Here is a 57,450-nt window from a genome sequence, read left to right on the forward strand (position 1 = left end):
GCCATCCGCCTGAGTTCCTTCACACTCATGATGACCCTGTCCTCTCTGACCATCCGGCCCTCCTTGTGAGGGCGGGCAGTCTATCAGTGAAGAGGACATTTCTATCTTGGCGAAAGCGGACATTATCATTTTGGGATTACACAGGTCACCAGTTTGGCTTGCCTTTTACGCTTTTGTTGAACTAACCTTCATGCCTCGCTAGCCAGAGAACCGGCACTCATTCATCCAGTTCAAAACAGTAGGAGATACAACATCGTGAAAACCACATCGCTCAAAGCCTTCGCGTGCACAATGGCACTGCTCGCGTCTTTCCCGTTCACTGCGGCCAGCGCCGAAACCGATGTGAGCCCTGCGGAAGCCCGCGCCATCGCCAAGGAAGCCTATATCTACAGCTTCCCGATGGTGGACAGCTACCGCATCCAGTACGCCTACTTCGTAAATCGCGAGAATCCCGAATTCAAGGCGCCCTGGAACCAAATCCGCAACATCCCTCGCGTCTTTACGCCCGAGGACAAGGCGGTGCAGACGCCCAACTCGGACACGCCGTACTCCATGGCCGGTCTCGACCTGCGCGCTGAACCCATCGTGCTCACCGTGCCGTCGATCGAGAAGGAACGCTATTTCAGCGTCCAGCTCATCGACCTCTACACGCACAATTTTGACTACCTTGGAAGTCGCGCAACCGGCAACGGTGGCGGCAGCTTCCTCATCGCAGGCCCGGGCTGGAAAGGCGAGACGCCCAAGGGCGTGACCAAGGTGATCCGCTCGGAAACCGAGATAGTGCTCGCCGCGTATCGCACGCAGTTGTTCAACCCGAGCGATCTCGACAACGTCAAGAAAGTCCAGGACGGTTACAAGGTGCAGCCACTGTCGGCGTTTCTCGGCCAGTCTGCACCAAAGGCTGCGCCGGTGATTGACTTCATCAAGCCGCTCACGCCGGAACAGCAGAAGACTTCTCTTGAGGTTTTCAACATCGTTAACTTCGTGCTCCAATTCTGCCCGACGCATCCGTCGGAAAAGGAACTCATGGCCCGCTTCGCCAAGATTGGCGTCGGTGCCGGCAAGACTTTCAATGCGAGCAAGCTCTCGCCTGAAGTAAAGGCGGCCATGGAGCAGGGCATCGCCGACGCCTGGGCCGCCTTCGCGGAGTTTAAGAAACAAGCTGATGCGGGGACAGTGACCGCCGGCGACGTCTTTGGCACGCGGGAGTATCTGAAGAACAATTACCTTTACCGCATGACCGCTGCGGTGCTCGGCATCTATGGCAATTCGAAGCAGGAAGCGATGTATCCGATGTATAGCGTTGATGCCGATGGTCAAAAGCTGGACGGTGCCAACCGCTATACCTTGCGCTTTGCACCGGGCCAATTGCCGCCCGTCAATGCGTTCTGGTCGCTGACCATGTATGAGCTGCCTGCGAGCCTGCTCGTGGCCAATCCGCTCAACCGCTACCTGCTCAACTCGCCAATGCTCCCCCAGTTCAAGCGCGATGCCGATGGCGGCCTGACGCTCTACATCCAGAACGAGTCGCCCGGCGCGGACAAGGAACCCAACTGGCTGCCGGCACCCAAAGGCCCCTTCATCATGTTCATGCGCCTCTATTGGCCGAAAGCCGAGGCGATGAACGGCACATGGAAGCAACCGCCGCTGCAGCGGGTGAAATAGGACAATGGATCGCGCTGCGGGTTGGCGATGGTCAGGTCAGCTAACTGCAAACCGCCGAGAAAGGGTGGTCTTTGTGTCTAACAACAATAAGCTCACAAAAAAGTTCTAAGATTTTGTTAAATACAGCAAATATCTCTTGTCCGCAGCGGGATACGGCACGGTACTGTCCGACGATGATCGGACAGTCTTCGTGTATTACCTCGCGGAAATTTCCAGCAATCTTAGAACGGCCTGATTTGAGCACCTCATAATTTCTCCTGTTTCTCGCTATCCAACACTGCTACCACGCTGCTACCAGGACAGGACAAACCAGCCCCATCAGGGCCCATATCGAGAGCATCCTGTGTTGTGGTTTCTTGTGGGGCTAGGTTGTCTGAGGTTGGACTAGCTGAAATTCGTAAACCGCAGGTCAGACTCTTAAGCTACTAAAGCAACCCCTTGAATATCAAAGCGAAGCGCGTCGGTTAATGACGGTGGAAACGGGTGCCCTCCACAGCCTTCGCTAAAGCTTCGGCTGGCAAACCAGCTTTCAAGCGAAGGCTGTCCCCCGAAGCTTTAGCGAAGGGGGACGGTTCATGAAATTCGTCTACCTCATCCAAAGTCTTGCAGTTCCAAATCAACGCTACATCGGCATCACCGCTGACCTCGATGAGCGGCTTCGAACCCACAATTCAGGCGGTTCGTCTCATACATCCAAATATCGTCCTTGGAAGATAGTGCTTCATCTCTGTTTTCAGGATGAGCAACGTGCGGTCGAATTTGAGCGGTACCTCAAGTCGGGCTCTGGACACGCCTTTGCGAAAAAGCGTTTCTGGTAAGCTCTTGAGTCCCTCCACCTCCAGAAAGTGAAGTGCCTCAGCACATCACTCTCCTAGCCTCGCATTTCTCATGAACATCTCCGCAACGATAGCCGACCCGCTGCTGCAATGAGTCTTCAGCCAGCGCCCGCGCCTATTGCACCGTCCTTCGTATTCCTCCTACAATACGCCACCCTGCGGGGCACCTATGCCCTTCTTGATTCGCCCATCCCGTCGTTTTCCGGTGTGTTGTCCCGTCACCTACCAGTGTGGAGACTTTCTAGGCCACGGCACTGTGTGGAATGTTTCTGCCTTAATCCTTCATCGGTAATGTGATATATTGTGCCAGGAATCATGCGAGAGATTATCTGAGTCCAGTTTAATCCCGTCCGCCCATCTCTTACAGCCCCGACGCCGATACTCACGTTCAAGCGTTTCTACCAGGATTGACTCGTCATCCAAAGCCACTTCTGCCGCGCTCACAACCGTCATCTTTGGGTTAAAAGCGCGCAGCGTCGCCATCCTAAAGAGGAGATATCCAATCTTGTTGTTTCGGGCGAATTGCGCGGAGGGGCTCCCTTGCTTCAGCTTCGATTTCAATTCGCACGCTTCATTCATCACTCATTCCCCCCTGGGATCTACCGACCTCTGCCGGATTGCAGAACTGACTCCGTCATCCGAGGAGCGCTCGAAGCAGGCAATTATTCACCCCATCACTGTGGGAATTAAGCAAGGGGTGTGCCGTTGCGGGTAAAGGAAGGTCAGTACAAGAACCTTGTATATAATCCAAGGAGAGAGGAGGGTTGATGGTGACATGCAGGAAGACTGTAGGAAAATTGGGCAGATTGCGAGTCAAACATCGTCTTTTTCGGCGGATAGGTTGTATGTGGGTGCCTACAGCAATTACGGTTACGAAGTAGTTAAGAAACAGTGTCGTTTCAGAGTGTGAGACCCACCGGCCCCGTCGTCTCCATCCTCGACGGCGACACCATCGAAGTCCTGAACGGCCACCATGCCGAACGTATTCGCCTCAGCGGCATCGACTGTCCAGACATGGGCCAAGCGTTCGGCAAACGAGCGAAGCAGGCCGCCTCAGCACTCGCCTTCGGCAAAGAAGTCACGCTCCGGACCCACGGCTACGATAAATACGAACGGACCCTGCCGATGTGCTGCTACCGGATGGAACCAACGGCAATCACACGCTGGTCAAAGACGGTTGGTGCTGGTGGTATCGGAAGTATGCGCCAGGAGATCGGTGCTGGAAGGTTTGGAGAAGGAAGCGGGGAAGCGCGGGAAGCGCGAAAAGGCTTGTGGGCTGAATCGTTGCCGGTGCCGCCGTGGGAGTGGCGAAAAATCAAACGGTAGTATGGGATAGTTCCACGACCCAGGACAATTCGTTCAATCCGATGAAACGGGCTGATCCGAGGAACCCGGCGAGTCCGATGAATCTGGGCACGTCTGGTGTGCTGGTTCAGGCAGCCTAGACGCAGGATCCGCAGCCAGAGGCCTAGAGGAAAGGGGAAAGGGGTTAGGGAATTTACCAGGTGGCATCTGTGTAGGTGATGCAGTAGGATAAAGATGGCGCCACAAGACACCGCGATGGAACCACGGCCTAATCCACGTTGGCCACGTGGGACATGCTTCGCCTGGGAACTATTGCGGAGTTGTCGCAAAGGCTCGATGCTCGATGGCACCGGGCCTTTGTTGTGTATTGAGGTCGAGGAGCCCGGCGGGCCCCATGAATCGGGGGGGCATATGGCGTGCAGTTTCAGCCGGTGGCGCCGTGGGAGTGGCGGAAGCGGAAATCGCGTGAGGAGGCAGGCTTATGTCTTGGCGTTGGCGCGCTTGGAGTAAGCCTGCGTCGCTCTCAGCGGCACCCGAATCGTGGGCCTAAATAAATCAGGTAGCGGCTGCCCTCCACCAAAGCAAAAATACATACCTAGCAGGCTGTTGACAAAGTTCGCCAGCGGCGTTCTCGCGGCGCTCAGAGGCTCAACGTACTGCAGAGAGTACGCTTCGCCTCGTCGCTTGCTGCGGCCTTGCTGGACGGCCTTTCTGAACAGCCTGCGATGGCTTCTGAACGGATCTGTGAGTATCCGCGCTCGATCGTCTTGGTAGCCATGTGGCAACAAGGCCATCTAGCCGCTTACCCTCCCATGAGATCTTGTCGGATGCCCCGCAGTCACTGCAGGTGGCCTGGCGCAATGGCAGTGGGGGAGGTTGACAGGTCCTTCGACAGCTCATAGCCTTACCACTGGCTCTAACGATCAGTTACCTATTCCGATACCGGAGCATCGGATTGCTGATGGGCCTGGTCCAGCAGCGCGCTACGGTTTCTCTGCCTTGGCCCGAAGGGCTTTAAGCATGTCCTTCTGATAGGACCCCATCAGGGCCCGAGCCACGGAACGCTTCGCCGAGGATCCAAATCCGGTGACCTGGTCCGTCGACACACGGCTGAGGTAGATCGCAACCATACCGTCCTGTGTTGGGAGTGCGATCACTCCTTGTTGCAGGCTGTTGTACGCATGGCTGGCGTAAAAGTGTCGATCCACGACGAGCGAGGCCTCGCCGATCCGAAAGTGCATGCGATGAGACAGCACGTAGGTCGGCCGCCCAAAGACTTCGACATTCATCCAGAAAAACTGTTCCTCGAACTCCTCGCCGTCTTTGATCTTGGTGGTCGGATGATTGAGTAGCACGTCGGACACAGAGGGAAGGTACTTGGCAAGGAGTTTCGACTGTTTGGTGGCAAGGGATAGTTCGTCGCGGGGGAAGACGTGCTGTCCGCTCTTGCGTGCGTAAGGCCGGATGCCGGCCAGGCCTTTCGTATGATAGGCCTGGTAGCGCGCCAGTAACTCCTCCCTTATCAGCGCCTCCACCTTTTGAATCGGCACCGCCCTGTCCTTGCTCGCCGACTTCAGCGCCTGAAAAGCCGCAATCTCCTTTGTATCCAAATTCAGGTCATTGCCTGGTCTCGCCTCGAGATATCGCCGGGCTTCTTTCTCTCCGTTCGGTTCCAGCTTCAGGCCAGTGAAGTCGGCCACCTCCCCGTCGCCCCCTGTCTTGCCATAGGCCGTGATTGCCGATTCCGTCTTGAACACGGTGGCCTCACGAAAGAGCTTGCCAACATTCTCCGCGCTTGTCTTGACTAGCAAGGCCATGCCGATGGCGAGTTCCCGATCCGATCCTTCCGTGGCTGTCCAGGTGACAATGTTGCCCTCCCGGATCTGCTGCCGGTCGCTATCCGAAACCTGCAACTCCCGCAACACTTCATCAGCGGTGGGCAGCGCTGATGCATCCGGAACGGACCAGCCTAACATCAGGCCTACGCAGATGCTTACGACGGTGCGGGTGGCGCCCAGGAGGTTTATGACACAACGGTGGAGGAGTCTTGATTCCATGGGTTCCTCTTTTGGTTTCCCCTGAGGGGCTTGCGCTTGGTACCACAGCGCTTTGGTTTTGAACGAGGGAAAGGATATACGCATCCCTGCGGAAAATCGAGTTGGCGTCAAAGGATGTCCACTCTGATTTTTGACCCGCTTATTGGCGCTCGACTATGGCGAACCTGTGGCTGAACGATCGAAAGGGGAGGGGGATTATGGGGAGTCGGCATCAGTCCTCACCCACCCAATCACTGTGATGTTCCTCTGATTCATATAGATAGCGTTCAATGGTCTCGGCGTCGAGACCGAACCTAAATTCCCTTCACCTGGCTGGAATCATGTGCGCCCATTGCAATGAGGTCGGGTTTTACCCTGGCGGCGCTGTCGAGAATGAGCGAGACTGGGTCCTGGGCTTCACACAATGTCTGGATGGAGGGAGTCTCAGCCGGCAGCAGGGTACGACACCGCTCAACGACTGAGCGAACAGCATCCACTAAGGCCGGAACTCGACGTTTTCTTGCAGCTTGGCTGCCTGGGCCACAGCATGGACAAGCACCACGTCGTCCGGCCGGTAATGTAACCCGATCTGTTCTAGAGCGGCAAAGGCTTCATCCGACCGATCTACTCCGGCTAAGATTCGCATTGTCGCCCCTCTTAGAATAAGAAAAGCGGGTGCAGTTCCGTGCCGATATGCTACTGGCCAATAATACCAAAGGACAAACCTTAATCATATGCCGTGCAAGAGAGGGCTGGTTCTGGTGGGGAAGTACGCACCTCGGGATGTCTGCTTTGAGGAACCGGGGAGAGAAGCGAGAGAGGCCAAGATATGGTTATGGACCGAAATAAATGAAAGCGCAGGAATCAACGATGGACGTAATGGGGTCCCTCAACCAGCCTTCGCTAAGGCTTCGGCTGGCAAGCCAAACGAGGAGAGTTGCGGCTGATAAACCCCTCCGGAATTCACTTTCTTCTCCTATCGTACTGATGGCGTCGAACCCATAGCCTCCCCCGTCCCCCCTCATTTGGCAGGCCGTTATTGGACAGCTTGCAGACCGAAGAGTATGATGATTCATCGTATGTTCCTCTGGGCACTCTGCGGAATCCTGACAGGCAGAACCGAGCCATGGCTTCGGTATTTTCCTATTACGTGGCCTGCTTCCGTTACTCCAGCGATCGTGACGACCATCTAACTCACTGGCCTCGTGCAGGTCACTGCTTCTACTCCTCCACACTAGACTATTCGCGACTTCAGTTTGACGGTCGAACTGATCCGCCTGCTTACATCTACGAATGTGAAGCCACGTATCCGCAACGCACCACACTCCTTCATGGAACTGCGGCGAATGACGCCGACGGGTCCACGAGGAAACCAAGGAGGTTGCTATGAAATCCTCCAGTAAGTTGCTGCGGGGGGTCCTCATGCTGTTGTTCGGGTTGGGCGTCGCCGGCTTAGTCTTGCCGAGCCGCGCGACGTCGGAAGAGACATCCGTGAGTCTGCCCGTTGAAATGGTGGCAGACTATGTGCACGCCGTGATTGAAGCGGATCGTGAGGTGTACACCAAGCACGTCGTTGAGCGGATGCAAGTCAAAGGGGTGGTCGTGGCCTCGGAGAACTGGGAGGAGATGAATACGCTGTTGCTCCCGGCTCAATTCTTGATGGAGTCTGGCCGGGTCATGGCAACTAGAGACATCGGCATGCGGTATCGATTGATCAGCCTCTGGCCGATCAACAAGCGGAACGTCGCCTCCAGCGAGTTCGAGAAGTTAGGCCTGGGTACTATTCTCACTCATCCGACCAAGCCCTATACTGGTTTCGTGAAGGTAGGAGGAGCCCGTTACTTCCAGGCCGTTTATCCGGATCTTGCGGTGACCCAGGCTTGCATCGGCTGCCATAATGCCCATCCGGACAGCCCCAAGCGAGACTTCAAGCTCAACGATGTCATGGGGGCGATGGTGATCAGTATTCCGGTGAAATAGTCCGTCCAAACAACCGGGGCCGCTTCTGCATCGAACACACGATGCAGAGGCGGGCCAACGCTGAGGGCAAGACGAAGGATTAGGGTTGATCGAATATACGAGCGGCGGGCGGTCAGCGCACCACGAGCACGGAGCAGCCGGCCCGATGTATGATCCCGTCTGACACGCTGCCACACACGAAACGATTGAGCCCCGTCCGCCCATGGGTGCTGACCACGATGAGGTCGTGGCTATGCCCAACTTCACACACGGTCGTGACGGGGTCACCAACACGGACATCGGTAGACACCGCGATGTGCGGACTGGCCAACGCTCGGGCCGTGTCATTCACAGTCTGTTCGGCATCCCGCTTACTTTGCTCAATCCTGCTCTTGAGTGTCGCCAGCAATTCCTCGCTGATATTGTGGAGCGGGGGGAGGACCGAAAGGATGGTGACCGTGACGGGGTTCTTGAAAGGGTGCAACATCAACCACGTCTGCACACGGATCGCATCCTCGCGGCCTTCGACCGCCATGAGGACCCGATTGACGGGGCGAGCGTTTCCTTTCACGATCAAGGTCGGCACCGTGGCCTGGAGCAGGACTCGGTGCGACACACTGATTTCAAAGAATTCCATCACCCGGCTGGAATCGCGTGCGCCCATTGCGATGAGGTCTGGCTTTACCGTGGCGGCGCTGCTGAGAATAAAGGAGACTGGGTCCTGGGCTTCACACAACGTCCGGATGGAGGGAGTCTCAGCCGGCAGCAAGGCACGGCACCGCTCAACCACTGGACGAACAGCATCCACTACGGCCTGACGGAATTCGATGTTCCCTTGCAGGTTGGCTGCCTGGCCCACGGCATGTACAAGCACCACGTCGTCAGGCCGGTAAAGTAACCCGATCTGTTCTATAGCGGCAAAGGCTTCATCCGACCAATCTACTCCGGCTAAGATTCGCATTGTCGCCCCTCTTTGAACTAGAAAAGCGGCTGCGGTTCCGTGCCGATGTGCTAAAAGTTATAATACCAGAATACAAACATTAATCACATACTGTGCAATAGAGGGCTGGTACTGGTGGGGTGGGGAAGCAAACACCTGGGGATATCTGCTTTGAGGAACCGGAGAGAGAAGCGAGAGAGCCCAAGAAATGGTTATGGACCGAAATAAATGAAAGCGCAGGAATCAACGATGGACGTAATGGGGTCCCTCAACCAGCCTTCGCTAAGGCTTCGGCTGGCAAGCCAAACGAGGAGAGTTGCGGCTGATAAACCCCTCCGGAATTCACTTTGGTGACCTATGACGCAGATTGTATTGAGATCATCGTGCCTCAATGCTGTTTCAACCTTCTGCACATCACGACGCCGATTCTCGAGAAATCCTGGAACGATCTCTTCAAGGCCCGGGTCGATGTACACGGTGATCCTACTCTCTGCTTTTCTATCCTGCCCCATGCTCATGTGGTTCGCCGTCCTTTGCAAGCCTGGAGAACTTCCAGGAGGGTGTGCTTCCTGAGAGGCTTGGTCATATGGGCATCGCAGCCGGCTTCGAGAATCTTGACTCCTTCTTCTTTCAGCGCCAGAGCGGTCAAGGCAATAATCTGGGTGGGGGGAAGGTCATGCTCCCGCTCCCAGACCCTGATCGCTCGCGTAGCCTCATAGCCGTCCATCACCGGCATATGCATGTCCATCAGGATGAGATCGTAGTAGCCGGTCCTGAATCGTTCCAACGCGATTGCTCCATTGTCGGCAATATCGAGACGATAGGAAGTCTGCTTCAAATAGGACCGGACGAGCAATTGGTTATCTGGAGAATCTTCTACTAATAGGATACGAAGGGCCCTGACTTCTGAAACAGGCACCGGAGCCACTGGCGCTGAACCAGTCGTGTGTTGGACACCTCTGGAACGACCGAGGGCGATGCTGATGGTCTGGAGCAGATCCGATTTCCTGATGGGCTTGATCAGGTAACCGCCCAGCCCCATGTCGTAGGTGCGGGCGATGTCGTCAGCCCAATGGTCGGAAGCGAGCATCACAATCGTCAGATCCTGGGAAAGGCCGATCCGTCTGATCTCTTCAACGACCTGGAATCCGTCCATCTCCGGCATGCGACAATCGAGAAGCACGAGTTCGTACGGGTGGGTGGAGGCAGAGGCTAACCGCCATTCCTCGATGGCCTCGCGTCCAGCAGCCGCATCCGTTACCTCTGCTCCCAGAGCGGTCAAGGTTTCACGAAGAATCAGGCGGTTGGTGGCATGGTCATCGACTACAAGGGTTCTGACCCCTCGAAGATCAACCTGCGAATCTTCGTGGGTGGGTGTCTGGCCGACTTGCACAGTCAGCTGCACACAGCAGTGAAAGCTGCTGCCCCTCCCGAGAGTGCTCTCCACCCAGATTCGCCCGTTCATCCGCTCAGCTAACTGCTTGGAAATGGTCAGGCCTAACCCGGTTCCTCCATACTTGCGCGTCGTCGAGACGCTGGCTTGCGTGAAACTTTCGAAGATGGCGGCAAGCTTGTCAGGCGGAATGCCGATCCCTGTATCGCTAATAGAGAATCGAATGGCTCCAGGGGAACGGAGTTCCGGATCCGGCATGACCTGGACCGTGACAGACCCGCTGTCGGTGAATTTGATTGCGTTGCTGATAAGGTTGATGAGGATCTGATGGAGTCGGTTGGGGTCTCCAATCACGGCACGAGGAACGTCTGGTGAAATATGACAGGCAAGTTCGAGGCCTTTTTCATTGGCTCTCATGGCGAGAATCTCGATGGCTTTTTCAAGCAAGTCGCTCAAATCAAAGTCGGTTGATTCCAGTTCAAGATGGCCGACCTCGACTTTCGATAGGTCGAGAATGTCGTTGATGAGACCCAACAGGTTTCCGCCGGCGCGACGGAAAATACGCAGGTATTTTCGCTGTTCTGGATCCAGATCTGTTTCCCAGAGCAGATCTGCCATCCCGATAATCGCATTCATAGGCGTTCGAATCTCGTGACTCACGCTGGCGAGGAATTCACTCTTTGCCCGACTAGCCACCTCTGCCGATTCCTTAGCAAGGACAAGGGCTTGCTCAGCCTCCCTGCGTTGGCGGGCTTCCAATACGAGCGTCATGAAAGTGGCCAGTGAACTGGAAAAATACACTTCTTCCTTCGACCAAGATCGTGGCCCACCGACATGCTCGTGACATAACACCCCGACGACTTGCCCTCTCCGTCGAACTGGGGCATCCAACATCGCTCCAATGCCGAGTGGGGTCAGATACGAGCGGGAAAACTCTCTGGTTCTGAAGTCTCTGTGAGCGTCATCGGCGGCAATCGCGTGTTCTTCATGTGTAATGGTTTGGACATAGGATGGGTAGTCCTGCACGGCCAGAGTGACGCCGGTTACGTGGCGATTCGGGGTTCGCTCATAGAGGTCAAGCAATTCCAATGCAGTCCCCTGCTCATTGAAAGTCCAGATACTCGCCCGTTCCACTCCGAGTACACGGCTTCCTGTTTCAGTGATCATCCGCAACGCCTCTTCAAACTTCCCCGCAGAGACAGCTTCGTGCTTCGCCAGCTCACACAACGCAACTTGCTGCTGCTCCAATAGGCGTGTCCGCTCCTGTTCGACGCGTTCCATCTGCTTGCGTTCGGTAATATCCTCGGAGATGCCAAGTAAATACAGGGGCGTGCCTCCGTCCCCGTTTATCGGAACTTTCTTGGTATGGAGCAATCTCTTTCCCTTCCGCCGAGTTTCGATCGGTTCTTCCGGAATATCGAGGAGACGCCCCTGTTGCAATACTTGACGGTCCATGGCTGTGAAAAAGTCGGCTTCCCGCTTGGGGAACATATCGTAATCGCTCTTGCCGATCAGTTCCTCTCTGGAATAACCGAGTAATTGTTCACCCGCTTGGTTGAAGCGCTCAAACTTCAGAGTCTTGGCATCCTTGACGAAAATCATGTCAGGGATATTTTCGATGATGGAAGCCAGGAGCGCTTGATCATGCCTTGCTTCTTCCGCGGCTCGTTTGCGTTCCGTCATGTCCTGATTCATGCCGTGGTAACCTCTGAATTTTCCTACCTCATCGAACAGAGGCACTCCTCCACATTCAAGAACAACGCGGTGGCCTCGCTTATGTCGGTAGACAGACTCTATGCGGCTGAACGGTTGCCGGGCTGCCAAGATAGGCCCGAACAGATCTCTGCTCCGACGGGCCTCTGCCTGCGGCATCAGATCGAAAGGTGTCTTGCCAAGCACTTCTTCCGGCTTATATCCGAGGATATCGAAAATTTTCGGGCTACCGTATGTGAAGAGGGCATGCTCATCGATTTCCCAACCCCAATCGCTTGTCGTTTCTACCAAGGCCCGAAACCGCCGCTCGACTTCTCGCGGAACAGATTCTGCCCGATTGATAGCTTGAGCACCTCCTGTGCGGTGTCCATTTTTCTCCGCTGATTCTCTACGAAAGGAAGAGAGGCGTTGCGGTTTGGATGGCTGCGTGGTCTGTGAACGATCGCTAGCCAAGGGACTCGGTTTTCGCTTGGCCGTGCGAATGGCTCGAATCGCTGACGATTTCTTAGTCATGGCAGCACACCCTCTCGCAGACAATTGGATGCACGTCGTGTGGAGAGTCTCTATATGGAGATGGTAGTACGTGCGCGGAGAGACCCGCGCCGATCACCGTCAGCCCATCTCGTCGAGGTCCTGGCATTGTCATGGCGAGGACGGGACGGTTAGTCTTCGTGAGAGCGCGGGACGAGAGAGAGTGTGCCTGCCTGCCTAGCCCGATTGCGGCCTTCCTGTTTGGCTTGATAGAGGGCTTGATCCGCCGCCTTGATCAGATCGATGGGGGAACTGTTCCGGCTGGGGATTGTACTGGCGAAGCCTACGCTGATGGTCGTGCAACCACCATCGGAATGCGTAATACCAAGGGCTTCGATGCGCTGCCGAAGCGATTCCGCAACCTGTGCCGCTCCATCCGACCCGGTACCAGGAAGCACAACGACGAATTCGTCTCCCCCGTACCGGGCGACAAGGTCTCCCGGTCTGTTGACGGCCCCGGAGATAGCAGCGGCAACCTGCCGGAGGCACTCGTCGCCAGAGGTATGCCCAAGAGCATCGTTGTACGATTTGAAGCTATCGATGTCGAGCATGATCAGTGAGAGCGGCGTCAATTCGCGGACGGCGCGGCGCCATTCCTGGTCCAGGAAATCATCAAACTGCCGTCGATTGGTAATGCCGGTGAGGCCGTCAAGGGAGGAGAGCCGCAAGAGCATCTGATTCGCTTCCTGGAGTTGACGCATCACCTCAAGCAATTCCTGCTCCCGGGCCCGCCTTCGATCGATCTCGTGGACGAGCCGCAAGACCGACCGAATGCGAGTCAAGAGCTCGATCTTGTTGATGGGTTTCCCGATGTAGTCGAGCGCGCCTGCGGCAAACGCCAGCTGGAGATCGACTGGATCGGTCTTCAGGGTGACCATCATGATCGGCGTGTCACGGAATCGCTCGACCGCCTTGATCTGGCGACAGGCTTCGATGCCGTTCATCTCCGGCATCACGATGTCCATAAGGATCAGGTCGACTCGGGAGGCAGCGCTGTGCTTCCCGTCATCCAGACCGAGCAAACGGAATGCAGCGGCGGCCGAGCCGGCGACCAGAAGCTGATCGTAACCCGCAGCCGAAAGGATTGACTGGAGCAGGAGGCGGTCGTCCGCAGAATCATCAACGATCAAAATGCCCATAGGTTCTGAGTCCGGTGAATTCGAGTGGCAAACTTGAGAAATCGTAGCAGCTAGTCTTGATAAACTCCAGGATAAAGCTTTTTGACACAGGGCTGGCAAATGCCGTGGCTGAATTCTGCCTCGGAATGTTCGCCGATATATTCCTCCAACTGTTGCCAGAACCCGCCGTCATTCCGGATCTTCTTGCAGGATGCGCAGATGGGAATGAGTCCCCGGAGGACTTTGACATCCCGAAGCGCTTTTTGCAGCTCCTCATTGCTTCGACGGAGTTCCTCCTCGCGCGCTTTGCGGCAATCCATTTCCTTTTTCAGCGCCAGCGCAGAGGAAGCACGTGCCAACAATTCTATGCTGTTCACCGGCTTCGTAATGTAATCGATCGCTCCCGCAGCAAAAGCCGCTTGAAGATTGGAGTGATCACTTTTTGCCGTGACCATGATGATGGGAATATCACAAAGATGCGGACGGCTCTTGATCTGACGGCAAGCTTCGACTCCATCCAGCTCCGGCATCAGCACATCCATCAAGATCAAGTCAATATGAGGCGGCGTCTCCTGGCCATCCATGCCAAGCATGGGGAACGCAGTCTTTGCGGAGTTCGCGCTGAGGAGGTCCGTATAGCCGGCCTTTCCAAGGATTGCGCGAAGGAGCACCTGCTGGTCTGGAGAGTCGTCGACAATAAGAATGCCCATGTGGATACCCGTCAGGCGCTCGCACAGGGGTGTGCGAGCAATTACCTGTTAGTATAGCAGGCGCCGATCGGGTTACTGGAGCTTGGAGCGCACGAGGTCACTGATCTGTTTGCCGGCTACCGGTTGGCCGGCTACCCGGACCATCACCGCCTTCATCACGATACCCATCTCCTTCAGAGATCGAGCGCCGGTATCTCGAATGACCGAGTCCACGATGGCAGAGAGCTGTTCAGGAGAGAGCGCTTGGGGGAGATAGGATTCGAGAATGGCGATTTCCTGCCGTTCTTTATCGGCGAGTTCTACCCGCTGACCCTTTTCAAATTGTTCAATCGATTCACGGCGTTGCTTGATCATGGTTGTCATCACACGACTCATTTCGGCATCGTCGAGATCCTTTTTGATCTCCAGTTCCTTGTTCATCACGGCAGCCTTGATCATACGAATCACATCCATCCGCAATTGGTCGCGCGCCTTCATGGCAAGCTTCAAGTCTTCTGTCAGGCGGTCGTGCAGGGACATAGGGACCTCGGTGTCGCGGGTAATCTGGTGGCTGAGAATACCGCGCCGCCTTAGGTCCGTCAATCAGATCCATCAGCCCCTTGCCCTCAGAGTGGGCCATTGGTTTTTAAGCCGCCGGGGTAGTATGATGGCGAATAGGAATTACACTGGTTCTCTCAGACTCGGCTCTTCGAAAAGGGCAATCATGAATTGGCCATGCGTCATAAGCCGAGGAGGATTTTCCTTCCTCATGGCGGTGGCATCTATCGGTTGCCAAAGCAGCCCTCCCCCTTCCTCATCTCCCCTGTCAGTTCAAACCATTGCACCGGTAGTGACTATCCCCGGCAATGTGCAACGGATCGCCGTCTTCTATCCCCGCTCCTCGAGTTCCGATTTTCTGGCGGCTTATCAGCGGCTGGAGGGCGCAACCTTTCAATTGAAAGGCCAGCGCCCGACACTGAAGTTTGTCGATCGCTCTCATTTGTTGACCCTGATCACCGAGCAGCGGCTTCAGGGTACGGGAGTAGTAGCCGACGACAGTGCGGTGAGGATTGGACATCTGTTGGGGGTCGATAGTGTATTACTCTATATGATCGATGGGCCCACGCTTCGGGAGCGTCTCTTTGCTCGTGGACCCAACCAGGTCCGGCCGATTACCGTGACGACGAAGATTATTCGAGTGGAAAGCGCCGAAGTGGTGTATTTCAATGTGGTAACCGCTCGCATGGACGATGAAGCGCGATGGGATTGGTCCCTGTCAGACAACTGGGACTTCCACCAACTGAGCCAGGCAGCGCTGGAACGAGGGATCGCACAAACGGTCTTCGATCTTCAGCGAGCCTTTGAATAGGAAAATGAAGCTCCCCGCAGCAGCCTACTCCGCCGAAGTAGCCATTTCGGCTACGAAGGCCGGAAGCTACGGGGTATTCGGCGAAGGAGAATAAGACTCCACCCATTGATCAGGGGAGAATTTATATGGAACATGGCAAGCAGGAGATGATGTACGGCCAAAGGGCCGCTGGATACGCCATGGCAGGTATATTGTTCCTGGCACTGGCAGCCTGTTCCAGCGACCAGCCGAAACCGCTTGCGCAGCCGACACCAGACCAAGTGCGTGGCCATGCAGACCGCGCGTTTGAGAAGCTCAAACAAGAAGAGCAAGGGCGGACTGCCCAGCCGCCCCCCCCAGGCTACTGAGCCCGACACCCTACCGACTCAATCTGGGCAGGGTCCAGATCACAAACTGTGCAACAGGTTTTACAAGCGGCACTTCCCACAATAGCTGTCGCCGGGGCACCAGTTCCACTTGGCGGGCTTCGTGGAAAGTACCAAGAAGGCTGGACGAAACCAGTAGCCGCAAGACGCCTGAGAGAAAAAAGACAAATGGCAAATTCGATGCAGGCTGGAGGATCATACCTGCCCACTCAATGTTCGCAGGAAGGTGCTCCACCAACCAGCTCCCAAGCAAAGCCCCTACCGACCATCCTACGGCGTTAATTGTGCTGTACAACGCAATGGCTTTCGCTCGGTCTTCCGGCCTGACCGAATCAAACACATAGTTTTGCAGTCCCAATGACAAGCCGGCCCACACGACACCTCCCAAAAAATTGACTGCGAGAAGAAAGCCTATATTCGTGCTCACAAGGTACAGCATCGGCAAAATGGGCACAGTAAAGCCCGTGATGGACAATAACGCTTTGTTTCCAAAACGGTCCCCGAATTGGCCCCACGCACGCAGAGTGAGGAGCTGACCTAGAATGCCTGCTGCCAGCCAGCCTCCATAGCCGAAATAGGAAAGATGAAGATCTTGCAGGATGTACAACACGAAAAATGGACCGGCAATTAACACGGATGCGTGCATGAGCCCCGCGAAGAGCAGAAATCGACGAAAATCTTTTGTCGCGTTCTGACGGAAAAACTCACGGAATCCTTGCTGAGATTCCAGATAGGCAGTCGGATGCACATCTTGAACAGGTGATAAGGCCAAGGCGGAGAGGATACGAGCGCTTCCGGCCATAGCGAAGATCAGTACGAAGCCCCACCACGCAGCGGTGGAATCCTGCCAGAGGCTCAGTACCCATCCGGCTCCGCAGAGCGCAAAGAAACTGAGGCTGGCGATGATTTGGGCTCGCCGCGCAAAATAGGCGCCCCGTTCATGCTGGCCGAGCCAATCGGCGATCAAGCTATTCCAAGCAGGCGCAGTAAAGTGGGCGCACGCAAAATATGCAGCAGCGCCGCTCACGACTAACCAGGGACCCCACTGTGGAAACAGCAACGGCAGAAGCACGATGGGAACCCAGGAGACGGCCTGCCCGACAGTACCGGCCGAGATGAGGGCTTTACGATTTGGGAACCATTGTAATAACTTAACTGAAATGAGCTGAGCGCCGGTTCCGATGAGTTGTGGCAATGCCGACAATACACTCAATTGGAACGGGCTTGCATGGAGAAGCAGGGCGAAGGCGGAGAGGTATTGTTCGCCGCTGCCTTGCGTAATAGCCTGGGAGGCCCCGTCTCGGAGTCCGTAACGAAGGCCTTGCTTGCCCGCATGTTCCGCTCGTGAACTGCTTAACGAAGCCTCTTGCGTATCCTGTACCTGTTTCAGATGCACATGGTCCTCTGTTGGAAGGGAACTCTGTTCAAGCCTAACACAGACTGTGGGGTGAGCAGAAATAGATGAGCAGTTTGATCGGTTGATGATTGACCCCTCGTCGATCCCTCGATAGCATGATCGTATAAGGGGACAGCTAAGATGGTTCTGACCCAACATACTCGGGATAAGGTCTTGGTAGGAGTCATCACCATCCTAAGCCTTGCCGCATGTATTTGGCAGGAAGTCGAGGCCCGGGATCTGTTTGCGCCGAAAGAACAAGCGACAACCGAGGTCGATCCCACGCAAAGCCCGTCGTTCGACCAACAGGAAACAGGTATCCCGCAATCCCTGTTTACCTGGATCAAAATGGCCAAAGGATATGACATTGAGTGGGATACATTCGGGCGAAAAGGCTGGTACACGCAAGATCCTCGACTTAAACCTATCGAACCGGGATCGGTATTTCCTCGGGATATTCCCGCCATCTATATTGTCTTCGAGTCAGCGCCGTTGGAAGATCCTGCCCAATTCAGCGCGCAATGGTACCTGGAGAGTGAACAGGGCGTCCCTTCATCCATGCCACTCGGCAAAGACATTTTGGAAGTGCCGGGGCATGAACGCTATGGATTCTTGGAACTCAGGAGACCTGCAGATGCCTGGGCTGTCGGGACATATCTCGTGACACTGTTCATCACGCCGCTCGGGCAACAGCCCTTTCATGCAGTCAATCAAGTCGGTACCATGCGGTTTACCATCGTCGAGGGTGCTACCCCTTCCGGAGTGAGTCCCCAGAAGTAGCGCCCGAGAATCATACATGCGGGAAGGAACAGAATGGGAGAGCGCGCCAAAGTCACGGATCCGGAAAAGCTGACACTGCTCTTCGAGCGATTCAGGGACGTGTGTCTGGTCGAGAAGGAGGTCTGGAAAGAGATATTCATGCCTCGAGAGGTGACGCAGGGTCCTGTCCGAACGAATGTGCAAGATCGCTATGACGTCGAAATCAATGACCCAGAGATCGAAGATGCCCTGGATGCCAATATCCCTCTCGGCAGCCAGGCCCTGGCTGCCGCTATACAGGAATATCGAGCCAATATTTCTTTTTATCGAAAAACCTGAACGAGTCAGCGGGCTGCGAGCACTCGCTCGACATCCTGCACCACCTCTGGCGCCAACGGCTTAGTACGGTGATGGTATCGAGCGACGATCTTTCCTGAACGATCGACCAAATACTTTTGGAAGTTCCACTCCACTTCGCCAGGGAATGGACTCTGTTCAGTCAGATACCGGTAAAGGGGATGTTTGTCGTTGCCCTTCACGCTGATCTTACTGAAGAGCGGAAACGACAGGCTGTACTTGGTGTGGCAGAAGGTTTTAATCTCTTCATTCGTACCAGGCTCCTGCTGCCCGAAGTTATTAGCAGGGAAGGCCAAGATCTCGAGACCCTTCTCTCTATATTGTTCGTACATCTTTTCGAGATCGGTATACTGCGGCGTATTGCCGCAGAAGCTGGCTATGTTGACCAACAACAAGACCTTGCCCCGGAACTGATCCAGTGAGACCGGCTTGCCATCGATATCATTCAACGTAAAGTCATAGACCATGGGCGTCTGTGCTGCCATGAGTACGGCCCCTTCCTGTTTCGCCTGTGCGGGGCCAGGCTCAAGCAGCTCGCTCGACCCAACACCGGCGATCAAGCCGATCGTTGCAAACAACCCCGCCAACCTATAGCGCAGTCTTCTCATCGGGCACCCTCGCGATTAGAGTCGCTCTAGAGCCTCAATGCGGGCTTCCATCGGCGGATGCGTGGCAAAGAGACGCATGAATCCAGAGGAATTGCCGGAGATCTTCATGGTTGCGAGCGCATCCTGGGTGGAGTGCTCGACCTGGGCGCGGGTGACCCATCGATCAATCGCACGAAGGGCCGAGATCATCGAGTCCTTTCCGTACACCTTGGCAGAAAAGGCATCTGCGCCAAATTCGCGCCGACGCGAAAACCAACAGATCAGGACCGAAGCCAGAATACTGACGACGATCTGGAGCACGATCGACAATCCAAAACCCAGCATGGCTTGATCGCGTTCCGCGAAGATCCGGCGCACCCACATCGCAATATAGTACACAAAGGTATTCATCAGCCCAGCCAACACGGTCGTGGCGAACATGTCTCCGTTATACACATGTCCCATTTCGTGTGCGAGTACGGCTCGCACTTCTTGTTCTTGTAAGTTGTTCAACAACCCGGTCGAGACCGCCACCATTGAGTTGTTTTTGCTGGGCCCAGTCGCAAAGGCGTTGGGATCAGGGGATTCGTAGATCCACACTTCAGGCATCGTAATCTGAAGCCGTTGGGCGATCTCTTGGACAGTGCCATAGATGACCTGTTCGGCTTGCGACCTGGGTTGGGTGATCTGGCGACAATCCAACATGGCCCGGGCCATTTGCTTGGAAAATGCCAAACTGATAAAGGCGCCCCCAAAGCCGAAAGCGAGGGCCCATACTAACGAGCTCAAGTCGACCATTCCTCGTACATCGACTCCGAACATGGGCAGAACGACGTTGATAAGTATCGGCACGGTGAGCGAGAGCGTCACCATGATCAAAATATTCGCGGCCAACAGTAGAAAAATGCCTTTCATCCACTTCATTGAAATCCTCCTTCACAACCAGGCTCTCGTCCCATTATTCAGGCGAGTCGCCGGTGACAGTGATTATACTAACGGATTCGGCGAAATGCATCTCAATCAGATACCACAACAATCATCGCGTAAAAAATAATCCCTGAAATGCCAAGGTCAAGGTGTCAGAAGTCGCTGAATCTTCTGGAGAAAGTTGACCAGTTCTTATCCTTCCTGCTAGAAGTGATGATGACCAAGATGCCCCTGCAATGGCTCCACATGCTGTCGATGGTCGGATTGCTCACATTAGTCGTCGTGGCGATCACAGTTGCAGCGGAACCTCCTCAATCAGACCACCCCAGGGTAATCCCGTTAGCAGCAGATGGGGTACAGCGAGCCCCGATCGCGCTTGATAGCTACTCCTATACCCCCAACCATTTGATCGTCGAAGCCGGGCAGCCGGTTGAACTGACGCTCACAAGCGTGACAACGATAATCCCGCACAATTTCATCATCAAGGACCCAGCGGGAGACCTATCCGTCGAACAGGATGTCGGTGCCGGCAAGACGGTTACCATCACATTTACGCCGACCCAGCGCGGCACATTCCCCATCTACTGCGACAAACGCCTCTGGCCGTTGCCCAGCCATCGCGACAAAGGGATGGAAGGGAAGTTGGAAGTGCGATAGGTGTGGCTACGAACATAGAGACCAGCAAGCAGGAACTGCTCCGCGATCTCCTCAGGCAAGTGTCCCGTCTCTTCTACACAACGTTGGTCGTGGTTCCTGCAGATGTGCGCGATCAAGTGAGCTTGGCCTACCTCTTCGCCCGCGCAGCTGACACGATAGCCGACACGGAATTGATCGATCGGCCTCGCCGATTGGATTTTCTCGGTCAGCTCAAGGGGCAGTTCATCGGCGACCAGATTTCCTGGGGACAGATCCGTGAAATTCAACGAGCCATGGCGCCGCTCCAGCAAAACTCGTCCGAGCATATGCTCCTTGAACGGTTAGAAGACTGCTTTAAATTGTTCCAAGAGTTTTCTCCGGACGATCGCCGCCGTATTCAACGCCTCATGACCACGCTGACGCAGGGGATGGAGATGGACCTCGTTGTCTTCCCCGGTACATCAGCCGAAGATCTGGTGGCGCTGAAGACATCGGACGATCTGGATCGATACACCTATTACGTGGCTGGATGTGTCGGCGAATTTTGGACGGATTTGATGTGCGCGCACCGGAAGGCGTTAGCCTCGTGGAAGGTGCGGGAGATGTCGGAGGTGGGCGTGAGATTTGGAAAGGGGCTGCAACTCACGAATATTGTCAAGGATGTCGCGCATGATCTCCAGAAGGGCCGCTGCTACGTGCCGGCACCTCTGCTGGCCGAAGCAGGACTCAAACCGCGCGATCTGCTGAATCAGGAAAATCTTTCGCGCTTTCGGCCTGTGCTGAGCAAACTCGTTCGTATGGCCACAGAGCACCTCGATCAGGGGTGGATGTACAGCATGGCAATTCCACGGCATGAAACACGCCTCCGGCTTTCCTGCATGTGGCCGATCCTCTCCGCAGGGGAATCGCTGAAGCTGGTCATGAATTCGCCCGAACTCCTGAACCCCGCAGTCAAAGTGAAAATCCCCCGTAGCAAGGTCTACCAAATCATCGCGCTCACAACCGGCACCTTCGCCTGCAGCTATGTCGGCACCGCTTACTGGGGCTGGCTCCGCAAACAGATTATCTAAAATCCGCCCTTATATCCCTTTCTGTGTGCTATCCCCCATCGGTCTCTGACTAAGGGTGTGACAGGGCCTTGGCGCGGACTTTCGCCGGAAGAGCGAAATTCGCAAGCCTGTTCCGCGGGGAAGGAAAGCTGGAATCCACCCAGCTTTCGTCTTCGGCTCTCTAAGGGGTGGCCTGGTTGGTTCGCGACTGCGCGCATCGAGAACTAAGAGTTTCTTTAGTGGCCCTCCTACACGTCAGGCGAGAAGAGTTTCGAGGCGACTTTGCCGAAGGAGCGAAGAAACTGAGGCGGTGAGGGGGAGAAGGAAAGTGGAAACTGACAGGGTTCTTACTTTTCTCTTCGTCTTTCTCACGGGGTGGCTTGGCTGATCCCCGACTGCGCGCAACATTCGCACCCACCCACCCACTGGCACGCCGAGACGTGCCATTTGCCCGGGCGAGGGCCTTCAGGCTCCTCAACTTCCCCAGAGGGAGTAGGCAGATTGTTCTTCACTGCGCGCATCGAGCGACCACTGCTTTATCGTGGGGGCTCTGCGAGCAAGAAGAACGGTCTGCCTGCTCCCTCGCATCCTTCTGATGCCGCGCGTTGCGCGAGCAAAGGGGACGGCCAGGCTACCCCGTCTTCTTTTGCGGCTCCAGCATCTTCTCCCCCTTCTTGAACACTCCATAAATCGCCTGCGAGGGGCAGGCGTCCAGACAGAGGCGGCAACTTTCCAGACAGCGTGAAGGGTCGAACTTGTAGGGAGGAGTGGAGAGCCAGGCGCCGGTCGGGCAGATCGGGACACAGATAGCTTGATGGGTGCAGCGGTCTGGATGGCGGATGAGGTGGTCACGAATGATCATCATGGGTTTGACTCCTTCAAAGAGACCTTGGGAAAAGATCTCGAACATGTTTCTATCCGGAAGGCTGTTCACTTCCACTCCTTCACAAGCTCTTTCAGCCGATCCTTCAATTCCGGAAACTGCTCCAGATTGTTGTGAATCGCCCCGAGAATCTTCTCCACCCTGGCTGACTTGAGGGCATCCTTGTCCTTCTTGACCAGTCGATCATACTCCACGTAGGCTGCCTGATGCGCAGGTTCAAGAACAGCTCGTGCCACAACCAACGCCTCCCCCAACTCGTATGGCTCCGGCGCCATCGGGGGCACGATGGTAAAGGTGCCATCGGAGCACACCAGCACTGCAGCACCCTGTTTCCCCTTGAGCGGGATGACGGCCTCGACGGTTTTTCCTACCAATGCACCCCAGGTCCCGAGTAATCCAGGAAACTGCTTCATGAAGGCCACCTTTTCCAGGTTGGCTTTCCATTTTTCTTCGACGCTCATGACAATCCTTGTGGTGAGACCCTAAGATTTGAGCGGAGGGAGTGTTGTAGGGGCCGGATGATCCGGCATGATGAGACGGGTCACGACTTCGCCCTTGATGACATGGCGCTCCATGATTTCCGTCACGTCGGCTTCTGTTTTCACTTGATACCACACACCCTCAGGATAGATTACGACGCTCGGTCCCTGGGCGCAATGATCGAGACACCCGGCTTTGTTGGCTCGAACGATGTCCTTCAAGTCCAGCCGCTTTGCTTCCTGCTTAAAACGGGCATGGAGCGATTCCGACCCGAGCTTGGAGCAGCTCCCACGGGGATCGTCGGCGCTCCGCTGATTTGTGCAGACGAAAATATGTCTCGTGAATGTCGACACAAATGGTTCCTGCTCGGTTAGCCGACTGCGGAAAGTTTATGTGAACATGCCAAAATTTCACTGACGCGCAGGTGTGGGACAAGGCGAAAACGCCACGCAGGATGCTCAAAAAGTCTGTCCAGCAAGGCCGCAGCGAGCGAAGAGGCGAGGAGGTACAAACCGCACTTTGTGTGGGCCGTTCGCCCTTTGGATGGATCTTGGCGAACGGAAAATCCCCTCAAGTGCTTTCGACATCCGAGAGGCTCTGTTCGGTACGTTAAGCCCCTGAGCGAAGCGAGAACGAAGCTAGCGGACTTTTTCAGCATCCTGCTAGGCCTGCATCGTGGTGGTCTGCATCCGGCCAATCAGTTGTGTCACATCAGCTGCGGTCAGGAATGGAGAGTGCCCAGCCGTTCCGGAGAGAATCGTCGCAATCTCTCGCAACCGTAACGAGGCCCGTTGAAATTCATCCTGCGCAGACAGGGTGGAACCCTGGCCGGCAATGAGTTTATCGAATTCCCCCACGATATCACGAAAGTCGCGCTGGAGATTTTTCTGCATCGAACAGCCTTCGCAGTACCATTTCGGACTTTGATCGGTTGAGGGAGATAGTCGGTCGTAAGTCCGGCCGAAGAAGTCCTTCCCGAGCGATAACTTCATGAGCGCGGTGCCGGTGGCGCCGCAAGCGTTGCAGGACCCGGACATTGAATCCATAGAGCCTCCCTCTGTCGATCGTGAGATGAAGAGCGGGCGAATCTTACAACAGGCCTGCGCGCACTGTCCACCTGATCGCGAGCCAGGCGAATCTGGTCTGTCTTGTCTGTTCGGTCTGTCTGGTCTATCTCGTTCATTCGCTCAATCTGGCTCGACCTAATAACCAGACTGACTAGATAGACCAGACAGACCAGATAGACCGCTTAAAGGACTTTTCCCGCGTCCTGCTATAGAATGAGCTCAGAATTAGGGGAACAGATCGCTGAGGGAGGGAGAAATCATGGTCATCGGAGTGCCAAAAGAGATCAAGGATCACGAGTATCGTGTCAGTGTCACACCCGATGGAGCACGGGCGTTACGTCAGGCAGGGCACGAGGTGTTGGTGGAACAATCTGCCGGTGCCGGCAGTGGATATGCTGATAGAGAGTATCAACAGGTGGGTGCGACCATCGCACAATCGAAGCCGCAGGTCTTTCAGCAAGCAGAGTGTATCGTCAAAGTGAAGGAACCCCTGCTGTCGGAGTGCCCCTTGTTTCGTCCAGGCCAGGTGCTCTTTACCTATCTTCATCTGGCTTCGTTCCCGGAGCTGACGAAAGCCTTGCTCGACAGCAGAATCCTCGCGATTGCCCGCGAAACCGTCGAAGCGAAGGACGGCAGTCTTCCCATGCTGAAGCCGATGAGCGAGATCGCCGGTCGCATGTCGGTACAAGTCGGAGCGCACTATTTGGAAAAAACGCAAGGAGGGCGCGGTCTGCTGCTGGGAGGAGTGCCCGGTGTTGAGCCGGCGCGGGTGGTCGTGCTTGGCGCCGGCGTAGTCGGGAGTGCAGCAACACGCATCGCTGTGGGCATGGGCGCCCTGGTGACGGTGATCAATCTGGATGTGGACCGATTGCGGTATTTGGATGATCAGTATCATGGGCGGATTGTTACGTTGGCTTCGACGACAGTGGCTATTGAGCAGGCAGTGCTCGCAGCCGATCTTGTGATCGGAGCGGTTTTGGTTCCCGGCGCCCTTGCGCCCAAGCTTGTGTCTCGCCAACTGGTTGCCAGGATGAAACCTGGTTCTGTGATTGTGGATGTGGCTGTGGATCAAGGCGGCTGCTTCGAAACCACGAAACCCACGACCCATTCGGATCCGGTCTATGAGGTAGACGGGGTGCTGCACTATTGTGTGGCAAACATACCGGGCATTGTTCCCCGAACTTCGACGGAAGCCCTCATGAACGCGACTCTTCCGTATCTGCTCCGACTGGCAACAGAAGGGGTCGATGCCACGGTGCGAGCCGATGCGGGCTTCGCCAAAGGCGTGAATCTCGCTGATGGAAAAGTCACATGCCGAGCGGTGGCGGAATCCCATGGCTTGCGTTTCGACCCTCTGATGTAAGACAATGATTTTTTACTTCACCGGATCACCCGGTCGGGGCGTAGCGCAGCCCGGTAGCGCACTGCGTTCGGGACGCAGGGGTCGGAGGTTCGAATCCTCTCGCCCCGACCAAAACACATCAGCTCAGCCCGTGGCCTATCGCTGCGACAGAGACTACTGGATATTAACACCTACGGTTATATACCCATAACCACGGCTACCTCACAACGCCAACCCTTCACCATAAGGAGTGATCGATACAGGCAGCTATGGCTGCTCTCCCCTAGCCGAGTCTCACCCAATTCCACTATATTCCCCTATTTTTCATTTCAGAAACCATGTACGAAATTCTCTCGCGCATAATCGCAAAACGCGTGACGCTTCTGTGGAGGTATGAGAATATTCGTTCGTTGAATGGGCATCGTTATATCGCACAGTCTGTTTGAGTCTATGGCCGAACCGATTGAACCAGCAGCTCTCCGGGCGAAGCTGCTTGTGAGAGGTAAAGTCCAAGGGGTCGGGTATCGAGCGTTTGCGGCGCGCGTCGCAGCGCAACGAGGACTCTGCGGAGGTGTCAGGAATCTCGGTGATGGCCGGGTCGAGCTTGACGTTGAGGGCCCCAAAGAGCAAATCCTGATTCTGATCGAAGACGCTAAGACCGGGCCTCCTGCGTCGCGGGTGACAGCGGTCGACGTGGAGTGGAGTCCGGCGACAGGACGATTTTCAGATTTCCAGGTGTGGTACTGAAGGAGCCACGGAGCGTATGGCGCGAGAAGGCGAAGAGTTGCACGATCTGAGCGAAGCGCGCCGACACTTCGTCGATTCTGAGGAAGAGGATATTGCCGCGCCTCCTGGACTAGACGAGCCGCTGATCGGAGAAGAAAAACCGAATCGCCGCGCGGAAGGATTGGATACTCTCAAGTGCTATTTGCGCGAGATCCGTCATTCGACCCTACTGACCTTTAAACAGGAACAGCAGTTAGGCAAGCGGGTCATGGCGGGGGATGAGAAGGCCCGTCAACAGATGATCGAGTCGAATCTCCGTCTGGTCATCAGCATTGGTAAGCGCTATATGCATCGAGGGTTCCCCTTCTCCGATGTCATCGAAGAGGGCAATCTAGGACTCATCAAGGCCGTCGAAAAATTCAACTATAAACGGGGGTTTCGCTTCAGTACCTATGCCTCCTGGTGGATCAGGCAGTATATCGAACGGGCCATTATCAATCAGGGGAAGCTCGTGCGATTGCCCGTGCATGTAGTGGAACGGCTCAACCGCTATCTCGCCAAGACAGAGCAGCTCGTTCAGGAGCTCGGACGAGAACCGACCGCGTCGGAAGTAGCGACAAGGATGAAGACGACGAATGAGACGGTGTTGGATCTGAGACAGGTGGTCCGTACGACCTGTTCGCTAGACAGTCCGATCAGTGAGAGTGGAGATACCTTCTTACGCGATGTGATTGAAGACCCCTCGTGTGTCTCGCCTGCCGATACAGCCGAGGGGGTGATGCGTCGGGCGGAAATGATGGAATGGGTGCAGGAGTTGCCTGAGAAGGAGCAAACGGTTATTATGTCGCGGTTTGGGCTCGATGGAAGTGAAGCCAAGACGTTGGAAGAGATCGGCCGGGAGATGGGGTTGACCCGTGAGCGGGTCCGGCAGATTGAAATGGCGGCTTTGGCGCGATTGCGGCATACCATCGAACGAAGGACCATGACACAATCCGACTTGCTCTGATCGATGACCACCGTCAATTACCACGCCCTCGTTCGCGAAGTCCCCGACTTCCCAAAGCCAGGCATTCTCTTCTATGACATCACCACGTTGCTCAAAGATGCCCGCGCCTTGTCGTCGATCGCCGATGAATTGACCGCCTATTATCATGGACAGCGGATCACTAAGGTCATCGGCATTGAATCACGTGGGTTCATTTTCGCGGGGGTCCTGGCGAACCGGTTGAACGCCGGATTCGTCCCGGTCCGGAAACCCGGCAAGTTGCCCGCCGACTGCTTTGAAGTCAAATACAGCCTCGAGTACGGTACAAACTCCCTTGCCATCCACCGTGATGCGATCGCGGTGGGAGAACGGGTGCTGATCGTAGATGACTTGCTTGCGACAGGGGGCACGGCAGCCGCGACTGTATCGCTCGTTCGGCAGTTGGGCGGCGAAATCGCCGGGCTCGACTTTCTTGTGGAACTCCAGGGCCTAAAGGGTCGAGAGAAACTGGTCGGCTACCCCATCCATTCAACTATCTTCTATCCCTAGGGGCCCCCAACTTTTTCCCTACATCCCCTTGTCAACGATCATAGCCCCATGCTATGAATGCCGAACTTTTTCCGGCTATTCGACGTTCACCACAGGAGTAGGACTCGTCATGGCAACAAAGACCCCTGCCAAGAAAAAACCAGTGGCAAAGACCAAGGTGCGGGCGAAGCTTGCAAAGCCGGCGAGTAAACCAAAGCACGATCCGGTTGTAGTCGTCCCAAAACCTGTCAGCATGGCAGTCTCTCCCCTGGCTGCCAGACCAAAAGAATCGGCGAAAGAACGCGAGGACCGGGAGCGCCGCCGCCAAGTCCTCCATCAGATGTTGATGCGGAAACGCCAGGAGATTCTCAAAGAGATCGAAGGCAGTCTGGGCCAATCTCTCATTGAAGATAAACAACGGCGGCTTGAATCCGCACGTGACGTCGGCGATCAAGCCCTCATGGATCTGGATCGCGAGCTGGGCATTTCTTTAATGGAAATGCGCAATCGCCGCCGGCAGGCCATCGACGAAGCATTGACGAGGCTCAACGAAGGCACCTATGGTATCTGCGCGGAGTGCGGTGTAGAGATCAGCGAGCGGAGATTGGACGCCGTCCCGTTTGCGAAACTCTGTGTCGAGTGTCAATCGAAAGAAGAGCTGCTGGAAAAAATCGAGCGAGAAGAAGATCGCGATTAGGTATCCCCGCTCGGAATCAGCTCTCTCCCTGCCTTGCATCGCCTGTATTCCGTCAAGAGTGATTCTGGCCCTTGCTGCTCAGGCGAGGCTCGCGTTCTTTAACGACGCTTGGTAACCTGCGTCGTATGTGGGAATGGGTGTGATGAGGCCAACAAGTCATCGAACGGTCGTCTTGGCGAGTGGAGGGCTGGATTCTACCGTCACTGCAGCCATAGCCAAGCAGGAGGGTTGTGAGCTCTTCTTCCTCACGATTGCCTACGGCCAACGCCATGCAGTGGAGGTAGATCGAGCCAGGCAGGTTGCAGCCGCCTTGGGCGTGGCGAATCATCTGGTGATCAATCTGGACCTTCACGCCATCGGCGGGTCGGCGCTCACCGGGCCAGCGGCCGTGCCCAAGGACCGAGCAAGCAAAGAGCGTCGCCAGAGCATTCCTGTCACATATGTGCCGGGACGGAACCTCATCTTTCTCTCGATTGCGGCAGCGCATGCGGAGGTCGTGGGAGCGACTTCCATCTATTTTGGTGCAAACGTGCTCGACTATTCCGGTTATCCCGACTGTCAGCCTGAGTTCATTCGTGCGTTTGAAGCCGTGGCAAAAGAGGGGACAAAAGCCGGACGAGAAGGGATCCCCCTCCATGTCAAAGCCCCCTTGCTGATGCTGACGAAAGAGGAAATCATCCGGCAAGGGATTGAGCTACATGTCCCGTTTCATTTGACCCATAGTTGTTACGATCCGGTGGGGGATCAGGCTTGCGGACGGTGCGATAGTTGTCTGATCCGGCTGGAAGGATTTGCGAAGGCTGGGGTTGTGGATCCCATCGCCTATGCGATAACCTCAGGATGTTGAAACAGGCGGCCAGCGCCGTTCTCGCCTCATCGAAATCCTCAACGTACCCCAGAGGGTACGCCTCTGGTTTCGATTCGGCTGCGGCCTTGCTGGCCATTCTGTTTGAACATCCTGTAAAGGAGTTAAATTGAACATGATCAGCGATACTGATTCTATGAAGATCACGATGCCAAAAAGATTTCAGATCGGAGTATGGTTGCTGGGGCTTGGCCTGCTCGTGGCCTGCGATTCCTCGCAGCCAACACAAGCAGTCGTGGGAGGTCCTGTGCCAACCGAGTTCCAAGCTGGCGAAACCACGTTCAACGCAAATTGTGCGGCCTGTCATGGGAATCAAGCGGCGGGAACGGACCACGGGCCTCCGCTCGTGCATAAGGTCTACGAGCCGAACCATCACGGCGATCAAGCCTTCCAACGGGCTGCGGCCAATGGCGTCCAGGCGCACCATTGGCAATTCGGCAATATGCCCAAGATCGAAAGCGTGACCCCCGGGGATGTCGATCAGATCGTGAAGTATGTACGCTGGCTCCAACGTCAGGCAGGCATTCAATAGACCCGTCTGCTTCTTATTGTTCCCTCACTCGATCGTCAAAAATATCGTCATGGCACAGAAGTGCCGCAGGGGTGATACAGTGGGGCTGCGACTACCCCATGGCAATTCCTAGCTGTTGAACCACCCTCCACGAATCCAGAAACGCTACAAATTAATCCAGAGCTGTATAAGGATCATGTTATTTATTTGATTGACCATCTCTTCTTTACGGGTATTGATGATCTGCATTTGGTAGCCCAGATCCACATTGAATTGTTTTATGAACTCCCGATTAAAGCCGATGAAGAACCGGTTTTGGTCGAATCCTGCCTCGGGACCGCCACTGACCCCATTCAGGTTGACGAAAATTTCATCGTACGTCACGAAGGACCAGCTGGGAATCATCGGCAGTGGGACATCCACGCGTAACATCGTTCTGGCGCGAAAGGCAGTGTCGCTCACATGCTGTATCCATCGTTCTTCCAGTCGGGAGCGGCTGAGAAGTTTTACGAATGGAAATGTTTCGAGGAATGGCAGCTTGTCCTTATACGACAGCTGCTGATAGATGCGTTGTTCCCCGGTAAAATCGGGCTGATCGTTGGCCTTATAGTAGACGGTGCTCCACGCATATCCCTGCCATACGGACCAACGATCGTTCAGCTTGTAGCCAACGGCTGTACGAAGAATCAGTTGATCCAGTTGCGATACGTCGTCCCCGAATCGCGGGTTGACTTCCGCGTACCCGAGAAAAGACGTCGAGAGTGGAACGGTCAGATAGACCGGCGCCCACAGTCGGAAGTCCTGCTGCGTGTTTTCGCTGGCGAGGACCTCCGACCCGGCCCCGGCCAGGAGACTCCATGTCGCCACTCCAATTAATACACGCTTGAGTCTTGAGCACCATCCCTGTTCGTGACGTGAGTCGTTTTTCCCCATGCACTCTCCCTCCACGATGATGACAAATTCAAGCCTTATAGCGAACTTCTGGGCCAATATTCAATCTCAAATCGCGTTGCAGCCCGAAAAGCTCCAATCGGCCTGAGGGGAGGCACGCAGCGATTGCCTGAGGTATGGTCTGATCTATACAAACGAGATAGACCCGACAGATCTAATGAGCCAACGAGCCTAACAGAGCCGCTGGCGATATAGATGCAAGCGATATATGATGATGGCCTGAGTGTGACATTGGCGATGGTTGGAGCCGGCTGATGGGGCAACCAGCGAAAGAGAACAGGGGGCTGCTCACGGAATTTCTACTCGCAGACCACCGGCGGCTCGACGGGCTGTTCCAAGCGGCAGTGGCTCAGCCCGGAACGATTGATGACCGCGCCTACGCCCAATTCCGTGCAGGGCTCCTCCGGCATATCGGCATGGAAGAGAAGATTCTTTTACCTGCCGCCCAGCGCCAGCGCGGGGGGAAACCTCTTCCCATTGCTGCCAAGCTCCGGCTCGATCATGGAGCCCTTGCCTCGTTACTCATGCCGACGCCGACAGCCGCAATACTGGCAGCAATCCAAAACATTCTCGTGGATCACAACGTGCTGGAGGAAGGAGCGGACGGGTTGTATGAAACCTGTGATGCGCTGGCCGGCCCGGAAGCAGAATCAACCCTGGCCGCTCTCCGTGCCGCACCGGAAGTGACCGTGATGCCTTACAACGACAGTCCTGCAGTCATGAATGCCGTTCGCCGTGCGTTAGAGCGGGCGGGGTATCACCTCCGCGAGCAAGATCCGTAGCGAGCGAGAACGCTCGCCCCCTGGGCGACATGTTTATCGCCCGTTACCAGAACAAGCCGAAGGGCCCCCTGCGCCGTCTGCTTCCTGTACGCGAGAAGGAAGCCAAAGTGATCAAAAAAACTAATCAGAAGCAGACTCGGATTTACCACGGTGACTTCTGACCCAGACTTGAGAGTTATCCACCTGAAAGCGCCTTCCTCACGCCCTCGATCGGGATCTCGCGCCATGCGCCTAGCCGGAGATCTTCCAGTTTGAAGGGACCATATTGAACGCGCCTGAGTCTAGTCACTTCGTGCCCCAATGCCTTGAACAGTCTTCGGATTTCACGGTTTTTCCCCTGTATCAGAACCACTTCCAGATGTGATTCTCGTCCGGACTGCTTCTGAATCTTCACGCTGTGGCACTGGAGTCGCTCGCCAGCATCGACCACTCCGACTACGGCCTCTGCGGCCTGTGTCTCAGTGAATGCTCCACGCACTGAGACCAGGTAGGTCCTCCTTACTTTATTGATCGGATTCGTGAGATAGCTTGATAGAGACGAATCGTTCGTGAGCAGGAGGAGTCCACTGGTCGCCTGATCGAGTCTCCCGACTGCATGCATATAGCCCAGGTCTGCCGGCAGTTCATCGAAGACTGTTTTGCGGCCCTTTTCGTCACTGTGCGTTGTGATCACCCCTTTCGGTTTATGAAAGAGGATAAATCGTTTGACCGAGTCATGAATCGGTCGGTCATCGATCGAGACAGCATCTCTTGGCCACAAGACCCACGTGGCCGGATCGCGTATAATTCGACCATTGATACGGACTCGCCCTGCACGAATCCATTCCTGGCTTGCGCTCCGTGAGGCGATTCCATGCTTCGAAAGCAACCGATCCACTGTGAGACGTTTAGACGCAGCGGGTTTATGTGCCATCCTGAACTCTATCTGATCTGAAAGCTGATCGGTACATACTGACAGCTGTAGGATGCTCAAAAAGCCCGTCCAGCAAGGCCGCAGCGAGCTATCACTCTATAAGGGGTGGCTGGGATGATCCCAATTGCGCGCGTCCTTTCTATCCCATATTTTCGTTTAAGGGCAGCCTGGTCGATCCTCGATTGCGCGCGTCGAACGAGCACATTCTGATCGTGCGCGTTCCGCGAGCAGGAGGATGACCAGGCTGCCCGCCCCCCCTTTTTCAGCATCCTGCTAGAGGAGGCCGTGTTTTTTGAGATAATCCTTGTCGATGACGGGGGACGGTTTGGAGGGAAGCTGTCCCCGTTCCTGCAACAGGCGTTCGACATATTTCCCGATCAAATCTGATTCCAGATTAACCTGGTCACCGATCTGCTTCAGGCCCAGAGTGGTCATATTCGCCGTGTGTGGAATAATCGACACGGTGAACCCACGATCTGTCACCTGGTTGATCGTCAAGCTGATGCCGTCCACGGTGACAGATCCCTTCACGATGCAGTGACGCAGAATCTCCGATGGGGCTTCGATTACCAATAATATTGCATTCCCATCTTGTTGGCGGCTGCGGACCGTCCCAAGGCCGTCCACGTGACCGGCCACGAGGTGCCCCCCGAGTCGTTCGTTGAGTTTCATCGCCCGCTCCAGATTCAGCGGCGCACCGGCCGTAAGTGTCCCAAGGGTGGTCACGGACAGAGTTTCGGGAGAGACCTCCACGGAGAAATTGTGCTCATTCTTATTCACCACCGTCAAACAAGTGCCATTCACACTGATGCTGTCTCCGATTTTGAGATCAGCCATCACGGTTGAGGCAAGGATCGACATCCTCGTTCCGGCAAGGGTCCTGTCGATTGAGACGATGGCACCGAGTTCTTCCACAATGCCTGTGAACATGCGTAGCCTTTGCTAACAGACCTCAACCAGCAGCTATGATTCTTTCTTAAAAACCTGTCTCACCACATACACGAACATGACAAGCAACACGAGCACGCCAATCCCGGCTAGTGCGCCGATCACAAGGTTCTCTGTCGCGACGGACTCCATCAGGGGACCATTATATAGTATCCACGCTACGTCCGCCTCATCATCACCCAGAAAATCGATGCCGCGACGAGTTGCAGGCCGGCGATGATGGCAAAGGCGTTGGCATAGTTCAGTTGCGCTATCAGGACCCCTGCTAGGAGCGGCCCGGCAGCGTGTCCGATATCTCCAATCGTCCCTTGCATACCCATCCCGGCCCCGAGCCCCTTGAACTCGGAGCTGTCCGCGACCAACGCGGACGAGGAGGAGGAAACAATGGCCTCGCCAAATCCGAATCCTGCCGACAGCATCAGTAACAACCAAAACATCGAGACTTGGGGGATGCAGACGAAGGTCGCAGCACAGACTATGAGCCCGATGACGATCAGCGGCTGACGCCCGATGCTATCAGACACCCGGCCCATAATCGGCTTGGAAACAAGCGACGTAAGGGCCTGAACCGTAAACAACAGGCCGACTTCCCCCGGGTTCAACCCTGCTGAAACCCCGTAGAGGGGAAGAAATGCCATCAAGGCCCCATTCGCAATCATCTTGGCCGCGTCGGTCGAACTGGTAATGAGCACCTTGCGATTCTTGGCCACCACCCTGAATCCCTTCCACATCTCCGCCATTAGAGGAGCCATCCCCTTCTCCTGAACACGATGAGGGGGCGGTGTGAGGCGCAGGCTGTAGAAGATGGCAATGGCGATGCAACCGAATATCCCGGCGGTCATGAAAGCAGAGGAGAACCCCGACGCATAGATCAAATAGCCGCCGATAAAGGGTCCGAGCAAAGCGCCGGACTGCGTCGAGGCTGTATAGGTGCCGAGCGCGGCGCCCCGTCGTTCTCGGTAGAGATCAGCGACGGTCGCCAATGCACTCGGCGCAAAGATGGCGGTGGCCAGCCCATGAAAAAACCTCAAGGTGGTTAGAACATCCAGGTCTGTCACCCAGGGGTAGAGAAACGGAGGGAGCCCGAAGGCCACCACACCGATCTGTAAGAGGAACCGCCGGCCATAGATGTCTGACAGTGCTCCTGACGGCAGTTTGAGGAACACGCCTGTAAGGGTGGAGACCGACACGATGAGCCCGATCCGCTCTGGACTGGCTCCCAGCGATTCTGCGAACAGCGCCAGCACCGGCATCCGGACCATGTTATAGCTGATAAAGCAGAACACGCCGACGGTGCAGAGCAACGTAAAGCTGCGTGACATCGTCATGGTGCAAGTGCCTTGGATGGAGACGACGCGCCGCGGGAATGTGACAGATTGTCCAGCGCCTGTTTCAGGAACGCCACCTCATCATCCGGCAATGGCGGAGGGCCGGTTGCCTCCAAAAGAACCCGATCGGGATGTCGCCACATTTCTTGCCCCAGACGATTGACAACCGTGATGCCTTTGATCAACTTCCCTGCAACGGTGCGCCCGACAAGTGGCCTGATGAGCGACACCAGTCCTGCCAACAGACGGTTGTTCAGCTTCGTATAGGCCACCAGCGTCGTTTCGACCCTGTCGTTCCGCTCTTCATCTTGGACCGGATTCATTTTCAGAAATACGACGGCCTTCGCGGTGATGTCCGGCAGCAGAGTGCTCGTGTGGGATCCTTCCACATAGTAAATCCGATTGGTGGAGTCTTGATACAGGAGTTCGACGATCCCTTCTGTTCCATCACCATCGTTGCACCAAAATCGGCCAGCTTCCCTGGCCTCCGACTTATAGGGACTGAGAGCGAGTCGATTGATCAACGTGGCCGCCATTGGCGGCCGGTCCAGGAGATAGCGATAGACCGGCTCGGGCAGCTGTATCCGTATCGGCCCGACGCGATTGACCGTCGTGTAGTCACTGACGATCGACTGCAGGGGACAGACCCAGTGTGTCCCAATCTCTTCAACAGGGAACGTCACCCCTTCATGTTGAGAAGGCAGGACACAGGTCTCTGATTGGGCCAAGCTGGAATAGAGAGTCACACTGAACCCGATCACGACGAACAAAGACGGAAAGCCGGCCCTTTTTGCACCCAATGATCGGGGGATCATCACGGCTGTTTTCGAACTTGAACGGCGAGATGGATCGGAAAGAGTTGCTGAGAGTCCTGTCGCAGACGAGCTTGTCGCAACAAAGTCTCAATGGATGGCGTCACAAGACCTTCGAAAGATACTTGCCCATTGGTGAGCACCACCACCGGTTTGGAAGAATCGATGAGCTGCTCGTTCAAAAAGAGGCTGTAGCGTTGAACCCGGACAGCTTGGACTTCGATGCGATTCGGCGCCACGATGGAAGCGTCCAGCCTCGCATATTCCCGGCGTTTGATCAGGTCGTCTCGTTTGCTGATCAGATCTTCGGAAAATGCGGCAATGGGATCGGTCGCATCGATGCGCACCCATCCAAACGGTTGAAGGTGGCTGGCCTCACGTACCACCGTCACGGTTCTCGGCAAGGGATTACGTCGTTGCGTGTGAAACCAGTTGACCAGTTCAGGCAATTCCTCCTTTGGAAAGTAGTGCCCGCCCGCCATGGGGTGCTCACGATCATGTTCCCGATAGACAAAGGAATACCCCAACCTGGTCAATTCTTGCGTAATCGCACGGCTGAGCTCCACCGGCATCACCTCATCCTTGACACCATGAATGATATAGATCGGCGTCGAACGCAGGTTAGCCAGGAACGGCATCAACACGTTGTCGAGGCCGCTTGCCATGGGGGCAAGGCCTGCGAACAGAGGCGCCTGATGCATGCCGATCACCCAGGCCCCGATTCCACCGTTGGACATGCCGGTGAGAAAGATCCGGTCAGGGTCGATGTGATAGCGCCGTTGCACGGAATGGATCGTCGCTAACACCAACTCCTCCGCCCCTCTCGTAAACCATGCGCCCATTGGCGCAGTCGGACAGGCCACGATAAATTCTCCCCCCAATCGAGCCTCCCAACGCTCCAGATAGGCCTCACCGGTAAATCCCGCCCCATGTAGGCAGACGACCAATCCGTACTCTTTCGCCGGCTGATAGGTCGGGGGAATGGAGAGCGCCAGGCGAGAGGCACGTCCCTGCACATCGATTCGCTCTTCGGGAAGAGTCCCTGTCGGTTGCGGAGAATAGACCCGCTCGGTCTGAATGATTCGTACTGCCCGGTCGATCGTGATCATGGGATTGGACAGCATGGCCTGCAGGGCAGAAGCAGCCTCTTCTGCATCCGCACTATCTAAATAGCGGAAGATCTGGCTATTGAGATCGACTGGAGGTGGGACAGCATCAGCCGCCGCCACCGCCTGTTCGACAAGCACCGCTAGGATGACGACAAAGACCGCACAGAGGAGCCTGGGTGTCACAGATCTCCTTCCACAACCAGATCATTCCCGGTCCGGCGAACCGATACATGGCGCAATTTCAGCACCTGGGCCAAGCGCGTCGGACCCCGGTCTCCGATCATCGCCTTGGCATCCTGCCCTCCCATCAGAGTAGGCGCAAGATACAGAACGACGTGATTGACGAGTTTCTCCCGTAGGGCCGAGGCATTCATTGTGCTGCCCCCCTCGATAAGCAGAGAAGTGATTCCCCGCTTGCCTAAGACCTTCAGCAAAGCTGAAAACGAAACGCGCCCTTTTTTTGCCGAAATGGCTACAACTTCCACTCCGGCCCGTTCAACTGAACGACGGCGTGGACGGGAGGCACGGCTCGTGGTCGCGATCAATGTCTTTGCCCGGCCCTGCTTAGCACAGACCTTCGCCGTCGATGGCGTCCTGAGGCAGCTATCGAGCACGACGCGTAACGGTTGCCGAGGCGCGAACTTGAGCGGCCGGTCGGACAGTCGAGCCGTCAACGTGGGATTATCATTGAGCACGGTGCCGACCCCGATGACGACTGCATCCACCAGACTCCTGCGTCGATGCGCATCCTGCCGCGCGGGCCGACCGGTAATCCATCGCGACTCTCCCTTCGCCGTGGCTATCTTTCCATCCAATGTCATCCCGGCTTTGAGGATCACGTAGGGAAGACCGGTCGTTGCCCAGTGACTGTACCAGCGATTCAGCTGTGAGGCTTTCTCTTGTGCAACGTCCGTCGTCACAGCAATCCCAGCCCGGCGCAGAGCAACAATCCCCCGTCCTTTGACCTGACGATTGGGGTCAGCCATAGCCACCACCACCTGCCGCACGCCTGATCGAATGATGGCCGGCACACAGGGTGGGGTTCGTTTGAGGAGATGGCAACAGGGTTCGAGCGTGACATAGAGCGTCGCACCCTTGGCGCGTCGCCCAGCTTGATTGAGTGCAAGAATTTCTGCGTGGGGCTTCCCCGGACCGTGGTGATACCCACGGCCGACGATACGGCCGTCCCTGACGACGAGGGCCCCGACCATCGGATTCGGGCTGGTCTTGCCCCGGCCCTTCGCCGCGAGACGAAGGGCCAGGGTCATGAAGCGGAGGTGCTGTGTGGTGGCAGTCACCGTTTCTTGCGTGCTATGCGCGGGCCGCGAGGCTGCCGAGCCGACTTCGTCTTCAGAGTCCTGGTCGCGTCCTGCTTCGCCTGTGATCGAGGTCCTGAAACCTTGCGCGCGGGGAGAGATCGGTTCGATGCAGCTTCAGCTAAGGCCGCATGGGCTGCCGCGAGCCGCGCAATGGGGATGCGGTAGGGCGAGCAACTCACGTAGTCCAATCCCAATTCATGGCAGAACTCAACGGAACTGGGATCGCCGCCGTGCTCACCACAAATGCCCAGCTTGATTCCAGGACGGGTTTTCCGACCACCGGCGATGGCCTGCCTCATCAAGGCCCCCACCCCTTCCCGGTCGAGCACCGCGAAGGGATCCGCTTCCATGATATTGGCAGTCCGATAAAAATCGATGAACTTCGCCGCATCGTCGCGGGAAAAGCCGAACGTGGTTTGGGTGAGGTCGTTTGTCCCAAATGAGAAGAACTCCGCCTCTGCCGCAATGCGATCGGCCGTCACGGCGGCACGAGGCAATTCGATCATCGTGCCGACGAGATAGGAGAGCTTCGTGTTGTACTGCTTCATCGTCTCCTGCGCCACCTCGCGAATCAAATCTTTCTGCGCCTTCATTTCCGAAACCATGCCCACCAGCGGGATCATGATTTCCGGGACGATCGTCTTCCCTTCCCTGGCCAGTTCGCACGCGGCCTCCATGATCGCCCGTGCCTGCATGCGGGTAATCTCCGGCATCGTGATGCCAAGCCGGCACCCGCGTAACCCGAGCATGGGATTGAACTCGTGGAGTTCTTCGACTCGTGCCAACAACCGACGCTTTTCCTGGAGTTTGCTTCCATCGCGTCCGGTCAGCTCCAACTGTGCAATCTCGACCATCAATTCCTCACGCTTCGGCAAAAATTCGTGCAACGGAGGATCGAGTAGACGGATGGTGACCGGATAGCCGGCCATCTCGCGATAGAGCCCGATGAAATCCTGTTTTTGCAAGGGCAAGAGTTGATCGAGGAATTTTTCCCGCTCCTCTTTCGTCCGGGCCAAAATCATCTTTTGCATGATCGGAATGCGATCCTCGGCGAAAAACATGTGTTCCGTCCTGCAGAGGCCGATCCCCTCTGCGCCAAATCCCCGCGCAATGTTCGCCTGATCCGGCACGTCTGCGTTGGCGCGAACATGCAGTCTCCGTGCGCCATCGGCCCATGACAGAATCAGCGCGAACCGCTGGTACTTGTCAGACTTCTTCGCATCCAACTTGCCCTGGATGACTTGAATGATTTCAGATTCGACGACGGGAAGATCCCCCTCGTACACATTGCCGGTCGAACCGTTGATCGAAAGATAGTCTCCTTCACGGAAGACTTTGGCTCCGATGCGGACGGACTGGCCATCCAGTACCTCCACCGCATCACAGCCTGCCACGCAGACCTTGCCCATTTGCCGGGCCACCACCGCCGCGTGGGACGTCATCCCACCTCGCGCCGTCAGAAATCCAGCGGCTGCGTTCATCCCATGAATATCGTCAGGGCTCGTTTCCTGCCTGACCAGTACCACACGGGCACCGGACTCCTTCATCGTCACGGCCCGATCCGGAGTGAGCGCGATCTTTCCGGCTGCTGCGCCAGGACCTGCTGGAAGGCCTTTCCCCAATGGATTGGATTTCGCCTCTTCTTTCGTGTCGAAAATCGGGTAGAGGTATTGCGCCAATTGCTCCGGCCCGATCCGTTGCACGGCTTCCTGCTTCGAAATCAGGCGTTCTCTGACCATATCGACTGCAATCTTCACGGCAGCAATGCCGGTCCGTTTCCCGACTCGAGTTTGCAGCATGTAGAGCTTGCCCTCTTGGATCGTAAATTCCAAATCAAGCATGTCCCGGTAATGCTTTTCGAGCCTCTTGTACGTGTGCTCCAGTTCCCTGTACGCCTCCGGCACATTCTTCGCGAGGGCGTTCACCGGAAGGGGCGTTCTGATACCGGCGACGACATCCTCGCCTTGCGCATTCATCAAACACTCGCCGAAAAAGTTTTTATCGCCGGAAGCCGGGTCCCGGGTGAACGCCACACCGGTGCCGCTCGTCTCTCCCATGTTTCCAAATACCATCGCCACCACGTTGATCGCCGTGCCCCAGGAGTCCGGAATCGCGTAGAGACGCCGATAGGTGACGGCCCGTGCGCCGAACCATGAAGAAAAGACGGCGTTGACGGCCAAGCGAAGCTGCTCGAGCGGCTCATCGGGGAAATCTTTCTTGGTCTCTTCCTTTATCAACGCCTTGAAGCTGGCGACCAATTCACGGAGATGCCGCGCATCGAGATGGGTCTCGTGCGGTACGCCTACTTCCGCCTTCTTATGTTTGAGGATCGCTTCGAAATGTTCTCGTGGCACACCCATGACGATGCTGCCGTACATGGACACAAAACGGCGATAGCTGTCCTGGGCAAACCGATCGTTGCGTGTTTTTGCCGCCAGTCCTTCGACCGTCTTGGTCGTCAGACCGACATTCAACACTGTATCCATCATGCCAGGCATCGAAGCCCTGGCACCGGACCGGACCGAGACCAGCAATGGCCGCTCAGGGTCGCCGAATTCCATACCCATCGACCGCTCGACCCGCTTGAGCGCTTTCAATGCGGCCTCCCACATGCCGGGAGGATACTGTTTCCCGTTCTTGTAATATTCGACGCAGGCCTCGGTGGAAATCGTGAAGCCGGGGGGAACGGAGATGCCGAGATTCGTCATTTCGGCAAGTCCGGCACCTTTCCCACCAAGCAGTTCTTTCATGTTGGAGGTCCCTTCGGCCGAACCGTCGCCGAAGTAGTACACATATTTCTTTGCCACGCTGCCCTCTCCTTCGCGTTGACGTCAGTTCAATTCAATGGATAGCTGATGCTCCATGACCGGAGACGGATTCGAGGTGCAACCGATACCGTCCAACCAGATACCATTTCGCCACCAGCCCGAACGCAATAACTGCCACGAGAATCAGCACCAAGAAAAGCAACCGATAGTCGGCCTGAACTCCCCGATCCATATAATACTGCCCGTCCGGCCCATGCCGAAGCGTGATCTCCGGTTGAATCTGATGAGTCTTGCCGGACTTATCGGAGAGATTAATCCATTCCGTGCAGAGGCGCACCGGTTCCACTGCTCCCGTAACGGTCTTCCAGCCGAGCCTGAGACAAATGTCTTGTTTGGAGTTGAATACATCTGGGGGCGCTGCCAGTTCATCGAGATTGATCCCGCTGGCCCAAAACCCAACTAGAACAATTGCGTTGCAGAACAGGATCAGAGCAAGAGACACGCCGATGGTGAACCGACGGACTTTCCTCGCCCGACGCTGACCGTCTGACAATGATTGATCCATCTCTACACCCGACCGTTTTGTCTCACTCGATAGGTGGTCCGGATGAGTCGCCCTATTGCGCGCGACATTCTCACCCGCCCACCCACTGGCACGTCGAGACGTGCCATTATACCCGGGCGAGGGTCTTCTGACTCCCCAACGTTCCAGAGGGAGTAGGCAGATTGTTCTTCACTGCGCGCATCGAGCGACCACTGCTTTATCGTGGGGGCTCTGCGAGCAAGAAGAACGGTCTGCCTGCTCCCTCGCATCCTTCTGAGACCGGCCGTCACGCGAGCACGGGGGACTCACCGGACCACCTATACCTTACCCTCCTTGTACCACAATCTGGGAGAAGTCGGCGAATGACATAAACAAATCATCCACTTCTTTGAGCAGCGACAACCGGTTACTTCGGACGATCGGATCCTCTGCATTGACCATGACAGCCGTGAAGAACGCATCGATGGTGGGCTTCAGACGCACCAGCCCATCCAAGGCCTGGCCATAGTCCCCCCGCTTCATTGCGGACATCATCTTGCCGCGTTCTTCCGCCGTGGCCCGGTAGAGGGCAGATTCTGTGGGATGGTCGAACCGCGCCAGGTCGACCGGCTTGCGATCCCATTGCTCTTTCTCAACGAGCCGATGCGCACGCTTGAAGCCGACGATCAACGGATCGAACTCCACCTTCGTCGTCACGGATTGAAGCGCCTTCATTCTCAGCACGAGATCGACGAGGTCCAGCGCCTGGTCATGGGCCGGTTTGAGCACCGCTTCTATGGCATCATCCCGCAATACCTGGACGACACGACCATAGTGCCGAACCCGTTCGAAGACGAACTCCGCTATCCGCCGTACGCTCTGCAGTTCAGAATCCGGCATCCCCTTAAAGCCGTCATCGGAAACGAGGGTGCTCGCATTATGAATGTAGCGCCCCAAGTCCATCCGCAGATTTCCCTCAAGAATAATTCTGACGATGGCCGTGGCATTCCTACGCAGCGCAAAGGGGTCTTCCGATCCGGTCGGGATGAGCCCTACATGAAAAAATGCTGCAATTGAATCCAGCCGGTCGGCCAACGACAGCACCTGACCGGCTAAGGTCCGGGGCAATTCGCCTTCGATCGACCGTGGCAGATATTGCTCACTGATCGCCTGACTGACCACATCAGATTCCCCGTCGTGTGTTGCGTACTCACCCCCCATGACGCCCTGCAGCTCAGGAAACTCCCCGACCACGCCTGTAAGAAGGTCGGCCTTGCAGAGATCCGCCGCCCTTTCGCAGACCTCTTTCAGCTTGGGATCCTGAGGCCGCAGGCTGGAGGCGATGAAGCCGGCCAGCTTCCTGACCCGTTGCTGTTTCTGAGCCATAGTCCCAAGCTTCTGATGGAATGTGACACCGGCGAGCTTCTCGACACGTTCCTGTAATTTCACCTTGCGATCTTCATCGAAGAAGAACTTGGCATCGGCCAGCCGGGCGGCCAACACCCGCTCGTTCCCTTCACGGATGAGGGTCATATCTTTCACCTGATTGTTGGCCACCGCAATGAAATGCGCCACAAGCTTGCCTGTATCACGATTCAGCAGGGAGAAGAACCCCTGATGTTCTTTCATCGAGGTGATCAAGATCTCTTGCGGCACTTCCAAATAGGCCGATTTGAAAGATCCGATGACGGCATTGGGGCATTCGGTCGTATAAACCGCCTGGTCCAGCAGATCGGCATCGACGTTCAGCCGGAACCCGGTCTTGTTGCAGATCATGGCAATTTGATCTTCGATCACACGCCGACGACGCTGCGGGTCCGGAATGACCCCTTGACGTTCAAGCCCCTTCAGATAAGACTCATAGTCTCTGACCACAAGCCCTTTTGCATTCCCCAGCACGCGATGGCCTTCCGTCCTGTTACCGGCGGTAATTCCTGCCGCTTCGATCGGAATCGTGGTCCCCCCGAACAGCGCCACCAACCACCGTATCGGCCGGGCGAACCGCACACCGGTGTGATTCCATTTCATCGCTTTCGGAAAGGAGAGTGTCGCGATTAACTGCGGGAGAAGTTCTTCCAGCACCACGTTGGCTGGCCGCCCCTGTTCTTCCTTCACGGCACAGAGGTACTCCCCCTTCGGAGTCTGGCGAATCTGCAGCTCGTGAACCGCAACCCCTTGCCCTGCGGCAAATCCCGTTGCCGCTCTGGTCGGCTGGCCGGCCGGATCGAATGCCACAGACTTGGAAGGCCCCATCGCTTCCTTGACCACAGAGGTCTGCTGGGTCGCGAGACCTTGAACCACCAGAGTCAATCGCCGTGGAGTTCCCAGAGTACGGACGGATTGAAACCCAAGCCGTTGGTCTGTCAACGACTGCTCAGCTGAACCTTTGAGCGCAGCCAACGCGGGAGCAATGAACTGGTAGGGAAGTTCTTCGACGCCGATCTCGAGCAACAACTCGGCAGCGGTCACTGAGGAAAGGCGCCGCCCACGCTTCGCGGGAGGACCGGGACGCCGAGGTTTCTGAGCCTTTGCCATGGATTCTTCTGTGGGCTAGGGCCGGCCCGCGATGGTTGTTGAACGTGTACCAACTACCTTTGTCCCGCCATGCCCCACCACGCGGTTGAGCAATGGGTGTCCCATCGCCGCCCGCTCTTCGATATAGCGTTCGGCACATTGACGTGCGAGGGAGCGAACTCTGGCGATATAGCCCGTGCGTTCCGCGACACTGATCGCACCGCGGGCATCGAGCAGATTGAAGAGGTGCGACGACTTGATGCAGAAGTCGTAGGCAGGAAGCGTCAGCCGTTTGTCGCGATTCGCCAAGAGTCGTTTGCATTCCCCCTCGAACGATTGAAACGTGGCCATGAGCATCGCCACATCACCCTCTTCGAAATTATAGGTCGAGAACTGGACTTCGGTTTCGTGATGGATGTCTCGGTACGTGATCGATTCGTTCCAGGCCAGATCAAAGACGTTATTCACCTGTTGCAGATACATCGCAATGCGTTCCGTCCCATATGTGAGTTCGACGGTAATCGGATTCAGTTCTATGCCACCGATTTCTTGGAAATAGGTGAACTGGGTGATCTCCATCCCATCGAGACGTACCTCCCAGCCCAGGCCCCAGGCGCCGAGCGTGGGGGACTCCCAGTCGTCTTGAATAAACCGGATATCATGTTGCTTCGGGTTAATCCCCAATTGGGCCAAACTCTCCAGATACAACGACTGAATGTTGTCAGGCGCCGGTTTCAGGACGACTTGATATTGATAGTAGTGCTGCATGCGATTTGGGTTTTCGCCATACCGTCCGTCCGTAGGACGCCGGCATGGTTGAGGATAGGCGGCCCTCCAGGGCTCCGGGCCAAGGGACCGGAGAAACGTGCCCGGGTGAAAGGTTCCTGCGCCCATCTCCAGATCATAGGGTTGATAAATGACACAGCCTTGCTCAGCCCAATAGTGATGCAATGTGAGGATGAGGTCCTGGAAGGTCACGAAGAGTCCAGTCGTTGAATCGAAGGTTCGAAGAATTTTTGCGCTAGATTCGTTGAAATGAAAGGAGAAACTAGCAGGAATTCGCAGAACCTGTCAAGGAACAACCCCTCTATGATCAAGGAGTTGCAGCATCCTGCCTCTTGTTAGAACTGATTGACATTGTGGATCGGACCCTCTGACGTATTTGACTCACATTCTTCTATGGGCTCTTGACGGGACCAGTCCTGGCACATTATTGTCGCAAATCTTGACTCACTCACTCGGAATTGTTTCGACCGCACCATGAAACTCTCGAAAAAAAGCGAGTATGGGCTTCGCGCCCTGCTTGAGCTCACTCTCGCGAATGGCCGGGAGACGTTACAACGACATCAGATTGCCGAGCGTCAGCATATCCCGGTGGAGTTCTTGGAACAGATTCTTCTCACGCTAAAACGGGCCGGGCTGCTCGCGAGTCGTCGGGGGGTCAAGGGCGGCTATACGCTGATCAAGTCGCCCGGTGAGATAACGCTTGGTCAAGTGATCCGCATCTTAGACGGGCCGCTCGCGCCTATTTCCTGCGTGAGCAAAACCGCCTATCAAAAGTGCAGCGACTGTCCCTACGCGACCAAGCCCTACTGCCCACTGCAGGATGCGATGGGTGAGGTTCGTAATGCCATCGCCGATATTCTCGACAACTACACGCTCGACGATTTTGCATCAGTGCCTCGCAAAGGATAAGTATGGATCTCGTCGTGCTCGTAGCGATTACGCTTGTCGCCGCTACCGTCAATGGCGCCCTGGGATACGGATTTTCTTCGATTACAGTTCCCGTCGCTCTGCTCTTTTATACCAACCGTATTCTAAATCCGGCATTAGTGCTCGTCGAACTGGTGATCAATGGGTACGTCCTCTTTATCAACCGCAAAAGCATCCCGAACATTTGGTGGCGCGTGGCGCCTATCCTGATCGGCCTCCTGATCGGTGTCGCCATCGGCAGCTATATTCTCTCCCTGGTGCATCCGTCCTGGGTAAAGTTCGTAACCTATATCATGCTGTTGCCGCTGATTCTGCTCCAAGCTGCCGGTATCAGAAAACCCATCAAATCCGAAAAAGCCATCGCGGTCCCTTTCGGAGTGGGGATCGGGACCCTCTATTCCATTACCACCATCTCAGGCCCCCCCCTTGCGGTCCTCTTCAATAATCAAGGATATGTCAAACAGGATTTCCGGGCCGCGCTCGGCGTCATTCGAGTGGGAGAAGCCGTCTTGACAGGAATCGCTTACTATTTCATCGGACTCTACAGTTACGCCAGCATGGAGATCATTCTGTACATCATCCCCAGCGTCCTATTGGGAATTCCGCTCGGAAGCTTTCTCATTCGTTGGATGGACCCTGAAACATTCAGGCGGATCTGCATGGCTTTCGACGCCTTGATCGTCGCATTCGGATTGTCCAGGGTGCTCACAGAGTTGAATCTCGCTACCGCATCCACCACCTATAGTATTTTCACAATCATGATGATTGTGAATGCTTACCTACTCTATCGTTTTTTCAGGAACCGGACCGTCCCATGAGGGAGAAGATCATCGTCTCGTGTAGTTAATTGGGCATAACCAACTAGGTAAACTCAACAGGCTAGTTACACCAGTTCAATCCCTCCGGCTCCTCTTGCTTACCTCGCTCGTAACCCGTTCTGTGCCCATGGGATACCTTCATTGCCTGGAGCCTCAACCAGCTCGCTCACTGCACATCCCAATCCTGATCTGATTCCTCCGAACAGCAGCAGCGGAATAGCGGGAACCCTTATGGGACGGCGTTTTGCGCCGACACTGGATCTGTAGGGTGAGGCCTTCAGACTGTACAAATCCAACAACCTCGCGCAACGAGGTCTCATCAATTTCAATAAAGAGATTCACTAGTTAGAACCGCGCGCGATGGCACGTAGCTTGCTCTACCCTCGACTATGTTTCATTACTTGCCCCACAACACGCACGAAGTCGCGCGAACGAAATCAACGCCCCATACAGTACCGTTACCTTTGACCGCCATCGTGGTCGGTCTGTTTGTGGCGATCATGCCCCTGCTGACCGGATGCGCCCCAGAACACCAGGCCGACAGCGGATCAACAGCAACACCAGCAGCAGCCACCGCCTCTCTCGAATGGCTTCCGGTTCAAGACCCTTCAGTCATTGCCTACTTCGTCCATTACGGCAAACAATCACCGGGACAACCAGGCAGCTGTACATACGAAAGTTCCATGTACGTTGACTCCCCGTCAGCCACAGTCCCTAACCTTGATCCGAATACTACCTACTATTTTGCAGTTAGTGCCTATAACGGCCTTGAGAGCCCCTGTTCAGAAGAGGTCTCGACCGTCACGGAATCTCCTGCTCCCCTAACCAATCAACCAGTCCCATTGGCCTAGGCAGAGAGGGGGTCAGGCACCATTTGGGGGCTGACCCCGTTTCAGCCTTACCAAATCACTTCAAGAGGCTCGTCTCTCAGGTTCATCTGGTTTGATTCGTTCAACCAGACAGATAGACGAGATAAACCAGATAGACCCTTATCGTTCCCTCAGACTTTCCTTGACGGACTTCAGCAACGGGCTCAACAGATATTCAATGACGCGCCGCTGGCCGGTCTTGATTTCCACCGTCACCGCCATCCCGGGGGAAAATTTCTTTGGCTGATTCACGGGCTTCCAACGATGGTGGTGAAGGGCAGGGGTTCCTCCCGTCGTTAACCGACGCGTGGGGCTTTGATATTCAAGGGGTTGCGCGGGTAGCTTAGAAATCTGACCCGCGGTTTACGAACTTCCCCTAGTGCAACACCCGACCACCCGACCCCACAAGAAACCACAACTCAGGAGACTGCCCAAGTGGGGCTAGATGGGCCTGGTTTGTCCTGTCCTGGTAGCAGCGTGGGAGCAGAGGAACTCATGGATTCGTCAACCTAGTCGGGCAATTGGTAAATCTTCCAATGAGTACCATTGCGGATTCCAATGACGCCGAGTTGACCCGGAGAAGGGGCCCAGACCCACTCTTGTCCCTCTTCTTTTCTCGATTGGGGATTAGGGGGTGGGATTGGCGACGGCGAGATGAGACGCATCCAATGTTCGGAGGGTACCCTGCAGTTGACCGAGCCAAGCGCGCGCCACGCGATAGTCGCGGGGGCGCATCGGTATAACACGGTAGTACCCGTCTTCCACATGGGCGTCCAGCTGGGTGAGGATGCGGGCCCCTTCATCCTCTCATTGGTCTTTCGATTTCCACTCACTCGCCAGTTTCTTGGCCTGGGCAATTTGAGCCGGCGTCATCTCTTTGTCCAGTGAGTTGAGCAGCAGGGGCGCAGACTTATCTCCGTTCGTCGCGGCCAGACTGAGCCACGTGTACGCCTGGACCTTATCTTTCGGCACGCCTTCCCCGTAATCGTACATGATGGCGAGTTTCGTTTGAGCGAGTGCCATTCCTTGGTTTGCCGCGAGACGGAACCATCGCAGGGCTTGCTGATAATCCTTCCGACCGCCTTCTCCATTAAAATACAAGGTGCCCAGGCTGAACTGCGCCTTGGCCTCTCCCTGCGCCGCCGCTTTTCCATACCACTTCCGGGCTTGCACATCGTCCTGCGGCACCCCGCGGCCCTTGTGATACATCATCCCCACTTGATACTGCGCCAGGGCATCGCCCTGCTCCGCCAGCGGCTGCCACTCCCGCAAGGCGGTGGCGTAGTCTTCACGGTCATGCGCATTCATGCCAGCCTGAAAATCGGCCCATGCCGGCACGGCGAGACAGAAGATCGACAACACAAGGGTCATAGTCAATCGGAAGGACACAGGCACCTCACAAAATGGTCCATTCTAGAAGGGTCGCGCTGGGAGGAGCAAGGCCACCCGCGCGGCGGTGGTGAGCGCTGAGGGACTCGGGAAAGGCAAGACCGGAGCGATCAGGCATGGGCGGAGTATAGAACGGAGGCACCGCCCCCTTCCGCTGGGATGGCGTCGCAAAGGTATTGTGTCAGCCTATCTGCTCCGGTACTTCTCAGCCAGGTGTGTGATCGCTTGTTCAGCGTGTTTCGTCGCCACGTCCGCATGACCTGCTTTCCCGTGCTCAATGGCCTGCTTGAGTTCCCCGATCCCTGCGTCCACATGCGGAGCCTCGCCGGCCTTCAGAGCAGACTGTAGCGCCGCTTCCGCACTGGTGAGGAATGCACCCACATGACCCTGTTTACCATGGTCCGCCGCCTCTTGGGCGAGCGTGATGGCTTCCTCGCGGTGCTGCTCCTAAGCGCGTATCACATCCCGCCTGGCCCCGCCTTCGCCAAATACCTGTTGCAGCGGTAGCACCGTGGCGGTGACGAGAACAACTAGTGCGGCGAGTCCAACAGCTTGCGACATGGTATATCGTGTCATTGGCATTCTCCCTTCTGAATAGACGTGAATACTACGGGCTAAAGGGTGACCCTGATCCTGCTCCGTTTCACTCATCTACCCACCACCGGCGTAAACCCCTCGAACGACTGAAGAGATGTTTCGACCATGACTCGCGCCAACTGATCCCGGTTCAGCGGACAGGTTCTCTCTTCGGTCTTGCGAACCAAGCCCGTCGGAACGGTGTCGCTCGTCCAGAGTTTGATGACGAGGCGGCAATTTTTGAAGGTCGGCCACACCAACGCGTCATACGCATATGTCGCGGACTCCCAGTGCGTCGCAATCCGGGCGCCATTGACTTCGATCGTGTCTTCGCCGGTTTCAATCGGTACGGTGTTTGGGTGGACACCCATCGCAAGATTGCCGGCTTGATGAAAGATAGTCAGCAGTTGGGCAGAACGGGATTGATTCGCCAACGGGTCGTCACCGGGATCGTACTGAGCGGCAATCGTTTCTTCCCATTGATTCGGAGGCATGGGCCTCCCGTACCGATCAGTAGGAGCTTCGCTGAACCACAGTCTGATCTTCTCAGCGTTGATGGCCCGCAACTGATAGGCCTTGAGAGAAGTGATCGGACCAGCCAGGAAGTTGTTCGGATCGGCCAGAGTCCAGTACCGAGCGGCGTACACAACCTTCGCACCAGGCGCGAAGTTCTTCCAGGCCAGATATTCAGGATGGTCAACGAGCGCCACGGTTGACTTGGCCGGATCCGGATAGGTTTCCTTCAACGCCTGGGCGACGGCCTCCGGTACTGGGATCTCTTTTCGACTATGTTCCGTGATGGTGTCGTACCGATCCTGTGTTGTTTCGACCGACATCTGCCTCTGGTACTCGTTGGTGATTTCTTCCGCGATCTTGTCGATTGCCGTGCTGAGAACGTTGCGCAAGTCGGGGCCGCTCACATCGATGAGCTTGCCGAGATAGGGCTCCGCGATACGCCGGGCAATCACCTCAGCGTTCCGATAGTAATATTCCGAAATCTGCCGATGCCCTTCTGCATGTTCAACAATCCTCTTCTGCGGATTATTCGGCAGCCATGTCGTGAGGTTAAGTTGCAGCGTCACTTTAATCCGGTTGATCGTGGCCTTCGCATGCATCGCATCGGTCTGCATGATCTGACCGCCGACGGACGCATCGGAAAGGAACCCCCCGGCACGCACCGCCTCTTCGGGTCCCGTGAGCGGCGGCCGGTCACGCGGCGGACGGTTGGGATCGAAGTATCGCGTACCAATTTGAGCCGGCATTTTGACGATCTCCACCTGCGGCTGTTTCGACTGAGCAGATGGAACTCCGACAACCAGCACGAGTATGATCATGAGCCACGAACGCATAGACACCCTTCCTCATCACAGCTTCAGCTTGCTCTCTGCGCGCCTGCCTTGTCTTTCGCATCTTTCGCCTTGGCGGCTTTCACAGGCGGCTCGTGGGAGGTACCCGTCGATACCTCGTCCCGTCCGGCAACATAAGTAACCGGCAAACTTTAGGAAACACTCATTTTACTCGCAATAGGAACGGTGAGGCAATCGTAGTGAGTTGGGGAAAACCTCGCGAGGGCTGCTGAAGCCATCCGCATATCTTGATGAGTAAGAGGTCACCACAGAGGTATGCAGAATGCTCAAAACGGCTGATGTTCTCACCAGCCCAACCCCGGTGCCCGGCTCGACTGAGATCGCCGAAGTCCGAGACACGCCGTTCCGCGATCACGGCAGCAGCGAGCGAAGAACCGCTCTGCAACAGGTCAGCCTATGTTATAGTCCTGTGCCATCTTTAGGAGACTCACTGCATGAACAACTCGACAGGCAGCTACTCCCCCTCCGTTGTTGTGATTATTCTCCTGGGAATCATCCTCGGGCTGTTTTCCTTTGTGAGCCGAGGGTACGCGCAATCGGAGGAAGACCCGCAGGCATGGCTTGGTGCACTCAATAGCCTGTCGAGCGAACGGATGCTCGCCGACGTGCGCACGTTAAGCAGCCCGGCTTTCAACGGACGGCAAGCTGGATCCGCCGATGACCTGCGATCCGCACAATGGGTTGCACAGGAATTGACGTCGGCAGGGATACAACTCCCGCGGATTGACAACAACGGAATCGCCTTTCCCTCTCCCAGTGCCGGGAAGGAAGAGGCCGGCATCATGGCCTCTGTGGTCTCCACGCCACTCATCGAACCTAATCCGGTTGTTCGCACTGGCGCAGCGGACCAGTTGGTCACCGCGGAGCTGGGCAAGGACTACTTCCCGGTCTTTGACTCCCCCTCTGCCGATCTCCAGGGTCAGATCGTCTTCGTCGGGTACGGCATGGTCGATCCCGCTCAAGGGATCGACGAGTACGCCGGCGTCGATGTGAAGAACTGCATCGTGCTCTTCCTGCGTGGCAAACCGGATCACTACCCAAGCCCTGTCAGCCACGCCGATAAGGTCCGCTTCGCACGAGATCGAGGAGCCGTGGCCTACCTGACCGCTACAGGGCCGATTATCAGCCCCTATGAAATACGCCGCGGCGCGACGGGAAGGCCCAGCGCAATGTATGGGCAGCTCCCCCCTGCCCAAGCCCTCCCTGGCGCATGGATCAGCACCAAATTGGCCGAGACGCTTCTCGCTGGAAGCGGCGGGGAGTCCAATCCTAACCACTTTCGCATCCTCCAAGAACAACTCAATAACGCCCCGTCAGCGCGATCGCGCCTCGTCAATCGATTTGCATCTCTCCATTGGAAAACCACGATCGCGGACGGCTTGCTGACGAACGTGGTGGGGATGATTCCTGGGACAGGGCCGGATACTATTGTCATCGCCGCCCATCGCGACCATTTCGGACGTCCAGCGGGCCTCTGGTTTCCCGGCGCGGACGACAATGCCTCAGGAACGGCTGTCGTCCTGGAGGTTGCACGTGCCCTTGGGAAAATCGGCCTGCGCCCTGAACGGACGATCCTCTTTGTTTCCTTTAGCGGACAGGAGAGAGATGTGCTCGGGTCGCGCCTCTATACATCGAGACCCGTCATCCCCCTCGACTCAACAAGGGCCATGGTCAACATCGACCATGTCGGAGCGGGAGACAGCGTGTTAATGTTCCGTGTCGCAGAGTTGAAGAAATCTGTGTTACGGGAAGCAGGGTTTGTCGCAGGGTTGGTCAAGAAGCTTGATTATTACAGTTTCTTGCCCGGCGGCGACGACGGACCGTTCAAAGAGGCCGGCATTCCAACTGTCAGCATCGCAAGCGGCGGGGTCCACCCGCACATGAGTCTGCCCACCGACACCGCCGACACGATCAATCCGGAAATTTTGCGGACCATCGCACGGTATGTCGTAGCACTCACCTGGCAACTGGCGAATTCTCAATAAGAGATACGCGAGGCTAATCCGTTCTCTTCACGTGGCGTTCAGATCGTGTTCCGAAACCTTCTTCTGCACGCTCAGATCAATGGCGCATATGAGCCCTTGAGGAATCCGGGAGGAGGCGGAACGACCTCAGCATTTTCCCGCCCTGGGCGTCATACGGCACGAGACCGTACACGTACTGATCGTTCGCAAGATAGACGAACTCGTTAGGGGCAGGTTGCTGGCGGAGGGTCACTCTCAACCCTTCCTTCACGCCTGTCAGTCGAACCAAAGAAATCTCGCTGCCGGGAGGCAGCAGTCCGGATGAGTCGAGCCAGTCCTGCAGCAAGCGTTCCGGCGATCGCTCGAACACGCTGACGGTCAAACCCGAAGGTCCACGATCTGCCACCCGGCCGGTCGCGGGATCTTTCCGTTGAAAACGTACGCGCTGGACCGCCGTCGGCTGTGTGGTTGTCTGGGCGGGGCCTTCGGTGAGAGGCACGTATTCTCTTGGATAGTACTTGACCGTAAAACCATAGGTGCGGTCAGTATATTTGTCTCGCATCTCCGCCTGGACGACAGGCGCTGAGTCCGTCGACTTGCCGATTTGCCGCACCGTGTTGTCGCACCCGGACAAGACGAGACCCACGACAATCATCTTTGAAAGCCAACCGACTCGAAACACCATCGGTGTACCGTTCGCCATGTGATGCACCCCTCGTGCTTCCTGCCCCTGTGTGTATAACCGACGAATCGGCACGGCGGTCCACCGATCGGCTCATGGAGGGTGGCGTACAACTGATTCGGCGCATTGCTGCGCGCGTCATCTTGCACGGAGGCAGCCGAGGATGTCAATGCATCGAGCGTACAAACGGCACGATCGAGCCAGGCCTTTGGCGGGACCGCCGTGAGCGCTTCGGACACTTAAAACCGGCACGTCATTGGCTCTGCGTCAGGGGATTCGAGGCAGACCTGCAATATGGAATCTCGTCGGCGGCACGGCCGCAAGTGTTTGAAAAACAGTGCGGCCTCTTGACACTTTGTAATTTGCTATGTTACATCGCCTTGCTTAGTTCGGTTGATAAGATGGCATAGGAGACAACTTCCCGGCATATGGTTATGCCTGGATGGTCTCTGTGCTATCGGCGTGTTAAGATACATTACTTTCGATGTGGCAGCCCAACGGGAAATAGAAACATACCTGATGGACCCCATGAAGTTGGACCTCGTCGATAGACCAGACTCACCATTCATACAAATAAGGAGGCAGGAATGACGGGAAGGAATTTCGGAATGGCAATCCTAATGATGGGGAGCGCTCTGATTCTGTCAGGAGGCATGGCTTTCGCTGAAGATGACCCCCCATTGCCCCCGGTTCCACCTGAGTATGCAGACAAAAAAATGCCGGCTGGAGGCTGGACGGATCCTAAGGCAATCGAAGAAGGAGAGCTGATTTACAAGGGCGAGGTTAATCCGAACGTCAACTGTGGCAGCTGCCACGGCAAGGACGGCACACCGGTCAAGAAAGGCGCGCGGGATATGCGCGATCCTAAAAATATCTGCCGCTGGTCTGACGCATTCTGGTTCTGGCGAATCTCGGAAGGTATCCCGAAGACAAAAATGAAAGGTTTCAAGAACGCCCTGACGGAAGAGCAGATCTGGCATGTGATGGCGTTTGAGAACATGTTCTCAAACGGAGGCAAGCCGCACGACCACTCGTGCTACAAACCGTAAGCAGGAAGGTAACGACAATGCCCTGAACCGGGGCTGACACCATTCGGTTCGCCCGCGTCGTATGAGAGAAGACAGTATCAGGGCAGTCCAAAATCAAAGGAGGCGTCATGTCTATTAGTTTATCTCGTTGTGTGCGCACGGCCGGATTGGTCGGCGCATTTATGATGACCCCATATCTGGGCATCCATGCAGGTGTGGTGTCGGCAGAGACCATCAAAGCGCAACTGGCGTTCGCACCCAATGTTCCTCCTCCCATCAAACGAACCGAGCCCGCCACGGTCCTCGTCAACTTGACATCGGACGAGTGGGTCGGTCCGCTGAGCGACGATAACAACTATGAGTTCTGGGGTTTTAATAAGCACACCCCAGGACCCATGATCCGTGTCATGTTGGGCGATACGGTTGAAATCCGCATGAAGAACGATAAGAACAGCAAGGAATCCCACAATATCGACTTCCATGCGATCACGGGGCCAGGCGGCGGGGCGAGCCTGCTCAATAGCGAGCCAGGGCAAGAAAGCGGGGGAAGGTTTAAGATGATCATTCCTGGCATCTTTATGTATCACTGCGCCACCGCCTCGCCGTCCATTCCCGAGCACGTGTCGAATGGCATGTACGGCACGATCGTCGTCGAGCCGGTGGGTGGGTTGAAGCCTGTCGACAGGGAATATCAGCTCACGCAAAGCGAGTTTTACACGAAAGAGGGTGCTGAGAAGGGCGAGACGATGGAATTTTCGTACGAAGCTGGGTTAGATGAGCGTCCTTCCCATGTGGTCTATAACGGCCATAAGACTGCGCTGGTCAAGAACCCCCTCAAAGCCAAGGCGGGGGAAACCGTTCGGATTTTCTTCACCAACGTAGGACCCAACTTTGTCGACTCTTTTCAGATCCTCGAGCAGCCGTTCGACAGGGTCTACACCGAGGGTTCTTTGAGCGCACCACCGGCGGAAAATGTCAAGGTGACCAAGGTTCCTACTGGTGGCGCGGTGATGGTCGAGTTTAAAGTCAAGACGGCCGGCACCTATACCCTCGTTGACCCAGTGGGCAATCGAAAGGACCTCGGCGCCATGGGTCTGCTGAAGGTAGAGTAGAGGATCCAATTAACGAGGCCATCTACGAGAGTTCTCAAAAATTAAAGGAGGCGTCATGCCTAAGAGTTTCTTACACAACATGCGTCATGCCGGGTTGATCAGCGCCTTGGTCATGGCTCCGTGTCTCGCCATCAATGCAGGCGTGGTGTCCGCGGAGACCATCCAGGCCCAACTCCTGAAGGCACCCAATGTTCCCGCTCCCATCACGCGAACCCAGCCCGCCACCGTCGTGGTCAACCTGGAAGCATCCGAGTGGGTCGGTCTGATCAGCGATGATAATAGGTATGAGTTCTGGGGGATCAATGGCATGGTGCCAGCGCCCATGATCCGCGTCATGGTGGGCGATACGGTTGAAGTCAATTTCAAGAACAAGAAGGACAGCAAGGAGAGTCACAATCTTGACTTCGGCAAGGCGACCGACGGAGCCGCCCTGGTCACTGCGGAGCCTGGAAAGGAAGCCAAGCTATCATTTAAGGCCACCAAACAAGGTCTCTTTATCTATCAGTCCTCCACTGCAGCGCCATATAACATTCGACACTTGTTGAGTGGGATGTACGGCTTGATCCTCGTTGAGCCGGTTGGTGGGCTGAAGCCTGTCGAAAAAGAATTCTATGTCATGCAGAGCGAATTTTACATGAAGGACGGCAAGAAGAACGACACCTTGGATTTCTCGATCGACAAGGTCAAGGAAAAGGATGCGTCGTATATCGTGCATAACGGCCACATGACCGCGTTGGTCAAGGTTCCACTCCGCAGTAGAGTGGGAGAGACCACTCGATGGTTCTACGGCAACGCAGGAGTCAACTTTGAATCTTCGTGGCATGTCATCGGAGAAATGTTAGACCGGGTATGGCCGGCGGGTGACATGTCAAAACCGCCGCTTGAATCTATCCAAAGCACCCTGGTGGGGACGGGTGAAGCGACCATCGGAGAATTCAAAGGCGAAATGCCCGGCACGTTCGTGTCGGTTGACCACTCGCTCTTCCGCACCGAAAAGGGCGCCCTTGGCCTGCTGAAGATAGATGGTCCGACTAATCCTAGCCTCTTCAAAGGTCTGTAGTAATCTGCAGGGAGAGGATTAGGATAGTGCCAAGACACAGCTGATTCACTAGCAGTGTGGGCTCAGCGCAGCACGGTCGTACCAGAGTAACATAAGATGGGGAGGGAGAGGATGAGCCTCTTCCTCCCCGTTTTACGATTGGGAGAAGAGGGTATAGCATCTCGTGTGCAACCGGTTGTACATAACAACGGCGTGCTCGCTTCCATCACCCCCCTACAGCCACTCGGATGGCCTTGCTCAGGCAGACCCGTAGAAGGGATCGGTCCTGCAGAAGGTATTGACAAAGCAAAGAGTCTCCTGCTATTAAGCATACGCTTTACTTGTCATGAATCTGAGAAGATGTCCTACGCCGATTCTCGATTTTCAACCATCGGCAATCAGGCAGGAGGGTCAGCCATTTCTATCTCAGCGGCTTCCGACTTGCGATCAATCATTTTCCCGAACGTAAACAGCATCCCTCACTGCGTGGTCTGATGTCATCAATCACGCGGCAGTCGGGCGGTGCAACAATATCACATACAGGAGGGTCGACATGAAAAGCAGAAGAAGTAAATGGTTGGGCGGCATCGGCGCTGCGGGGCTGGTTGTCGGATGCCTGGGGCTGGCTGGTTTTGGTTTAGGAACAACAGCTTCTGACGCGCAAGCCGGTCCCTTGGCGGAATTCCAAGGCGGCAAGGCGGTGGGGTTGTCGGCGAGGTTTACCATTTTGGATTCATTTAATAAAGAGGCGGCGCTGGACAATGAGACCGGATTGGTGTGGGAAATGATACCGGAGCGAGCGATGACGGTGTGGAAAAATGCCGCCGGTGTCTGTGCAAAAAAGACCGTCGGTGGCAAGAAGGACTGGCGCTTGCCATCACTCAAAGAATTGGAGACCCTGGCGGATCACACGATCTATCCTCCCCCCGCCCTCGTATCCGGCCATCCATTTTCCAACATCGAGCTTCATGGTTATTGGACGTCAACGGAGCACGAAGAGTATCCCTTCAGCGCCTGGGACGTGAACTTCGACTATGGCATCATCGGCAACGATTTTAAGATCAACAAAAACTTCGTCTGGTGCGTGCGCGATAACAGTTAGGATCAGAAGTGCCTCTTAGGTCATTGGCTGAGTTGGGGGTGGCGCAAGCCACCCCCTGCTTGTCCTACCGTAAATCAAGCACATCGATACCACTGAAAATCTTGTTAGGG

Annotated in this window: 55 protein-coding genes, 1 tRNA gene and 1 pseudogene; 27 read left to right on the plus strand and 30 right to left on the minus strand. The window is 55.9% G+C overall.

The genetic code is table 11. The annotated features are described in order from the left end of the window. The first annotated feature begins 291 nt into the window (after positions 1–291). The 3 genes from HZB34_03055 to HZB34_03065 all read left to right on the plus strand — a co-directional run bounded on the left by HZB34_03055 (position 292) and on the right by HZB34_03065 (position 3,827). Entirely contained in the window at positions 292–1,665 is a 1,374-nt protein-coding gene (locus HZB34_03055; protein MBI5314929.1) for a DUF1254 domain-containing protein, read from the plus strand. Between the two features lie 575 nt (positions 1,666–2,240). Further along, positions 2,241–2,483, plus strand: coding sequence for a GIY-YIG nuclease family protein (locus HZB34_03060; GenBank protein ID MBI5314930.1), 243 nt, complete (start codon positions 2,241–2,243; stop codon positions 2,481–2,483). 909 nt (positions 2,484–3,392) lie between these two features. Continuing rightward, a complete protein-coding gene (locus HZB34_03065) occupies positions 3,393–3,827 on the plus strand; it encodes a thermonuclease family protein (GenBank protein ID MBI5314931.1) in 435 nt (144 codons plus the stop codon). Between the two features lie 962 nt (positions 3,828–4,789). Here the strand turns inward: HZB34_03065 and HZB34_03070 are convergent. Both HZB34_03070 and HZB34_03075 read right to left on the minus strand, forming a co-directional pair. Beyond that, positions 4,790–5,863 (minus strand): hypothetical protein, encoded by a 1,074-nt coding sequence (locus tag HZB34_03070; GenBank protein MBI5314932.1) that lies wholly within the window; start codon positions 5,861–5,863, stop codon positions 4,790–4,792. Positions 5,864–6,338: 475 nt separating this feature from the next. Continuing rightward, the gene (locus HZB34_03075; protein ID MBI5314933.1) at positions 6,339–6,488 is read right to left on the minus strand and encodes a hypothetical protein; all 150 of its coding nucleotides are present in this window, start codon (positions 6,486–6,488) and stop codon (positions 6,339–6,341) included. 740 nt (positions 6,489–7,228) lie between these two features. On the opposite strand from HZB34_03075, the gene HZB34_03080 reads away from it, so the two are divergent. Beyond that, positions 7,229–7,822 carry a DUF3365 domain-containing protein gene (locus tag HZB34_03080; protein ID MBI5314934.1) on the plus strand — a complete coding sequence of 198 codons (594 nt, stop codon included), beginning with the start codon at positions 7,229–7,231 and terminating at the stop codon, positions 7,820–7,822. A 112-nt stretch (positions 7,823–7,934) separates the two neighbouring features. Here the strand turns inward: HZB34_03080 and HZB34_03085 are convergent, their stop codons facing one another. The 5 genes from HZB34_03085 to HZB34_03105 form a co-directional block, all read right to left on the minus strand. Beyond that, entirely contained in the window at positions 7,935–8,762 is an 828-nt protein-coding gene (locus tag HZB34_03085; protein ID MBI5314935.1) for a universal stress protein, read from the minus strand. A 493-nt stretch (positions 8,763–9,255) separates the two neighbouring features. Continuing rightward, positions 9,256–12,360, minus strand: a complete 3,105-nt coding sequence (locus tag HZB34_03090; protein MBI5314936.1) for a response regulator — start codon at positions 12,358–12,360, stop codon at positions 9,256–9,258. Between the two features lie 149 nt (positions 12,361–12,509). Then, a complete protein-coding gene (locus HZB34_03095; protein MBI5314937.1) occupies positions 12,510–13,517 on the minus strand; it encodes a diguanylate cyclase in 1,008 nt (335 codons plus the stop codon). A gap of 50 nt (positions 13,518–13,567) precedes the next feature. Next, positions 13,568–14,206 (minus strand): response regulator, encoded by a 639-nt coding sequence (locus HZB34_03100; GenBank protein MBI5314938.1) that lies wholly within the window; start codon positions 14,204–14,206, stop codon positions 13,568–13,570. A 72-nt stretch (positions 14,207–14,278) separates the two neighbouring features. Continuing rightward, positions 14,279–14,725: a GatB/YqeY domain-containing protein gene (locus HZB34_03105; protein MBI5314939.1), complete on the minus strand. Its 447-nt coding sequence runs from the start codon at positions 14,723–14,725 to the stop codon at positions 14,279–14,281. Positions 14,726–14,954: 229 nt separating this feature from the next. On the opposite strand from HZB34_03105, the gene HZB34_03110 reads away from it, so the two are divergent. Both HZB34_03110 and HZB34_03115 read left to right on the plus strand, forming a co-directional pair. Next, positions 14,955–15,554: a hypothetical protein gene (locus HZB34_03110; GenBank protein MBI5314940.1), complete on the plus strand. Its 600-nt coding sequence runs from the start codon at positions 14,955–14,957 to the stop codon at positions 15,552–15,554. A gap of 125 nt (positions 15,555–15,679) precedes the next feature. Continuing rightward, complete coding sequence (locus HZB34_03115) at positions 15,680–15,901, plus strand: hypothetical protein (GenBank protein MBI5314941.1); 222 nt, start codon at positions 15,680–15,682, stop codon at positions 15,899–15,901. Between the two features lie 10 nt (positions 15,902–15,911). Here the strand turns inward: HZB34_03115 and HZB34_03120 are convergent, their stop codons facing one another. Further along, entirely contained in the window at positions 15,912–17,315 is a 1,404-nt protein-coding gene (locus tag HZB34_03120) for an MFS transporter (protein MBI5314942.1), read from the minus strand. 141 nt (positions 17,316–17,456) lie between these two features. On the opposite strand from HZB34_03120, the gene HZB34_03125 reads away from it, so the two are divergent. After that, on the plus strand, positions 17,457–18,095 hold the full coding sequence (locus tag HZB34_03125) for a hypothetical protein (protein ID MBI5314943.1): 639 nt from the start codon (positions 17,457–17,459) through the stop codon (positions 18,093–18,095). Positions 18,096–18,128: 33 nt separating this feature from the next. Further along, positions 18,129–18,413, plus strand: a complete 285-nt coding sequence (locus HZB34_03130) for a hypothetical protein (GenBank protein MBI5314944.1) — start codon at positions 18,129–18,131, stop codon at positions 18,411–18,413. A 5-nt stretch (positions 18,414–18,418) separates the two neighbouring features. On the opposite strand, the gene HZB34_03135 is transcribed toward HZB34_03130, so the two are convergent. Continuing rightward, entirely contained in the window at positions 18,419–18,916 is a 498-nt protein-coding gene (locus HZB34_03135; GenBank protein MBI5314945.1) for a glutathione peroxidase, read from the minus strand. Between the two features lie 138 nt (positions 18,917–19,054). Continuing rightward, a complete protein-coding gene (gene htpX / locus HZB34_03140; GenBank protein ID MBI5314946.1) occupies positions 19,055–19,942 on the minus strand; it encodes a protease HtpX in 888 nt (295 codons plus the stop codon). 216 nt (positions 19,943–20,158) lie between these two features. On the opposite strand from htpX, the gene HZB34_03145 reads away from it, so the two are divergent. Together HZB34_03145 and HZB34_03150 are read left to right on the plus strand one after the other, a co-directional pair. Beyond that, positions 20,159–20,602 carry a cupredoxin domain-containing protein gene (locus HZB34_03145; GenBank protein MBI5314947.1) on the plus strand — a complete coding sequence of 148 codons (444 nt, stop codon included), beginning with the start codon at positions 20,159–20,161 and terminating at the stop codon, positions 20,600–20,602. A 14-nt stretch (positions 20,603–20,616) separates the two neighbouring features. Next, on the plus strand, positions 20,617–21,651 hold the full coding sequence (locus HZB34_03150; GenBank protein MBI5314948.1) for a squalene/phytoene synthase family protein: 1,035 nt from the start codon (positions 20,617–20,619) through the stop codon (positions 21,649–21,651). 610 nt (positions 21,652–22,261) lie between these two features. Here the strand turns inward: HZB34_03150 and HZB34_03155 are convergent. The 4 genes from HZB34_03155 to HZB34_03170 form a co-directional block, all read right to left on the minus strand. Next, on the minus strand, positions 22,262–22,495 hold the full coding sequence (locus tag HZB34_03155) for a hypothetical protein (protein MBI5314949.1): 234 nt from the start codon (positions 22,493–22,495) through the stop codon (positions 22,262–22,264). A gap of 65 nt (positions 22,496–22,560) precedes the next feature. Further along, positions 22,561–22,974, minus strand: coding sequence for a hypothetical protein (locus HZB34_03160; protein MBI5314950.1), 414 nt, complete (start codon positions 22,972–22,974; stop codon positions 22,561–22,563). A gap of 21 nt (positions 22,975–22,995) precedes the next feature. Beyond that, the gene (locus HZB34_03165) at positions 22,996–23,346 is read right to left on the minus strand and encodes a (2Fe-2S) ferredoxin domain-containing protein (GenBank protein MBI5314951.1); all 351 of its coding nucleotides are present in this window, start codon (positions 23,344–23,346) and stop codon (positions 22,996–22,998) included. 309 nt (positions 23,347–23,655) lie between these two features. Then, the gene (locus HZB34_03170; protein ID MBI5314952.1) at positions 23,656–24,039 is read right to left on the minus strand and encodes a hypothetical protein; all 384 of its coding nucleotides are present in this window, start codon (positions 24,037–24,039) and stop codon (positions 23,656–23,658) included. Between the two features lie 280 nt (positions 24,040–24,319). On the opposite strand from HZB34_03170, the gene ald reads away from it, so the two are divergent. From ald to HZB34_03210, 8 genes are all read left to right on the plus strand, one after another. Beyond that, positions 24,320–25,423 (plus strand): alanine dehydrogenase, encoded by a 1,104-nt coding sequence (ald, locus tag HZB34_03175; GenBank protein MBI5314953.1) that lies wholly within the window; start codon positions 24,320–24,322, stop codon positions 25,421–25,423. A 34-nt stretch (positions 25,424–25,457) separates the two neighbouring features. Then, positions 25,458–25,534 (plus strand) — tRNA-Pro (locus tag HZB34_03180). A gap of 318 nt (positions 25,535–25,852) precedes the next feature. Continuing rightward, a complete protein-coding gene (locus tag HZB34_03185) occupies positions 25,853–26,149 on the plus strand; it encodes an acylphosphatase (protein MBI5314954.1) in 297 nt (98 codons plus the stop codon). A 16-nt stretch (positions 26,150–26,165) separates the two neighbouring features. Continuing rightward, on the plus strand, positions 26,166–27,134 hold the full coding sequence (locus HZB34_03190; GenBank protein MBI5314955.1) for a sigma-70 family RNA polymerase sigma factor: 969 nt from the start codon (positions 26,166–26,168) through the stop codon (positions 27,132–27,134). A 3-nt stretch (positions 27,135–27,137) separates the two neighbouring features. Next, positions 27,138–27,662 carry an adenine phosphoribosyltransferase gene (locus HZB34_03195; GenBank protein ID MBI5314956.1) on the plus strand — a complete coding sequence of 175 codons (525 nt, stop codon included), beginning with the start codon at positions 27,138–27,140 and terminating at the stop codon, positions 27,660–27,662. Between the two features lie 109 nt (positions 27,663–27,771). After that, positions 27,772–28,338: a TraR/DksA family transcriptional regulator gene (locus HZB34_03200; GenBank protein ID MBI5314957.1), complete on the plus strand. Its 567-nt coding sequence runs from the start codon at positions 27,772–27,774 to the stop codon at positions 28,336–28,338. Between the two features lie 142 nt (positions 28,339–28,480). Beyond that, positions 28,481–29,185, plus strand: a complete 705-nt coding sequence (queC, locus tag HZB34_03205) for a 7-cyano-7-deazaguanine synthase QueC (protein MBI5314958.1) — start codon at positions 28,481–28,483, stop codon at positions 29,183–29,185. Positions 29,186–29,318: 133 nt separating this feature from the next. Further along, positions 29,319–29,735 (plus strand): cytochrome c, encoded by a 417-nt coding sequence (locus tag HZB34_03210; GenBank protein MBI5314959.1) that lies wholly within the window; start codon positions 29,319–29,321, stop codon positions 29,733–29,735. 144 nt (positions 29,736–29,879) lie between these two features. Here the strand turns inward: HZB34_03210 and HZB34_03215 are convergent, their stop codons facing one another. Beyond that, the gene (locus tag HZB34_03215) at positions 29,880–30,647 is read right to left on the minus strand and encodes a DUF2490 domain-containing protein (GenBank protein MBI5314960.1); all 768 of its coding nucleotides are present in this window, start codon (positions 30,645–30,647) and stop codon (positions 29,880–29,882) included. A gap of 272 nt (positions 30,648–30,919) precedes the next feature. Between HZB34_03215 and HZB34_03220 the strand changes: the two genes are divergently transcribed. Further along, a complete protein-coding gene (locus HZB34_03220) occupies positions 30,920–31,447 on the plus strand; it encodes a hemerythrin domain-containing protein (protein ID MBI5314961.1) in 528 nt (175 codons plus the stop codon). Between the two features lie 175 nt (positions 31,448–31,622). On the opposite strand, the gene HZB34_03225 is transcribed toward HZB34_03220, so the two are convergent. The 10 genes from HZB34_03225 to HZB34_03270 all read right to left on the minus strand — a co-directional run bounded on the left by HZB34_03225 (position 31,623) and on the right by HZB34_03270 (position 44,659). Further along, positions 31,623–32,360, minus strand: a complete 738-nt coding sequence (locus HZB34_03225) for an rRNA pseudouridine synthase (protein ID MBI5314962.1) — start codon at positions 32,358–32,360, stop codon at positions 31,623–31,625. A gap of 273 nt (positions 32,361–32,633) precedes the next feature. After that, positions 32,634–33,290: a riboflavin synthase gene (locus tag HZB34_03230; GenBank protein MBI5314963.1), complete on the minus strand. Its 657-nt coding sequence runs from the start codon at positions 33,288–33,290 to the stop codon at positions 32,634–32,636. Positions 33,291–33,466: 176 nt separating this feature from the next. Continuing rightward, entirely contained in the window at positions 33,467–34,636 is a 1,170-nt protein-coding gene (locus HZB34_03235) for an MFS transporter (GenBank protein ID MBI5314964.1), read from the minus strand. Next, entirely contained in the window at positions 34,633–35,451 is an 819-nt protein-coding gene (locus HZB34_03240; protein MBI5314965.1) for a hypothetical protein, read from the minus strand. The genes HZB34_03235 and HZB34_03240 overlap by 4 nt, the downstream gene beginning before the upstream one ends. Next, positions 35,451–36,740 carry a hypothetical protein gene (locus HZB34_03245; GenBank protein ID MBI5314966.1) on the minus strand — a complete coding sequence of 430 codons (1,290 nt, stop codon included), beginning with the start codon at positions 36,738–36,740 and terminating at the stop codon, positions 35,451–35,453. The genes HZB34_03240 and HZB34_03245 overlap by 1 nt, the downstream gene beginning before the upstream one ends. Continuing rightward, positions 36,737–37,825 (minus strand): bifunctional diaminohydroxyphosphoribosylaminopyrimidine deaminase/5-amino-6-(5-phosphoribosylamino)uracil reductase RibD, encoded by a 1,089-nt coding sequence (gene ribD / locus HZB34_03250; protein MBI5314967.1) that lies wholly within the window; start codon positions 37,823–37,825, stop codon positions 36,737–36,739. Before ribD ends, HZB34_03245 begins: the two co-directional genes overlap by 4 nt. 26 nt (positions 37,826–37,851) lie before the next feature. Beyond that, complete coding sequence (locus HZB34_03255) at positions 37,852–40,683, minus strand: pyruvate, phosphate dikinase (protein MBI5314968.1); 2,832 nt, start codon at positions 40,681–40,683, stop codon at positions 37,852–37,854. 34 nt (positions 40,684–40,717) lie between these two features. After that, on the minus strand, positions 40,718–41,209 hold the full coding sequence (locus tag HZB34_03260; protein MBI5314969.1) for a hypothetical protein: 492 nt from the start codon (positions 41,207–41,209) through the stop codon (positions 40,718–40,720). Between the two features lie 303 nt (positions 41,210–41,512). Continuing rightward, positions 41,513–43,702 carry a glycine--tRNA ligase subunit beta gene (locus HZB34_03265; protein ID MBI5314970.1) on the minus strand — a complete coding sequence of 730 codons (2,190 nt, stop codon included), beginning with the start codon at positions 43,700–43,702 and terminating at the stop codon, positions 41,513–41,515. Between the two features lie 15 nt (positions 43,703–43,717). Beyond that, complete coding sequence (locus tag HZB34_03270) at positions 43,718–44,659, minus strand: glycine--tRNA ligase subunit alpha (protein ID MBI5314971.1); 942 nt, start codon at positions 44,657–44,659, stop codon at positions 43,718–43,720. A 282-nt stretch (positions 44,660–44,941) separates the two neighbouring features. On the opposite strand from HZB34_03270, the gene HZB34_03275 reads away from it, so the two are divergent. The 3 genes from HZB34_03275 (at position 44,942) to HZB34_03285 (ending at position 47,063) form a co-directional block, all read left to right on the plus strand. Next, positions 44,942–45,376 (plus strand): Rrf2 family transcriptional regulator, encoded by a 435-nt coding sequence (locus HZB34_03275; GenBank protein ID MBI5314972.1) that lies wholly within the window; start codon positions 44,942–44,944, stop codon positions 45,374–45,376. 2 nt (positions 45,377–45,378) lie between these two features. Beyond that, positions 45,379–46,212: a sulfite exporter TauE/SafE family protein gene (locus HZB34_03280; protein MBI5314973.1), complete on the plus strand. Its 834-nt coding sequence runs from the start codon at positions 45,379–45,381 to the stop codon at positions 46,210–46,212. Between the two features lie 464 nt (positions 46,213–46,676). Next, entirely contained in the window at positions 46,677–47,063 is a 387-nt protein-coding gene (locus HZB34_03285; GenBank protein ID MBI5314974.1) for a fibronectin type III domain-containing protein, read from the plus strand. Positions 47,064–47,201: 138 nt separating this feature from the next. Here the strand turns inward: HZB34_03285 and HZB34_03290 are convergent. From HZB34_03290 to HZB34_03305, 4 genes and pseudogenes are all read right to left on the minus strand, one after another. Then, a pseudogene (locus HZB34_03290) lies at positions 47,202–47,312 on the minus strand (HlyD family secretion protein). A gap of 576 nt (positions 47,313–47,888) precedes the next feature. Next, positions 47,889–48,452 (minus strand): sel1 repeat family protein, encoded by a 564-nt coding sequence (locus HZB34_03295; GenBank protein ID MBI5314975.1) that lies wholly within the window; start codon positions 48,450–48,452, stop codon positions 47,889–47,891. Positions 48,453–48,656: 204 nt separating this feature from the next. Next, positions 48,657–48,896 carry a hypothetical protein gene (locus tag HZB34_03300; protein MBI5314976.1) on the minus strand — a complete coding sequence of 80 codons (240 nt, stop codon included), beginning with the start codon at positions 48,894–48,896 and terminating at the stop codon, positions 48,657–48,659. Positions 48,897–49,117: 221 nt separating this feature from the next. Next, on the minus strand, positions 49,118–50,395 hold the full coding sequence (locus HZB34_03305) for a hypothetical protein (GenBank protein MBI5314977.1): 1,278 nt from the start codon (positions 50,393–50,395) through the stop codon (positions 49,118–49,120). Positions 50,396–50,847: 452 nt separating this feature from the next. Here HZB34_03305 and HZB34_03310 point away from each other — a divergent pair, with 452 nt between their 5' ends. Beyond that, positions 50,848–52,398 carry a M28 family peptidase gene (locus HZB34_03310; GenBank protein ID MBI5314978.1) on the plus strand — a complete coding sequence of 517 codons (1,551 nt, stop codon included), beginning with the start codon at positions 50,848–50,850 and terminating at the stop codon, positions 52,396–52,398. 76 nt (positions 52,399–52,474) lie between these two features. On the opposite strand, the gene HZB34_03315 is transcribed toward HZB34_03310, so the two are convergent. Next, positions 52,475–53,080, minus strand: a complete 606-nt coding sequence (locus HZB34_03315; protein ID MBI5314979.1) for a hypothetical protein — start codon at positions 53,078–53,080, stop codon at positions 52,475–52,477. Between the two features lie 566 nt (positions 53,081–53,646). Between HZB34_03315 and HZB34_03320 the strand changes: the two genes are divergently transcribed. The 4 genes from HZB34_03320 to HZB34_03335 all read left to right on the plus strand — a co-directional run bounded on the left by HZB34_03320 (position 53,647) and on the right by HZB34_03335 (position 57,340). After that, positions 53,647–54,108: a cytochrome c gene (locus HZB34_03320; GenBank protein MBI5314980.1), complete on the plus strand. Its 462-nt coding sequence runs from the start codon at positions 53,647–53,649 to the stop codon at positions 54,106–54,108. A 107-nt stretch (positions 54,109–54,215) separates the two neighbouring features. After that, complete coding sequence (locus HZB34_03325) at positions 54,216–55,199, plus strand: multicopper oxidase domain-containing protein (protein MBI5314981.1); 984 nt, start codon at positions 54,216–54,218, stop codon at positions 55,197–55,199. Positions 55,200–55,254: 55 nt separating this feature from the next. Further along, positions 55,255–56,259 carry a multicopper oxidase domain-containing protein gene (locus HZB34_03330; GenBank protein ID MBI5314982.1) on the plus strand — a complete coding sequence of 335 codons (1,005 nt, stop codon included), beginning with the start codon at positions 55,255–55,257 and terminating at the stop codon, positions 56,257–56,259. 532 nt (positions 56,260–56,791) lie between these two features. Continuing rightward, on the plus strand, positions 56,792–57,340 hold the full coding sequence (locus HZB34_03335) for a DUF1566 domain-containing protein (protein ID MBI5314983.1): 549 nt from the start codon (positions 56,792–56,794) through the stop codon (positions 57,338–57,340). The last annotated feature ends 110 nt before the right edge of the window (positions 57,341–57,450 follow it).

Source organism: Nitrospirota bacterium (assembly GCA_016219645.1).
In the GTDB taxonomy this organism is placed as follows: domain Bacteria; phylum Nitrospirota; class Nitrospiria; order Nitrospirales; family Nitrospiraceae; genus Palsa-1315.

Bases quoted from the DNA above. Each gene is read 5' to 3' on its own strand.
- HZB34_03055 (MBI5314929.1), top strand. From the start codon at position 292: ATGGCACTGCTCGCGTCTTTCCCGTTCACTGCGGCCAGCGCCGAAACC.
- HZB34_03060 (MBI5314930.1), top strand. From the start codon at position 2,241: ATGAAATTCGTCTACCTCATCCAAAGTCTTGCAGTTCCAAATCAACGC.
- HZB34_03070 (MBI5314932.1), bottom strand. From the start codon at position 5,863: ATGGAATCAAGACTCCTCCACCGTTGTGTCATAAACCTCCTGGGCGCC.
- HZB34_03075 (MBI5314933.1), bottom strand. From the start codon at position 6,488: ATGCGAATCTTAGCCGGAGTAGATCGGTCGGATGAAGCCTTTGCCGCT.
- HZB34_03080 (MBI5314934.1), top strand. From the start codon at position 7,229: ATGAAATCCTCCAGTAAGTTGCTGCGGGGGGTCCTCATGCTGTTGTTC.
- HZB34_03085 (MBI5314935.1), bottom strand. From the start codon at position 8,762: ATGCGAATCTTAGCCGGAGTAGATTGGTCGGATGAAGCCTTTGCCGCT.
- HZB34_03090 (MBI5314936.1), bottom strand. From the start codon at position 12,360: ATGACTAAGAAATCGTCAGCGATTCGAGCCATTCGCACGGCCAAGCGA.
- HZB34_03095 (MBI5314937.1), bottom strand. From the start codon at position 13,517: ATGGGCATTTTGATCGTTGATGATTCTGCGGACGACCGCCTCCTGCTC.
- HZB34_03100 (MBI5314938.1), bottom strand. From the start codon at position 14,206: ATGGGCATTCTTATTGTCGACGACTCTCCAGACCAGCAGGTGCTCCTT.
- HZB34_03105 (MBI5314939.1), bottom strand. From the start codon at position 14,725: ATGTCCCTGCACGACCGCCTGACAGAAGACTTGAAGCTTGCCATGAAG.
- HZB34_03110 (MBI5314940.1), top strand. From the start codon at position 14,955: ATGGCGGTGGCATCTATCGGTTGCCAAAGCAGCCCTCCCCCTTCCTCA.
- HZB34_03115 (MBI5314941.1), top strand. From the start codon at position 15,680: ATGGAACATGGCAAGCAGGAGATGATGTACGGCCAAAGGGCCGCTGGA.
- HZB34_03125 (MBI5314943.1), top strand. From the start codon at position 17,457: ATGGTTCTGACCCAACATACTCGGGATAAGGTCTTGGTAGGAGTCATC.
- HZB34_03130 (MBI5314944.1), top strand. From the start codon at position 18,129: ATGGGAGAGCGCGCCAAAGTCACGGATCCGGAAAAGCTGACACTGCTC.
- HZB34_03135 (MBI5314945.1), bottom strand. From the start codon at position 18,916: ATGGCAGCACAGACGCCCATGGTCTATGACTTTACGTTGAATGATATC.
- htpX (MBI5314946.1), bottom strand. From the start codon at position 19,942: ATGAAGTGGATGAAAGGCATTTTTCTACTGTTGGCCGCGAATATTTTG.
- HZB34_03145 (MBI5314947.1), top strand. From the start codon at position 20,159: ATGATGACCAAGATGCCCCTGCAATGGCTCCACATGCTGTCGATGGTC.
- HZB34_03155 (MBI5314949.1), bottom strand. From the start codon at position 22,495: ATGATGATCATTCGTGACCACCTCATCCGCCATCCAGACCGCTGCACC.
- HZB34_03160 (MBI5314950.1), bottom strand. From the start codon at position 22,974: ATGAGCGTCGAAGAAAAATGGAAAGCCAACCTGGAAAAGGTGGCCTTC.
- HZB34_03170 (MBI5314952.1), bottom strand. From the start codon at position 24,039: ATGGATTCAATGTCCGGGTCCTGCAACGCTTGCGGCGCCACCGGCACC.
- ald (MBI5314953.1), top strand. From the start codon at position 24,320: ATGGTCATCGGAGTGCCAAAAGAGATCAAGGATCACGAGTATCGTGTC.
- HZB34_03185 (MBI5314954.1), top strand. From the start codon at position 25,853: ATGGCCGAACCGATTGAACCAGCAGCTCTCCGGGCGAAGCTGCTTGTG.
- HZB34_03190 (MBI5314955.1), top strand. From the start codon at position 26,166: ATGGCGCGAGAAGGCGAAGAGTTGCACGATCTGAGCGAAGCGCGCCGA.
- HZB34_03195 (MBI5314956.1), top strand. From the start codon at position 27,138: ATGACCACCGTCAATTACCACGCCCTCGTTCGCGAAGTCCCCGACTTC.
- HZB34_03200 (MBI5314957.1), top strand. From the start codon at position 27,772: ATGGCAACAAAGACCCCTGCCAAGAAAAAACCAGTGGCAAAGACCAAG.
- queC (MBI5314958.1), top strand. From the start codon at position 28,481: ATGAGGCCAACAAGTCATCGAACGGTCGTCTTGGCGAGTGGAGGGCTG.
- HZB34_03210 (MBI5314959.1), top strand. From the start codon at position 29,319: ATGATCAGCGATACTGATTCTATGAAGATCACGATGCCAAAAAGATTT.
- HZB34_03215 (MBI5314960.1), bottom strand. From the start codon at position 30,647: ATGGGGAAAAACGACTCACGTCACGAACAGGGATGGTGCTCAAGACTC.
- HZB34_03220 (MBI5314961.1), top strand. From the start codon at position 30,920: ATGGGGCAACCAGCGAAAGAGAACAGGGGGCTGCTCACGGAATTTCTA.
- HZB34_03225 (MBI5314962.1), bottom strand. From the start codon at position 32,360: ATGGCACATAAACCCGCTGCGTCTAAACGTCTCACAGTGGATCGGTTG.
- HZB34_03230 (MBI5314963.1), bottom strand. From the start codon at position 33,290: ATGTTCACAGGCATTGTGGAAGAACTCGGTGCCATCGTCTCAATCGAC.
- HZB34_03235 (MBI5314964.1), bottom strand. From the start codon at position 34,636: ATGACGATGTCACGCAGCTTTACGTTGCTCTGCACCGTCGGCGTGTTC.
- HZB34_03240 (MBI5314965.1), bottom strand. From the start codon at position 35,451: ATGATCCCCCGATCATTGGGTGCAAAAAGGGCCGGCTTTCCGTCTTTG.
- ribD (MBI5314967.1), bottom strand. From the start codon at position 37,825: ATGACCCTGGCCCTTCGTCTCGCGGCGAAGGGCCGGGGCAAGACCAGC.
- HZB34_03260 (MBI5314969.1), bottom strand. From the start codon at position 41,209: ATGGATCAATCATTGTCAGACGGTCAGCGTCGGGCGAGGAAAGTCCGT.
- HZB34_03265 (MBI5314970.1), bottom strand. From the start codon at position 43,702: ATGGCAAAGGCTCAGAAACCTCGGCGTCCCGGTCCTCCCGCGAAGCGT.
- HZB34_03275 (MBI5314972.1), top strand. From the start codon at position 44,942: ATGAAACTCTCGAAAAAAAGCGAGTATGGGCTTCGCGCCCTGCTTGAG.
- HZB34_03280 (MBI5314973.1), top strand. From the start codon at position 45,379: ATGGATCTCGTCGTGCTCGTAGCGATTACGCTTGTCGCCGCTACCGTC.
- HZB34_03295 (MBI5314975.1), bottom strand. From the start codon at position 48,452: ATGACCCTTGTGTTGTCGATCTTCTGTCTCGCCGTGCCGGCATGGGCC.
- HZB34_03305 (MBI5314977.1), bottom strand. From the start codon at position 50,395: ATGCGTTCGTGGCTCATGATCATACTCGTGCTGGTTGTCGGAGTTCCA.
- HZB34_03310 (MBI5314978.1), top strand. From the start codon at position 50,848: ATGAACAACTCGACAGGCAGCTACTCCCCCTCCGTTGTTGTGATTATT.
- HZB34_03315 (MBI5314979.1), bottom strand. From the start codon at position 53,080: ATGGCGAACGGTACACCGATGGTGTTTCGAGTCGGTTGGCTTTCAAAG.
- HZB34_03320 (MBI5314980.1), top strand. From the start codon at position 53,647: ATGACGGGAAGGAATTTCGGAATGGCAATCCTAATGATGGGGAGCGCT.
- HZB34_03325 (MBI5314981.1), top strand. From the start codon at position 54,216: ATGTCTATTAGTTTATCTCGTTGTGTGCGCACGGCCGGATTGGTCGGC.
- HZB34_03330 (MBI5314982.1), top strand. From the start codon at position 55,255: ATGCCTAAGAGTTTCTTACACAACATGCGTCATGCCGGGTTGATCAGC.
- HZB34_03335 (MBI5314983.1), top strand. From the start codon at position 56,792: ATGAAAAGCAGAAGAAGTAAATGGTTGGGCGGCATCGGCGCTGCGGGG.